This window comes from Arthrobacter sp. NPDC093125 (genome assembly GCF_044754225.1).
GTDB lineage: Bacteria > Actinomycetota > Actinomycetes > Actinomycetales > Micrococcaceae > Arthrobacter.
In genome coordinates, this window is the sequence record NZ_JBIVOQ010000013.1 from 1 (window position 1) to 57,083 (window position 57,083).

A 57,083-nucleotide genomic window follows, 5' to 3' on the forward strand; every position below is an offset into this window, starting at 1 on the left:
ACTTGGCACACTATTGAGTTCTCAAACAACAGACACACCCGGCACCACCCAAACACCCGTTCAGGATCGCTCCGGAGCAACTTTCCAAACTTACCCGACTTGTCTTTGCTTTGCAAATTCGCATTTCTGCGATCTGAGCGTTCCAAGCAGGTCCCCGGCCTGTTTCAGCGCGCCGTTTTAGGCCGCCGTTTTCGGGCTGTTCTGTGGGGGTCGGTCGCTATTTTTCCGCTTCAGCGGCGGCGACTCAAATTACTTTACACACCTCCAACGGGCCACGCAAATCGACTTCCCCGCATGGCTACGGCGCCGCGAATGCGGCAAAACAATAGTCCCGCCCGGAGACCTGACGGCGAGTGGCCTGCCGCATAGCCGGCCATCGCGCAGCCAGCGCGCGCCCCGCCCACCGGCGCGTGACGTGGTATGCGAACACTAACTAGACAGAACAGTCTGTCTCGCATAAGTTTCAAGGACCGGCTCCGTCTTTTGAGGGGCCGCGTCGCTGAAGCAGAACGGCGAATTGACGTGCATGCCATGAAAGAGCGAACTAATGACTGCAACACACTTTGACCGCTTTGTAGCCGAAGCTCTCACTGCGGACCGGGAAACCGACACAGGACTCACCCCGGACGAGCTCTATGGCCTCTACACCAGCTGGAGCCTGATCAACAAGACCCAGCCCGAAACCCCCGAAGCCCTCCGCGCGGGCTTGAAGGCCCTCGGTATTGATCCTGACAAGAATGAATTGTCGATGACCGGCCCGGCCGCCGCGGACTACATTCTTGCCAGCGCGCCGAGCTTGATCTAGCTCAGTGCCTCTCAGGAAGAGCCGGTCGGTCCCGGCTCTTCCTGATTCGTTTAACGCCGGTCGTCGAATGAACAACGTTCAGGCCGCGAAGCAGCCCGAGTAGCAGCACGCCGGACCCTAATGATCCAATGCTGCCACACGCGCAGTAGCCAAAGCCCAGGGCCGGAATGACCTCATTCCGCCGGCACTTCTCATCAATTGACGCGTCGCGCCACAAGATACGCGACCGGAAAACGCAAGGTATCCCATGGACGAACTGCCCGGCATCTCAGTAGGCACCCCGCTCGGCGGTAGGTACCGCATTGTGGAACAACTAGGTTCCGGAGCCATGGCCAACGTCTACCGTGCCACTGACGAATCCCTCGGCCGCGACGTCGCCGTCAAAGTGATCATCAAGTCAGCGGTCGCCGGCGCACCCCAGGACGACGACGCGGAGGTCAAGGTCCTCGCTCGCCTGAACCACCACAGTTTGGTCACGCTCCTGGACGCCGGAGTGGACCGGACAGAGCCGGGACGGCCCCGCATCTACCTCGTGATGGAGCTCGTCGAGGGCCCGGATCTCAAACACCGTCTCCAGGACGGCCCGCTGCCGCCGCGCCACACCGCGCAGATCGGCTACGACCTGGCCGACGCGCTGAGCTACATCCATGAAAACGGCGTGGTCCACCGCGACGTCAAGCCCGGGAACATCCTGGTTTTCGACTACAACCACGATGCCGCCCGGATGCGTGCCAAGCTGACGGACTTCGGCATTGCCCTGATGTCCGACGGCCCGCAATACGACACCGGCGGGGTCCTGGGGACCGCTGCGTACCTCAGCCCGGAGCAGGCGAAGTCCGAGCCGGCCGGCCCGCCCAGCGATGTGTATTCGCTGGGCCTTGTGCTGATCGAATGCCTCACCGGCGAGCCCGTCTTCCGTGGTGATCCCCTTCAGAGCGCCCTGGCCCGGCTGATCGACGATCCGGCCATCCCGAACGATCTGGATCCGGAATGGCAGCAACTGCTGGTGGCCATGACCGCAAGAAACCCGCAGGAGCGGCCCTCGACATACGAGGTCGCCCAAGCGCTCGGTGACCTCGCCGTCAACAGGAGGGGAAAACACAAGGTGGACGCCGCCATCATCCCCCCAAACGAGTTCGCACGAATGGAAGCCGTACACCGCTACCGCATTTTGGACACACCGGCTGATGGCGCCTTCGACAGGATCACGGCACTGACGGCGAGGGTTTTCGAGGTTCCCATCGCCATCGTCTCGGTCGTGGACCACGACCGCATCTGGTTCAAGTCCCACCACGGCCTCGAGGCCAGTGAAATCGGGCGGGATGCGGGCCTGTGCGCTTCGGCCATTCTGCAGGAGGACCTGTGGGTGGTGGAAAACGCACCCGAGGACCCGCGTGCCCTCGCCAATCCGCTGGTGGCCGGAGAATTCGGCCTGCGGTTCTATGCCGGCGCGCCGCTCACCACCCGTGACGGTTACAACCTCGGCACCCTGTGCATCCTGGACTTCAAACCGCGCGTCCTGACCCCCGAAGAGGCGGCAACGCTGCGGGACCTGGCCGCCGTCGTCGTCAATGACCTTGAGATCCGGTTGGAAAGCCGGAACGTAGACTCGTCCTAGACCCCCCACATATGTTCCCCCAAGGGCCCAGCTTTTCCCCAGCTTGTCCCCGCACGATGGGCGCGTCCGCAAACAGCTATTGGGGGGGACATGTTCCTGAATACCTGCACAACCGCCAGCCCACTTTCCAGCCGCAATGAGTGCCGGGGGCTGTCATGAGCCCCCTGAGCATGCACATAAACGAGGGATTTCTGCCGATGGTGGACGGATCGCTCGTCTACCACCGGGGATTCGGCGACAGGCGGACCCTGATCAACGATCCGAAGCCTGCGCTGAAGATGGGCCCGCGCGTGTTCACGGCCGCCGGCCAAGTCGTCGCCAGCCGCATCTATCCGCTGAAGGCCCCTGCGCCGCCGTACGGCAGGCCGGCACCCCTGCGCCCGGACCCGGCGTTCCAACGGGAGTTCCTCGCCAGGCGGGCGCACTGGGCCAGTTACTTCCCGGAGCGGACACTGATCGCCGAAAGCGGAAGCACCATCAGTATCCTGCTGCAAAACAACCTGTCGCAGCCGCACGAGCTGCTCTTCCATAGCGCCGGCCCGGCGGGGGTCCACGTCAGGAGCGGGAAGGTTGCCCCCGGGAAATCCAAGCTCCTGGAGTTCCGTGCCCCGGCACCAGGAACGTACTTGTTCTCCGATCCCGGTACCGAGCCGGTGGAGCGGACGCTGGGTCTGTATGGCGGGCTGGTGGTCATCGACCCGCGGAATGCTTGGCGGCTGGGTCCGACCGGACCCGAGTTCGAACGGCAGTGGCTGTGGCTGTGCCACGACGTGGCACCGAACTGGGCGCGCCTCGCCTCACAGGGGCAGGCGGTCAACCCCCTCACGACACCGGCGGTGCCGCGGTATTTCACACTCAACGGATACTCCGGTTTCCAGGCGCTGGCCCTCACTACGGACGAGGAGTTCAACAAGCATCGTGAGGAGGACACGCTGCCCTCGGGGTTTCCGCGGGAAACCGATGTGCGCAATTTCAGCGCATCCCCCGCCCCGGGTGCAGTCCGCACCGGCCACCTTATGCGGATGGTCAACGCAGGAATCGTGGACCACCAGCTGCACTACCACGGGAACCACGTGTGGACGGTGCGCGCCAATGGTATCGACTTCCCGCGCTCGAACGGCAGGGTCAGCCCCGCGGGCGACGTCGTCCTGCAGCAGTGGGAGGACACGGTCCAGCTGCAGCCTGGGGAACGGAAGGAAGCGATGCTTCCGGTCCGCCGTCCGCCGGAAGTGGTCGACGAGGTGTGGAACGCGCGGGACGAGGACTGGAAATATCCCATGCACTGCCATGCTGAACCGTCCCAGACGGCCGCGGGCGGGCTCTACCCCGGCGGTTTGCTGTCCGACTGGACGCTCGCCGCGCACCCGGTACCCGAGCCCGGCCTGCCCGGAACCGTGGAGGACGAGGCCCACCACACGTTCCAAAGCCAGGTTGACTTCGCCTCGGACCAGCCGCACGAAGGCAGCCCCGAGACCGAGTTTCCGCTGCGCCCCCACGTCTCGGTGGAAATGGATTTCTTCAGCAGGGAACTTGAATTCCCCGACGGTTCCGAGCACGAGGTGTGGAGCTTCGAGAACGAGAAGTCGGGCCGCCAGCTCCCCGGGCCGCTCGTGCGGGTGACCGAAGGCCAGATCTTCCACGCGACCATCAAGCCGAGCAAGAAAGTCCACACCATCCACTGGCACGGCCTCGAGCCGGACCCCCGCAATGACGGCGTGGGCCATACGTCCTTCGAGGTGACGGGGGAATACACCTACCAGTGGCGGCCAGAGCTTGCGGAGCGCGGCAACCCGAACCGCGGCGCTGCCGGCACCTACTTCTACCACTGTCACGTCAACACCCCCCTCCACGTCCAGATGGGCATGTTCGGGGCGGTCATCGTGGATCCCCGAGCCGATCCGGCAAACCCGGCCCCGGCGGGAACACGGCGCCACTCCGCGGAAGGACCCTTCTACGACATCGCCACCGAAACCCTGATCGCACCGTATTCGGTCGATCCGCGGTGGCACGAACTCAACCACGCCGCGGGGCTGTCCGGCGAAGACGCGGGCCTTAACCGCTTCGAGCCCAGGCACTTCTTCCTGCTGGGAGGCGTCATTCCCGCCCGCCCAGGGGGCGACCGGGTCTGGGCCATCTCCACCATGAAGGCCAACGTCGTAGCCGGCAACAAGAGGCCAACCCTGGTGCGGATGGTGAACGTGGACTACTTCCCCACGCGCACCCGGTTCATGGACGCCGCCGGCAGGCCGGTGCGCATCGCCGAACTGATCGCCCATGACGGCCGCCCGTTCTGGAACACGCCCAACCCAACAGGCCCGGCCGTTCAGCCCTCGGTGGCCGGGCAGCCGCTGCTCACCAGCATCATCAAGTCCGGCGCGGCTGAGAAGTTCGATTTCCTGCTGCGTCCCCCGGCACCCGGCAGGTACACGATCGCCGTCGACTTCCAGCACTGGATCACCGGCCAGGTCCTCGCGACGCGGACTGTCACGGTCACGGCCGCCTGACCGCCCCGCTCCCCCGAGAAGGTTCCCCAAGCTCGACGGCGGGAGGGCTGCCAGCGTCGCCGGCCGCCCGTCGTCGGGGTTCTTCCGCCGCTGCCGCAGCTGGCGGGAGTCCGCGGCTGGGACAGGGCCCCAACTGTCCGTTCGCGCTGGTCTAGTGGGAGCAAAAGGGCCAGCGGGCCGCTGACGGCGCCGCCACTGGCTGCTAGTGTGGCCGCATGGACGCAATCATGGTTCGGCCCAGGCAAGGAAAGATGATCGCCGGAGTCTGCGCAGCCCTTGCGGCACGCTTCGGAATTTCCAAGGCTCTCGTCCGCATCGGCTTCGTGCTTTTCGGCCTGTTCGGAGTCGGCGAGCTGGCCTATATCGCGCTGTGGATCATCATCCCCAAGGAGAAATAGCTCGGCTGGCAGCCGGAAAGTGACGGGGCCTTAAGTGTCCGTTCGCGCTGGTCGGGGATATGCCTACTCCGATGAATGCTTACGACGGCGGCCCTGCGGCTTGCGCCCGACGGTCACCGCCGGCTCGTTCCAGATGTCCGCAAGGCTGCCCATCCTGCGCATACGGGCGATAGCCAGCACAACCTTGGCGCAGGCCATCGCGTTGGCGCCGGGCTCCGGCTGTACGAGTGGCGGCAGCTTCAAGGCTGCCAAGACCTCTCTCAAACTTGGTTTTGGCATGCCCAGGTGGTTCTGGGCCAACTGCAGGACGCAGTAAAAGTCTTTGGAGGGCAGGTCCAGTGTCAGCCGCTCGCTCGCCCTCAGCAGCACGTCTGCGGCGTATGGGGCGTTGAAGGCGACCAAAGGATCCTCGCAGGTGAAGTGCAGAATCCCCTCGATGGACATTTCCCAGTCGGCCGCACTGCCGCTGTCCTCGGGACGGATGCCGTGAATGTCGATATTCACGGGATCGAATTCCTCCAGGCCGGGCGGCGGCTTGATCAGCCACGAGGCCTTGTCCACGATGCGTCCGTCCTGGACCTTCGCCAGACCCACGCCGCACACCGACGCTCTATCGCTGTTAGCCGTCGCAAAATCGACGGCGGTGAAACTGATTCCCTGCACTGCTTGCCTCCCCCTGGCGCTGAAGTGAAAAGTCAGGCCGTTGCTTTGGCCCTTCCACTACCGGAACATCTTCGCAGTTCCGGTAGTGGATTTCCTCTCGGGAGCGCAATTATGAACGGTCAGCGCTCCGGGTGCAGGGCTTTCCTCCAGAGCACGGTGCCGTTGGCGTTGCGGAGGCTGACGGTGAAGACGTCGTCTTCGTCGAGGTCCACATAGCCGAAGAACTGGCTTTCGCCGGTGCGCGGGGACTGGTTGGCGTACGCGCCGGCCTTGTAGAAGGCGACGTCGGGGCCGAAGGTGCCGTCCATCTGGCTGGGACCGAAGGTGCCGGCGTTGATGGGGCCGGCCACGAACTCCCAAAAGGGGTCGAAGTCGGAGAAGGCGGCACGCTCGGGCGAGTAGTGGTGGGCGGCGCAGTAGTGGACGTCCGCGGTCAGCCAGACCACGTTCTTGACCCGGTTGCGCTTGAACGCTGAGAGCACACCGGCGATCTCGAGTTCCTTGCCCAAGGGGGCGCCGGCGTCGCGGTTGGCGAGGGATTCCTGGTTGACCGGACCGTCCGGCACGATGATGCCGAGCGGGAGGTCGGCCGAGATTACCTTCCAGGTGGCCCTGGACCTGCTGACCTCCCTGATCAGCCAGCGCGCCTGCTCCTCGCCGAGGATGTGGGTGAGGCTGGTTTCCTTGCCGTCGGTGTTGGGGCCCTTGAACGTGCGCATGTCCAGGCAGAAGATGTCCAGCTGCGGCCCTCGGGAGATTTTGCGGTAGATGCGGGCGGGTTCGAAGCCAGTGCTGCCGTCGCCGAGCTGGGCGATGGGTTGGTACTCCTGCCAGGCCTGGCGGCCACGCGCGGCGAGGACGTCCACGCGGCGCTCCGTGTAGCGGGGGTCGGTAAGGATCTCGCCGGGGTACCAGTTGTTGGTGGTCTCGTGGTCGTCCCACTGGGCGATCACGGGAACCTCGGCGTACATGGCGCGGACATTGCGGTCCATGAGGTTGTAGCGGTGCCGGCCGCGGAAATCGTTGAGGCTTTCGGCCACTTTAGAGACCTCCTCTGTCACGTGGTTCCGCCAGATCTGCCCGTCCGGTTCGGTGACCTGCGCGGTGATCGGCCCGTCGGCGTAGATGGTGTCCCCGGAGTGGATAAAGAAGTCGGGGCGGGTGGCGTGCATGGCCGCGTAGCCACGCATGCCGCCGATGTCCTCGTTGATACCCCAGCCCTGGCCGGCGGTGTCGCCTGACCAGACGAAGCTCTGGCGGCGCGGCGTGCGGCCGCTGCGGAGAAGCCCCGTTCCCGGTGCGGTGGCGAAGGATCCCCGGGCGGTTTCGCCGGCATTGCCCTCGGCATCCTCGAAGTGCATGCTCAGGGCAAACCGCGTGCCGGCCGGGAGGTGAGTGGCGTTGATCTTGGAGGTGAAATCGGTGGCTTCGGTGGCGGCGGTCCCCCGCAGCACCCGCTGGAAGGCGCGGCTGCCGCGGAGCGGGGACCCGTCGTCGTCGACGGCCAGCAGGCTGGCCACCAGGCGTCCCGATCCCGACGCGCGGGACCAGAGGACGCCCGAACCGGCGGTCACGTCGCCGGTGGCGATGCCGGACGGGAGAGTCAGGCGGTTGCGGACCAGTGCGACGCCGGAGTGTCTGGTTGTCTGCGCGGCTCCGGCCAGTGCGGGGCTGGCTGTGACGGGTGCGACGGCGGCAGCACCGGCAGCGGCGATGGCACCTTTGAGGATGTTTCGGCGGGTAAGAGCAGTCATGGGGCCACTCTTGACGGCGCGGGTGAACCGGTGGAGACGGGGAAGTGAACGCTTGAGTGGTGACGCTTCCGAAGTGCTGTCCGAGGGCACTTCCGGAGGCGTTGTGGTCGAGTCTATTTCATCTCTGAATATCCGTGCCCATCATTCTATCCGCAGGTCTCCGACGCCCTTTCATCGTGCGGTTTTTACCACCCACATCTCCGATGGAGTTTGTAATGAAAAGAATGCTAATTCTGGCTGCCCTTTTAACCGCGCTGGTTGCAGGAGGTGGTCCCGTTTCAGCTGCCCCTCCATAACCAATCGGGTCATTCACGTTCGTCAACAGAGACTGCGGCTACAGAATTGAGGCGGTGGTCACCGGGAAGTCAGGAGTCAACGAACTTCCCGGCGGTGCGATCATCATCACCGCACCCAACCAGGAGGTGACCCTGACCAGCATCCAAACCGGGGAAAGTGTCACCTACGTTATTACCGGTGCCACCCACATTGATACGAGCGAGCCCGGCCTCCAAATTGTGACGTCCACGGGAAGAAACGTACTCATCGTTCCTGTTGGTGACAGAGAGGGCCATTTACCTGACTCAAGGCACCGTAGAGTTCGTACTGGACGACAAGGGACAGCGCATTTGAAGGCCCCGGCAAGGTCACCGACATCTGCGAGCTCCTCGCGTAACGGATCAATGGCGCCCCCTTCCCACAAATAAACCGGGTGGCCGGCAATGTGCTGGGCACCCGCCGTCGTGCGTTCTGTTGGTAAAGAAGAATTCACCGGGTCCTGAACTCGTCCACGAAGGCTACTTGCGCTACGGCCTGCTGGTAGAGCTTCAAGGCCTCGTCCACAGCCAGGTTGCCGAAGTTCAGCGACAGCTGCAGGCCTTCCAGCTGCGCGTTGGCGGTCTCTGCCGCGCTGACCTTCTCGCCCAGGGCCCGGGAGTTGGCGAAGTTCGTCGCCAGCGCCGCCGCAACGGAGAAGATGACGGCGGCCAGGCACAGGAACCGCCACACAACCGAGTCGTCGGGAAGTGCGAAGATTCCGCGCGCCGCCTCCGTGAATCCGGTGCCGCCCACGGCCGGCCCGGCGGTGAGCATGGCGGCGAGCGCGCTGCCCACGATGCTGATGTTGGAGAGCCTGTTCCGGCGGGGCCGCTCCCGTCCCAGGTAAAGGCGGATGGTCTGCTGCTTCTGGTCAATGCGCTCGGACAGCCGTTGGCGTGTATCCGCGTCGTCCATGGTCGGCTCCAGCCTCTCTCCCCCCGTTCGACATTTTGCGATTAGGATCCCACCGCCCGGATTTCCGGTCCAGAGCGGAAAGGTTTCGGGAGGCGGACAAGTTTGTCTCACTGTCCGGCGGGGGGAGGCTTGTGTACGTTATTTCCACGGGGCTGCAATGGGGCAGACCGCCGAGCTGGGGCACCGGACGAGAGGCGACGCGTATGACAAAGACATCGGGTGTGGCACCACGGCTGGCGGAGGCGCTGGCCATTGTCCTGGGCACGGAGGAGATTCCTGTCCGGCTGCTGGCATGGGACGGATCGGAAGCGGGTCCGGCAGATGCGCCGGTGATCGAGTTCCGGTCGAGGCGGGCGTTGCGGCGGATGCTGTGGTCGCCCGGGCAGCTGGGCCTGAGCCGGGCGTATGTGGCCGGCGAGATCGAGGCGCACGGAGACATCTTCGCGGCCTTCACTGCGCTCAGTTCCGCCGGGAAGTTCGCCGAGCCGGGACCCTTCAGCAGGCCGACGCCCCGGGAGCTGGGGACGCTGCTCACCACCGCGGTCCTGCTCGGCGCGGTGGGACCGAATCCGGCGCCGCCCCCCGAGGAGGCTAGGGTGGAAAAGCACGGGCGCAGGCACTCCAAGAACCGGGACGTAGCGGCGATCTCCCACCATTACGACGTCGGCAACGACTTCTACCGCCTCGTGCTCGGCCCGTCGATGGTTTACTCCTGCGCGGTCTTCGACAGCCACGACACGAGCCTGGAAGAGGCGCAGGAAGCCAAACTGGATCTGGTCTGCCGCAAGCTGGGACTGCAGCCGGGCATGCGGGTGCTGGACGTTGGCTGCGGCTGGGGAAGCTTCGTGCTGCACGCCGCCGAGCGCTACGGTGTGAACGTTGTCGGCATCACCCTGTCCACCGAGCAGGCGGAGTTCGTCCGCAAGCGCGTGGCCGAGGCGGGGTTGACCGAGCGCGTGGACGTGCGGGTCCAGGACTACCGCGATATCGAGGACGGGCCGTTCGACGCCATCAGCTCGATTGGCATGTCCGAGCACGTGGGCCGCGCCCAACTCCCCCGCTATGTCGAGCAGCTGCACAGCCTGCTCCGCCCCGGCGGCCGCCTGCTCAACCACGCCATCTCATGGAACGCCGGGCCGGCGGAGGATGACCCCGACTCCTTCATCCCACGGTATGTCTTCCCCGACGGCGAGATGCTGAGCCTTTCGGAGATGGTGGTGGCGCTGGAGGGCGGGGGCTTCGAGGTGCTCGACGTCGAAGCGCTCCGCCGACACTACGCACTGACCCTCCGGGCCTGGGTCCGGAACCTAGAGGAGCACTGGGAGGAGGCGGTGCGCCTGACGTCGCCGGGCCGCGCCAGGGTGTGGCGGTTGTATATGGCGTCAAGCGCGCTGGGGTTCGAAAATGGGCTGACCGGGGTTAACCAGGTGCTGCTGCAAAAGCCCGGGGGCGCCGAGCCGCCGCTGCGCCTCCGGCAGTGGACAGCTGGTTGAGCCTGCCGAAACCAAGCTGATCACGCCCGCCGAAACCAAGAACCCACACAAAAGGAGAATCCCATGGCCGCCATCCTGATGGTCGTATCCGCCGCCGACTCGCTCACCATGAAGGACGGCAGCGAGCACCCCACGGGGTACTGGGCCGAAGAGCTGGTGGTGGCCCACCGCGCGCTGCTCGAGGCAGGACATATGGTGGATTTCGCCACTCCCGGCGGGGTGAAACCGACCGTGGACAAGGTCAGCCTTCAGGCAGAGGCAGTCGGCAGCGAGGAGCGGGCGGAGGATTTCCGCACGTATCTGGACATGATCGACGTCGACCTTTTCGCGCCGCTGGTGCTGGCCGACGTCGACCCTTCGGCGTACGACGCCGTGGTGCTGCCAGGCGGGCACGGCCCCATGGCGGACCTGTTCCGGGACAGGGACCTCGGCCGGATCCTCGTGGAGATGAACGGCGCGGGCAAGATCATCGCCCCGTTCTGCCACGGCCCTGCGGGCCTGCTCAGTGCCACGGCCGACGACGGCGCCTTCGCCTTCGCGGGCCGCCGCCTCACCGTTTTCGCCAACTCCGAGGAACTGGGCGGCGGCACCGGCGAGAACACGCCGTGGCTGGTGGAGTCGAGGCTGCGCGAGAAGGGCGCACATGTGGAGACGGGGCCGGACTGGGCCAGCTTTGTGGTGCGGGACGGCAACCTGATCACGGGCCAGAACCCGCAGTCCAGTGAGGACGTGGCCAAGGAGGTCATCAAGGCCCTCGCCGAATAGGCCGCGGCGGGAATTGGCCAGCGCCACCTGCTCCAGGCTTTGGATCTCGCGGCGGTGCCCCGAGCATGGATTCCCGGAGCCGGGGGCAGCAATTGACGGCGTTTGCGTTGGACACGCGGCCAGAGGCCCGGGTTGGTAGCCCGGCGCGCCACGAAAAAACTACTCAGGACTAATCTCGACAGGAGGGGTCGCTCGGCTGATCAGGGTTGCTAAGCCGGCAACTAGTGTCCCCTGCGATGCGGCCAGAGACAGATCGACTCCGGATTGGGTGATGAGCAGGTTGTCCCCGCCTAGGACAAGTAGCGTTCCACTGTGCGCTGCTGCTTCCAGCCAGGCCGCTCCATCCGGTTCTGACCGGTCCATCTGGTGGGTGTACATGTCCTGCCCAGCCACGTGCAGGACCAGAAGGCCTTGCGGGGTCAGGGTGCAGAACGTTTCGGAGCCAACGCTTTCTGCGTGTCCGAGGATGAAACCCCAGTCCGCCCGTGGCGCCAGCTGGAAGCCCTGGCCGAGCAGGACGCTGACCAGGACGGAGCTAAATTCCGCGCCAGACACACCGAAGGTCAGGTTCGGGAGCAGGGTGAAAACGAGCGCCGGGACCGCCGTGGTCTTGTAATGCAGCACCATCACCGCTCCGGCGCTGGTCACTTCTTCCGGCACGACACCACCCTCGTGCACCGTGAGGTCCGGTACGCAGCACGCGCGGTGGCAGACGCAACAATCGAAAGCACGGTAGTCGGTGCCGTCGGGTCCGGTACCCACAGAAACGGCAACAGACATGGAGAGCTGCTCGTCGGCCGTTAGCGGCAGCCCACAGGTGGCGCATGCCGTGGCCGTGCTGGCGGCCGTCCTCACGTACTGGGTGCTGTCCCTGCCCTTGAAAAGCTCCAGCCGCCCGTCCCACGCGACATTGCTTGTGATCGGCATAAAGGGAGTCTAAGTCGCACCGGCCGCCGTCGGCTAGAACTGTAGCGGTGCCCGGTCAGCGGCTGTCAGTCCCGTGTGTGGACATGCGGAAGTCTCCTTACTCGGAATGGGTATGTCGGTTGTGTGACCGGTCTTCGTACCGCACCGACAGGGCATCGGCGGCGTAGAGCATTTTCCGGCCCATGGCGTCGTCGGGCCAGACCCAGACAACGGAACCATCAGGCATGGTGTCATCGACGACCCCTGCCCCCGCGATCCCCTCTGCCTCAAAAACCACGCGGTCGCCCACGCTGTAGTTAGTCGGCTTCGGCCGGTCAGCCGCGCCATGTTTGGTACGGCTGTTGCTCGTGACGGGTGTGGATGGTGTACCTGACATGGTGGAACGCCTTTCTCTGCTTGTTTACGGGTTGTCTCAGAATGTGCCTGCGTCGATGACGAAGCGGTAGCGCACATCGCTGGCAATGACGCGGTCGTAGGCGTCGTTGATCTTGCTCGCCGGAATAACATCGACGTCGGCTCCGAGCCCGTGCGCTGCGCAGAAGTTCAGCATCTCCTGCGTCTGCCGGATACCGCCCATCTTGGACCCAGCCAGGTTCCTCCGGTAGCCGACAAGGGACCATGCGCGCTGGGTCAGCGGCTTCGAAGGCAGCCCCACAAGAACCATGGTGCCGTCCAAATCGAGGAGGGACAGGTAGTCATCGACGTCGATATCGGCCGAGACGGTGTTGATGATGAGGTCGAAGTGACCTGCCAGGATGTCGAAGGTGGCAGGGTCTGACGTCGCATAGTAGTGCCGCGCCCCAAGACGGATGGCGTCCTCCTGCTTCTTGAGCGACTGGCTCAGCACCGTGACTTCCGCGCCCAGGGCGGCCGCGATCTTGACGCCCATGTGGCCCAGCCCGCCCATCCCGATGATCGCGACGCGCTTCCCCGGCCCTGCATTCCAGTTCCGCAGCGGCGAGTACATGGTGATGCCGGCGCACAGCAGAGGCGCGGCTGCATCGAGCGGAATGCCGTCGGGAATCCGAAGTACGTAGTTCTCATCCACCACGATGCTGGTGCTGTAGCCGCCGGCGGTCGGCAGGCCGTCCCGCCCCACAGAGTTGTAGGTGCTCGTGGCTCCGCTCAGACAGTACTGCTCCTCCCCGGCACGGCAGTTGGCACACTCACGGCAGGAATCCACGAAGCAACCCACGCCCACCCGGTCCCCCACGGAATAGCGGGTCACCTTGGCTCCGACAGCCTCCACCACGCCGGCAATTTCATGCCCTACGACCACCGGGTAACTAACCCGCGCCCAGTCACCGCGGGCGGTGTGGATGTCTGAGTGGCAGATTCCTGTGAATTTGATGGCAACCCGTACTTCGAAGTCACCGGGATCGCGGCGTTCAACCGTGCCGGGTTCCAGGGGCGTCGTGGGAGACGCGGCCACGTAGGCTTTGGCAAGGGTGGGCATGGCAGTTCCTTAGCTTTCGGTGCCTGTAATGCGGGCCTGTGGGTTTGCCAGGTGTTCGGGACGGAGGATCTCTTCGAGCTCAGCGGCAGAGAGCAGTCCCCGTTCGAGAACGAGGGAAGTGACGCTGCGGCCGGTAGACAGCGCATGGCGTGCGATGGAGGTTGCCGCGTCGTACCCGATGAGCGGGTTGAGGATGGTTACGACGCCGATGCTCGCCTCAACCTGGCAGCGAAGGTATTCCTTGTTGGCGGTAATCCCATCGATGCAGTGATCGGCAAGGGTCGTGCAGGCAGCGCTGAGGTGCGTGAGGCTGGCGAACAGGGACCGGGCGATCACCGGCTCAAATGCGTTCAGCTGCAGCTGTCCGGCCTCGGCGGCCATGGTGATGGTGACGTCGTTGCCGATGACCTCGAAAGCCACCTGGTTGACGACTTCCGGAATGACCGGATTGACCTTTCCGGGCATGATGCTCGACCCCGCCTGGCGCGGGGGAAGGTTGATTTCAGCGAAGCCTGCCCGGGGCCCGGAGGAAAGCAGCCGCAGGTCATTGCAGATCTTTGACAGCTTGACGGCCACCCGTTTCAGCGTCCCGGAGAACAGCACGAAGGCTCCGCAGTCCTGGGTTGCTTCCACGAGGTTGCCGGCCGTTACCAGCGGCAGCCCGGTGATGCGCTGCAGGTGTGTGCATGCCTCGGCGGCGTACCGGGGGTGGGTGTTGATGCCGGTGCCGATGGCGGTTGCGCCCAGGTTGATCTCGTGCAGATGGACCAGCGCTTCGCGGACCCGCCGTTCATCCTCGTCCATCATCACCGCATACGTGCTGAACTCCTGTCCCAGGGTCATGGGCACCGCGTCCTGCAGCTGAGTCCGGCCCACCTTCACCACGTCATCGAACTCAATAGCCTTGCGTAGCAGTGCTTCGCGGAGATGCGTCATGGAGGAGAGCAGCTCATGGGCGCCTTTGATAGTCGCGATCTTAATCGCGGTGGGGTAAACATCATTGGTTGACTGGCCCATGTTCACGTCCCCGTTGGGGTGGATCACCGAGTACTGGCCCCTCGCCAGTCCCAGATGCTCCAGCGCACGGTTGGCGATAACCTCGTTGGCATTCATGTTCGTTGAGGTTCCGGCTCCTCCCTGGATGACGTCCACCACAAACTGGTCGCGCAGGAAACCCTGTTCAATGTCATGGCACGCCTGCACGATGGCTTCCTTTTTGGTCCTGTCAATCAGGCCCAAATCGAAGTTGGCCAGCACTGCCGCATGCTTGACTTGGGCAAGTGCCTGGACCAGCCGGGGAAACGAGGAGATCGCAGTACCGGTAATCGGAAAATTCTCCACTGCCCGCAGTGTCTGGATGCCCCAGTAAGCACCGGCCGGGATCAGCCGGGTGCCCATGAAGTCGGTCTCCGTCCTGCTGCCGATGGGTTGCAAAAGGGACGATACGGTGGTTTGTGCCATTGCTCGCAGCTTCAGATAGTGGTGGATGGCGGACTAAAGGGCGATCAGGAGCTGGCGACGAATCCGAGGGATTTGTCCACGACGTTGTGCAGCGGTTCGGTGTTGCGGTACCGCTTGAGGTTGTCGATGAAGAGTTTGCCGAGGTCATCGAGGTAGTCTTCGGTGTCGCCGCTCATGTGGGGTGTGATGATGACGTTCTCCATGCTCCAGAGGGCGTGTCCTTCGGGCAGGGGCTCGGGGTGCACGACGTCCAGGGCGGCGCCGGCGATGGAGCCGGCGGCGAGTGCTTCGGTCAGGGCTCCGGTGTAGACGAGTTCCCCGCGGCCGACGTTGATCAGGTGCGCGGTCGGCTTCATGGCGGCCAGGACCTCGGCGTTGACCAGTCCCCTGGTGTCGTTGGTCAGGGGCGCGGCGAGGACCAGGTAGTCATAGTCCTGCACGACCTTGGCCAGGTCGCGGGAGGAGTGGATGCGCCCGAACTCGGCGTCCCCGTCCCGGCCGGTGCGGCCGGCGCCGTCGACGTTCATGCCGACGGCGCGGAAGAGCCGGGCGGTTTCGCGGCCGATGGATCCGGTGCCGACCACCAGCGCGCTCTGGCCCTGGATCTTGCGGGTGACCCGGTGCTGCCAGCGCTTTTGCTGCTGCAGCCGGAACGAACCCTGCGCGTCCTTGGCCAAATCCAGCACGAACCCCAGCGCGAACTCGGCGATGGAACGGCTGAGGACACCGCGGGAATTCGTGTAGGTGATGTCGCTGCGGATGAGCTCATCAAAGAGCAACTGGCTGACGCCGGCCGCTGAGACGTGGACCCATTTCAGGGTCGCGGCTGCACCCCAGTTCTCCTTCAAGGCCGGCGAGAAAGAGTGCCACTGGTACAGCACATCCGCGCCGTCCAGCGCCTCCGCCAGACCGTCGGCCTTGGTCAGCCGGACCTCGGCCAGCTCCTCGATCTCGGCCAGACGCGGCGGCAGCGCCTCCCGGTACAGGGCCGCGACAACCGGCCGCCTGCTGCCCGTCACTGCGGCGGTCATGACGCCGCAGTCCCGACGACGGATACATGGTTCGGAACCAAGGCGTCGATGGCGGTCAGGACGGCGGCGGTGAACTCCGACGTCGAGGAGGTGCCGCCCACGTCGCGGGTACCGTGCCCGTCACGCAGCGCGGACTCGAACGCTGCCTGCAGGTGCGAGGCGGCGTCGGGGTGGCCGAGGTGTTCGAGCATCATCGCCCCGGACCAGATCTGGCCGACCGGGTTGGCCAGGCCTTTGCCGGCGATGTCCGGTGCCGAGCCGTGGACCGGTTCGAACAGGGACGGGAACTCACCCTCCGGGTTCAGGTTCGCGCTCGGCGCGAGCCCGATGGACCCGGTGACGGAGCTGCCCAGGTCCGAGAGAATGTCACCGAGCAGGTTGGAGGCAACGATGACGTCCAGGGTCCAGGGTTTCAGGACCAGGTGCGCGGCCAGGGCATCCACCAACTCGTGGGTGACCGTGACGCCCGGGTACTGCCGGACGGTTTCCTCCACGACCTCGTCCCAGAAGGGCATGGTGTGGATGATGCCGTTGCTCTTCGTCGCGGACGTCAGCTTCCCCGACCGGGATGAGGCGAGGGCTGCCGCGAAGCGGGCCGCCCGGGAAACGCCGAGGCGGGTGAAGATGGTTTCCTGTACCGCGGTCTCGTGCGGCAGCCCACGGTACATCCGCCCGCCGACCTCGGAGTATTCGCCCTCGTTGTTTTCCCGGACGATCAGGAGGTCGATCGGTTCCTTGGACGCAAGCGGCGAGGTGACGCCGTCGAGCGTTTTGACCGGGCGGAGGTTGATGTACTGCTGGAACTCCCGCCGGATAGGGATCAGCAGCCCCCACAGCGATGCGGTGTCCGGTACCTCCGGGGAGCCGACGGCGCCGAGGAAGATCGCGTCGTGGCGGGCAAGCTGGTCCAGCCCGTCCACGGGCATCATCCGCCCGTGTTCGAGGTAGTAGTCCGAGCCCCAGTCGAAATGCGTGAACTCCAGGTTCAGCGCATACAGGTCCGCGATCCGCTCCAGGCAGGCGATGGCCGCCGGAACGACTTCCTTGCCGATGCCGTCGCCGGCGATGACAGCGATGCTGTGGGTGTTCATGACTTCTCCGTCAGCCCGAGGCTTTGCCAGCGCGGCTGCTCTGCAAGGTTGATGATGGTGCTCTTTGGTTCGGTCATCTCGTGGACCGCGTAGCGGACGCCTTCGCGGCCGACGCCGGATTTTTTGAATCCGCCAAAGGGCATGGAATCGATGCGGACGTCGCTGGTCTCGTTGATGACCACAGCACCTACGTCCAGCCTGTCGGCGATGTTCAAGGCCGTGTCGACGGACTGGGTGAAGACGCCTGCCTGCAGTCCGTAGGCGGTGTTGTTGGCGTCGTGGATGGCGTCTGCGATCTCGATGAACGGGATGAGGGAAACCACCGGCCCGAAGACTTCCTCCCGGATGACCCGGCATTCCGAGGGGACGTCGGTCAGGACGGTGGGCTCGTAGAAGGTCCCGCGCCGCCGCCCGCCGGCATGGATCCGGGCGCCGGCGGCCTTTGCCTCCTCCACCCACTCTTCGACCCGCTTGGCTTCGTCGTCGGAAATCAGCGGACCGACGTCGGTGGCCCGGTCCATCTTGGGTCCCGTTGTGAGGGACTTGGTGCCGATGGTCACCTGTTCCAGGATTTCCTCGAACAGCGAGATGTGCACGTAGACGCGCTGCACGGACAGGCAGTTCTGCCCGGCAACTCCGAAGGCCCCGGCAACGATAGCCTTGGCCGCGGCCTGCGCATCAGCGTCGGCGCAGACAATCGTGGCGTTGTTCCCGCCGAGTTCAGAGAGGATCTTCCTGGACCCGGCGGCGGCGGCGATGCGGTCCGCCGTCGCCGGGCCGCCCGTGAAGGAGATCAGGTCCACCTGCTGGTCGGTGACCAGCGCCGTGGAGACACCGGGACCGGTCACGATCGCGGCGAGGCGCCCGGCCGGGACGCCGGCCTCCAGCAGCAGCCGGACAAAGGCCAGCCCGGTCAGCGGGGTCCGGGTGGAGGGTTTAAGCACGACGCCGTTGCCTCCGATCAGGGCCGGGCCCAGCTTGTGTGCCACGAGGTTCAGCGGGTCGTTGAACGGGGTGATCGCCGCGACGATGCCCACCGGTTTCCGGCTGTACCAGCCGATCTTGTTCCCGCCGGCCATGCTGTCCTCGAACCCCAGGGTCTCCCCCGTCAACTCGTTCGAGGCGGCCGCGGACAGCCGAAGCGTCTCGATGCAGCGGCGAACTTCGCGCTCGGCCTCGGTGATGGTCTTGCTGCTCTCGGCAGCAATGATCCCGGCGAACCGCGCAGACTGCTCACCAAGGAGCAGGGCAGCCTTTTCCAGCGCCTCCCGGCGGGAGCGCAACGGCCACTCCTGAATCTGCAGGTGGCGATGAATGTGGGCGATGGCCCGGCGCACGTCCTGGGGAGTTGACGTGCAGACCCGCCCCAACAGCAGGCCGTCCTCCGGATCCCGGACCTCCACGGTCAGGTCAGCGGTCTGCCACTGTCCTTCAATGAAGGCTCCCCCGGGAAGGTTGGCGATTTTTGCCCGGCTGTACCCTGTTTCCGGGCGCGCGTCAGCGAGGGTCGTCGTTGGCGACATGTGGTCCCTTGTCTAAGTGAGTCGGCTAAATGAGGCGGCTAAGTGAGTCGGCTGTTACTTGGATCGCCGGGCTTACTTGACCCGGTCGATGATCTTGGCTGCTGCGCCGATGAAGGGCAGGAACCAGGGCGGGCCGAAGTGGCCTGGTACGGGCGGGTTCTTCAGGTCTTCCCAGACGTTGGCGCTCTTGTCGCCGGCCATGTAGTGGGCCATGCGCTTACCCATGTGCGCGGCCATCTGCACCCCGTGTCCGCTGTAGCAAAGGGAGTAGTAGAGGCCGTCGTGGAGCCCGGCGTGGACCATCTGGTCCATGGACAGGTCCACCAGTCCGCCCCAGATGTAGTCCACCTTGGCTTTGGAGAGGTAGGGGAAGAGTTCGAGCATGGCTTTGCGCAGGATCTCGGCGCTCTTGACATCCGAGTCCGGGCTGGAGAGCGCAAAGCGGGCGCGGCCGCCGAAGAGCAGCCGGTTGTCCGGGGTGATCCGGAAGTAGTAGGTCAGCATCTTGCTGTCCGAGGCCTGGCGGCGGTTGGGCAGGATGCGGTTGACCACGTCTTCGGGCAGCGGCTCGGTGCAGATGATGAAGCTGCCCACCGGGATCACGCGGCGCTGCAGCCACGGGGTGACACCGCCGGTGTAACCGCTGGTGGCGACCAGGACCTGCTTGGCACGAGTGATGCCCCGTGTTGTGTGCACATCGTGCACCGTGCCGGAGACCTTCTTCAGCTCGGTGACAGCTGCGTTCTCGCAGATGTCTGCTCCGGCCTCAACGGCCACCTTCGCCAGCCCGTGCACGAACTTGCCAACATGCAAGCCTGCGCCCAGCGGGTCCATCATCGCGCCCTGGTAGAAGTCCGTACCGATTTCGCTGTGGATCTCGGACTTGGGGATGACCGTAACGTGGTGATCGACCAGTTTGGCCAGCAGCTCCTGAGACTTCTTGAAGCCGTCGTTGTGCGACTCGTGGAAGGCCAGCGAGAGCTTCCCGAAACGGTTGAAGTCGCAGTCAATGGCGTGGTCGTGGACGAGCTTCTCGATGCTGTCGATGGCATCGTTGTACTCGCGGAAGTACTCCACTGCACGCACCTCGCCGTAGCGCTTGACCGCGGTGCTGAAGCCGATGGCCAAACCGGTGGTCGCCATTCCCCCGTTACGGCCCGACGCGCCCCACCCCACGGTGTGACGCTCGAAAACAGCAACGCTAGCGCCCTGTTTGGCGAATTCCAGGGCCGCGGACAGCCCGGTAAATCCGGCGCCGATGATCGCGACATCGACGTTTTCGGGGACCGGAGTGCGCCGGTAGTCGGCTGAAGGCTCGGCAGTGTCCAGCCAGTAAGGAATGAGTTTCACGGGTTGACCTTTCGCTTTGTCGTCGTCGTTAGAGACCGAGGTGCTTGTTGATCTCGTCCAGGGACTTAGCAACGTTCAAGTCGTAGCCCGGGCCAATGGGGTCATAGCCACGGTCCAGCAGCCAGAGGTTCCGGAAGCCCATGTCGTGCATGGGGTGCACGTCATAGCGGGTGTGCGAGGAGATGTGCAGGAAGTCCTCCGGCTTGGCGTTCAGGGTATCGAGCATGTACTCAAACGCCTGGTAACGCGGCTTGTAGGCCTGCGCCTGCTCGGCGGTCAGCACTGCGTGGAAGTCGGCGCCGAGCTTGGGAATGCTGATGTCCAGGAAGCTGTCATCGGCGTTGGACAGAGCCACCAGCTTGTAGTTGTCGCCCATGAGCTTCAGCGGAGCCGGCACGTCCTCGTGGGCAACCCAGCCGCGAACAGCCTCAGCGAACTCTGCGCCCGCACCCGGGGTCGGCCCGATGCCCCAACGCTTGCACACCCGGTCAAAGGAATCCTGGAGGATCTGCTCGTAAGGTTTGTAGTCGCCAAGGACCTCGTCGAACCGGTACCCACGGAACTGCTTCTTGAAGGTCGGCCACTGCTCTTCAGAGATGCGGCCATCAAGCAGACGGCGCGTGGTGGGGTCGATGTCGAAGTTAATGAGAGTGCCGTAGATATCAAAAGAGATGTACTTCGGCCGGAAGTTCGTATCTGCCATGATTCGTCCGTTTCTTGAAGTTGTGTTGAAGGCCCGGGGCTTGAGCCTCCCGGGTTCCAAGGCATGCACAGAGCGTTGTGGGTTGGTCTCCGAGACGAGCACTCTGCTGCCGATACCATCGACTCTAGGACGCCAAATTGTAAATTGTCAACAGTTTAGAGGCTCCGTCTGCCTCCCGTGTTTGCCCATCATTTTTCTTTTCGTCAATTGTTGACAATCTGCGGTTCAGGGGGTTGCATTGGGTTAGATGCGGAACGAGATCCGGATCACAGCCCCGCATGAAGGACGACCCGCCGGAGCGCCGACCGACCTCCAACCAGAGGCGCAGACCCGGCGGTACGGCGATATAGGCACTGTTTTGGTGGACCAGTCCAATCCGAAACCATTCGAAGGGAAGCACCATGAAGACCAGAAACAAAGTTCAGAGCGCAGCGGCAGGCTTGGCCGTCCTGTTGGCCCTGACCGCCTGTGGCGGCGCTGCCACCGGCGACCCGGCCGAGAGCGGCTCGAAGACATCGAATACAGCTGACATCTCGGAGGGCATCCAGCCTGATCCGGCTGCAGTCAAGCTGCTCCCCCAGTCCTACAAAGACAAGGGCGAACTGACGGTCGCGATGGATCTGCATTATCCGCCAACCACTTTCCTCGCTGATGACAACGTGACCCCGATCGGCCTGAACCCGGACATCGCCCGACTCATTGCGAAGAAGCTTGACCTGAAGCTGAAGTTCGTGGACACGAAGTTCGACACGATCGTTCCCGGCCTTGACGGCGGCCGCTTCGACTTCACTGCCACGACCATGTCCAAGACTGAAGAGCGGCTCAAAGTCCTGGATATGATCGACTACTTCAAGGCCGGCAACTCTGTGGCCGTAGCCGCGGGGAACCCGCTGAACCTCACCGTCGAGACCCTGTGCGGCAAGAACATCGCCGTCACCCAGGGCTCGACCGGCCAGCTCAAGCGCCTCCCGGCCCTTAACGAGCAGACCTGCACCTCCAAGGGACAGCCGGCGATCAACGCCGTGACGCTGCCCAACGTCCAGGAGGCCCTGACCCAGCTGCACTCCAAGCGGATCGACGGCGTCCTCTACGACACAACCTCGCTCGGGTGGGCAGAGAAGCAGCAGCCGGGCTCCTTCACCATCATCGGCCGGGTCAACGTCGGCAACAGCGACGTGACCGCCGTCGGCCTGAAGAAGGGCTCGCCGCTGACCCCGGCCATGCAGACAGCACTCCAGTCCGTCCTTGAGACCCCGGAGTACAAGGAGTCCCTGGAGAACTGGGGTCTCGAGTCCGGGGCCATCACCGATGCCAAGCTGAACTAGCGGGACGCCTCCATGGTCACAGCTACCAACAAAGGAAGTGAAGCAACGATGAGTAGCATTGATTCGGCGCTCAAACCCCGGCTCCGGCTTCGGACTCCCGGCGAGTACGCGGGATGGGTGTTCAGCATTCTCGTCGGCATCGGGATCCTCGTCTCGGTCCTAACCAACCCCAACTTCAAGTGGGGCGTGGTTGCCCAGTACTTCACTCATGAATCGATCCTCCGTGGGCTGATGCTCACGATCTTCCTCACCGTTGCCAGCATGACCCTGGGAACGCTGCTGGGGCTGGGACTGGCGATCATGCGCTCATCCCACGTGAAGCCGGTTTCCATCGCCGCGAGCCTCTACATCAACCTGTTCCGGGGCACCCCGGTGCTGGTGCAGCTGATCTTCTGGTTCAACATCTCCGCGCTGTACCCGAACCTGACCATCGGCATCCCGTTCACGAACATCGGCACCGCGATCGACATGAATGCCCTGATGGCCCCTATCACCGCAGCCCTGGTTGGCCTGACCCTGAACGAGGCCGCCTACATGGCCGAGATCATCCGGGGTGGCTTCTCCTCGGTCGGCAAGGGCCAGATCGAGGCCGCCGACTCGCTGGGGATGAGCGCCGGCACGAGGATGCGCAAGGTCATCATCCCGCAGGCGATGCCCTCGATCATCCCGGCCACCGGTAACCAGGTGATCGGCATGTTCAAGGGAACCTCCCTGGTCAGTGTGCTCGGTGTTGCGGAACTGCTCCAAAGCGCCCAGCTGATCTACGCCCGCACCTACGAGACCATTCCGCTGCTGATCGTTGCCAGCCTCTGGTACCTCGTGATGACCCTGCTGCTGAGCTACCCGCAGTCCAAGCTCGAGCAGAAATACTCCCGCGCAACCTCCCGGCTTCCCCGGAAAGCGAAGAAGGTTGTGCTGACAGAACCGGAAGGTACCCTCCGATGAGCAACGACGGCACCATTCACGCCCGCGCAATCCGAAAGTCTTTCGGACCCAAAACCGTCCTGAAGGACATCAACCTGGACATCGCCAGCGGAGAGATCTGCTGCATCATCGGCCCGTCCGGCTCGGGAAAGTCCACGATCCTGCGCTGCATCAACGGCCTGGAAACCGTCGACTCAGGTGTCCTGAAAGTCAACGGCGAGGACTTCGGCTACTACGAGACCGCGCACGCCTACCACGCCCACAGCCCTAAAAAGCTCGCCGAACAGCGCACCAGGGTGGGAATGGTCTTCCAGTCGTTCAACCTCTTCCCGAACATGACTGCCCTGGAAAACATCATGTCCGGCCCCGTGCTGGTCAAGGGCGCCGACAAGAAGAAGTCCGCCAAGCGGGCTAACGAACTGCTCGCCAGCGTCGGGCTGGCCGGTTTCGGCGACTACTACCCCGCCCAACTCTCCGGCGGGCAGCAGCAGCGCGTCGCGATCGCCCGGTCCCTGGCAATGGACCCCGACATCATGCTCTTCGACGAACCCACCTCCGCCCTGGACCCCGAAAAGGTCGGCGAGGTCCTCATGGTGATGCAGGACCTGGCCAAGAAGGGCATGACCATGGTGGTGGTCACCCACGAAATGGGCTTCGCCCGCGAAGTCGCCGACTCCCTGATCTTCATGGACGACGGCTACGTCGTTGAACGCGGCGACGCCCGGGAAGTCCTTCGCAACCCCAAGGAACCCCGTACCCAGGCCTTCCTGGACAAGGTGCTCTAAATGACGGATGGAAAGCTGGCCGTTATCGGCCTGGGCAGCATCGGAAGCATGGCGTTGTGGCAGGCCTCCCGCCTGTCCGACTCAGTGGTCGGATTCGAGGCACAGTCCCCGGCCCATGCCCGCAGCGCCGTGGGCGGGGACACCCGCCTGTTCCGCATGCTCTACCGCGGAATCCCCGACTACTACCCCATCCTGGAACGCTCCCGCAGCCTCTGGGCCGAACTCGAAGCCGAAACCGGCCAAGACATCCTCACCCGCTGCGGAGGCCTGTCGATTGGAACCGCCGGCGGTCCCTATATTCCCAGCCTGCTGGAAACCACCCGCATCAATGGCGCCGACCACGAAATCCTCAGCCGCGAAGAGATGGCGGTACGTTACCCGCAGCACAACCTCCGCCCGGATGACATCGCCGTCTACGACCCCCACGCCGGGGCCCTGCGCACCGACCGTGCAGTCACCGCGGCCGTCGCCGCTGCCCAGGCCAACGGGGCAACAGTCCACACCAACACCCCGATCGACAGCATCGAGGAAACGGACGACGGCGTAGTGGTCACCTCGGGCGAGAAGTCCTGGACCTTCGAGAACGTCATCGTCTCCTCCGGCGGCTGGTCCCGCGGGCTCATGCCCGGCTACCTCACCGCAGCAACCCAGACCAAACGGATCTTCCTGACGTGGTTTGTAGCGAAGGACGCGGCGCAATTCTCGCCCGAGAGATTCCCCGTCTTTATCCGCATCTCCGGTGACCGCTCCATGTACGGCGCACCCGCCGTCGACGGCGTCACCGTTAAGGCAACCCTGGACGGCCGCGGCACACCCACACCGCAGGCGGACTCGGTACCAAGGGAACTCATCCCGGCAGAAATCACCGAGACTACCGAAACCGTTACCGAGTTCTTCCCCGGCCTCTTCCCCAACATCGTCCGCTCGGACGCCTTCCCCGACCTCTTCACCACCGACGGGCACCCCCTGCTCGGCCGGCTGAAGGAAGGAAGCAGGATCTACTGCGCCACCGGCTTCTCCGGAGCCGGCTTCAAAAACGCCACCGGCTTCGGCGAAATCGCCGCACACGAAGCCCTCGGAAAACAAACCTTCGGCGGCCTCGACTTCGTGCGCCCACAACGGTTCAGGACCCGCTAGTTCACTTCTCCCAACAACAGCGATCTCCTCGGATCGCGGAATTGTTGACAATCTACAGTCTCTAAGAAAGTATGAAGCCATGGCAACTCTCAGCCCCATCCTGAAGCAGGCCACGCCTGTAATCGTCGACCACGCCCTTGGCAGCTGGATCTACGCGACCGACGGTAAGAAATACCTGGATTTCACCACCGGAATCGGCGTGACCAGCACGGGCCACTGCCACCCCGACGTCGTGGCAGCTGCCCGCGAGCAGGTGGGAAAGATTGTCCATGCCCAGTACACCACCGTGATGCACAAGCCACTGCTTGAGCTCACCGAGAAACTGGGAGAATACCTGCCGGTCGGGCTGGACAGCGTCTTCTATGCCACGTCCGGCTCCGAGGCTGTAGAGGCTTCCATCCGCCTGGCCCGTATGGCCACCGGACGGCCCAACATCATTTCCTTCCACGGCGGCTTCCACGGCCGCACCGTTGGTGCTGCTTCCCTCACCACAGCCGGCACAAAATTCCGCTCCGGCTTCTCGCCACTGATGGGCGGCGTTCACATTGCCCCCTTCCCCCACGCCTACCGGTACGGCTGGGACGAGGAAACCGCCGTTGCCTTTGCGCTCAAGGAGCTGGACCAGCTCCTTGCCAGCATCAGCAGCCCCGCGGATACGGCCGGTTTCATCATTGAACCGGTTCTCGGAGACGGGGGCTACATCCCCACCCCCGTCGGCTTCCTGCAGGGCCTGCGGGAACGCGCCGACAAGCACGGCATTGTCCTCATCGTCGATGAGGTCCAGGCCGGCGTGGGACGCACCGGAAAGTTCTGGGGACACGACTGGGCAGGCATCACCCCCGATGTCGTGATCACCGCCAAGGGCTTGGCCAGCGGATTCCCCATCTCCGCCATCGCAGCCTCAACCGAACTCATGGGCAAAGCCTGGCCAGGCTCCCAGGGCGGCACCTACGGCGGAAACGCCGTCGCCGCTGCCGCCGGCGTGGCGACCCTCGGTGTCATCGAGCGCGAACACCTGGTGACCAATGCCCTGGTTCGCGGCGACGAGCTGCGCGCAGGGCTGGAAAGCCTCAAGGGCGACTTCGCCTCCATCGGAGACGTCCGAGGCCGCGGCCTGATGCAGTCCGTTGAATTCACTGCAGCAGATGGAACGCCTGACGCTGCAGCCGCACTCTCTGTCCAGCAAGCGGCGATCAAGGAAGAGCTCCTTCTCCTCACGTGCGGGCCGCACGGAAATGTCGTCCGCATCATCCCTGCACTCAACGTCAGCAGCGACGAGATCCAGGCCGGCCTGGCCAGGTTCACGCAGGCGCTGAAGACAACTGCCATCTAATCCCTCCTTCGAGCATTGAAAGCGTGACATGAGTCCCTCATTTGACCCCTCAGATCTTCATACGGACCTGTTCATCGATGGCGCCTGGCAGAAGGCCGCCAGTGGAGCGACGTTCCCGGTTGAGAACCCGGCCACGCATGAGGTCATCGCCAACGTGGCCAACGGCGGCGTCGAAGAAGCCCTGGCTGCCATCGAAGCCGCAGGCCGCGCCCAGGCGGCGTGGGCGAAGTCCACACCGCGGGAGCGGGCAAACATTCTGCGCCGGGCCTTTGAGCTGGTTATAGCCAACACGGACCGGCTGGCAGCGATCATGACCGCCGAGATGGGCAAGCCCCTCGCCGAGGCAAAAGGCGAAGTGGCCTACGGCGCCGACATGCTCCGCTGGTTCTCCGAAGAAGCCGTCCGGATCGGCGGAGACAGCACCACCTCCGTGGACGGCAACACCCGGATCATGATCACCAAGGAACCGGTAGGCCCCTGCGTGCTGGTCACCCCGTGGAACTTCCCGCTCGCCATGGGCGCCCGCAAGATCGCCCCCGCCGTCGCCGCCGGCTGCACCATGGTCTTCAAGCCCGCCGAGCTGACACCCCTGACCTCCCTCGCGCTGGTGCAGATCTTCAGGGAGGCAGGCCTTCCCGACGGCGTCCTGAACGTCGTCACGACCTCCAGCGCCTCCACCGTGGTCGGGACCTGGATGAGCAGCGGCATCGCACGCAAGGTCAGCTTCACCGGCTCCACCGAGGTCGGCAAGATCCTGCTGCGCCAGGCGGCCGATAACGTCATGCGCTCCTCCATGGAACTGGGCGGCAACGCCCCCTTCATCGTCCTGGCCGACGCCGACATCGAAAAAGCCGTCGACGGCGCCATGAAGGCCAAGATGCGCAACATGGGCGAGGCCTGCACCGCCGCCAACCGTTTCTACGTGCACCGCTCGGTGGTGGAGGAATTCAGCGAGAAGTTCGCCAAGAAGATCTCCGAACTGCAGGTAGGCAACGGCGCCGTGGAAGGAACCGAGGTCGGCCCCCTGATCGAACAGAAGGGCCTGGACAAGGTCGAAAGCCTGGTCAGCGATGCGGTTTCCAAGGGCGCACGCGTCCTCACCGGCGGCACCCGCCCCGAAGGACCCGGCTACTTCTACACCCCCACCGTCCTGACCGACGTGCCCCTGGACGCGGAACTGATGAGCACCGAAATTTTCGGCCCGGTCGCGGCCATTACGCCCTTCGACAGCGAGGACGAAGTGCTCCGCCTCGCCAACGACACCGAGTGGGGACTCGTCGGCTACGTTTTTACTGAGAACATGAACAAGGCCCTTCGCTTCTCCGCAGAACTGGAAGTAGGCATGGTCGGCGTCAACACCGGCCTTGTTTCCAACCCTGCAGCACCGTTCGGAGGCGTCAAGCAGTCCGGACTCGGACGAGAAGGCGGCAAAATTGGCATCGAGGAATTTCTTGAGACCAAATACACCGCAATAGCGGTCTAAAGAGCGCAACAAGCCAAAGAATGAAATGAGGGGGATGTCAATGGCGGCACCAGAAGGACTGTTTGTCCTGGAAGGAAGGCCCACGGCGCAGCTGATCGCCGATCAGCTGCGGGAACAGATCGTCCAGGGGACCTTCCGCCCGGGACAGCAGATCAATGAATCTGCAGTGGCCGGCCAGTTGCGTACGTCCAGGGGTCCGCTCCGGGAAGCATTGCAGCGGCTGTGCCAGGAGGGCCTCCTGGTCAGCCACCGCAACCGTGGAGTCTTCGTCCTGGAGCTTTCGACCGCCGACATCAAGGAGATCTACGCCGTGCGTGAGGCGGTGGAACTGGCCGCAACCAACACCTTGCTGGACGCCGGGCAGGACCGGATCAACGACACCTGCCTGATGCTGAAGGAAATCATCAGGGACATGGCGAAGCACGTCGCCGTATCCGACTGGCAGGCTATTGCCCGGCTGGACATGCAATTCCACACCACTTTCGTTGCCGGCACAGGAAACAGCCGCCTGATGCGGATTTACGAGACACTGGCAGCGGAATCGAGAATGTGTATCCTCAGCCTTGAAGTTGCCTACCCCCGCCTGGATGTGCTGGTCCAAGAACACCAGAACCTTCTGGACCTGCTCGAAGCAGAAGACCGAAAAGGACTGCAGCAGGCTGTCAAACGTCACCTGCGAAAGGCTGTTGAGGACCTCACCGTCCCGAGGCAAGACGACGAAATCACTGCCTAGGGCATCCCGCAGCAAATGAAGAGGTGGCCAGTTCCCATGGAGCTGGCTACCTCTTCGTTTCTCACAAAAAAATTTTGTAAATTGTCGATGATCTGCGATCCACGTGATTGCATTAGTGAGTAGGAAGTTTTAGTCCAAGAGCCACTCCAACAGCACCCCCGCCCAGGGAAGTACCGATGAACACCAGAAGCAACCTCCAGCTAGCCGTTGCAGGGTTGGCCATCCTGTTAGCACTCGGCGGGTGCGGCGCTGGCGGAAGCAGTGATCCGCCACAGGAGGGCTCCAACACCTCAAACACGGCTGACATCTCGGAGGGCGTCCAGCCCGACGACAGCGCCCTCCAGCTACTGCCGCAGTCCTACAAGGAGAAGGGCGAACTGACGGTGGCGATGGACCTGCACTATCCCCCGACGACGTTCCTGGCGGACGACAACACAACCCCTATTGGCCTGAACCCGGACATGGCGCGGCTGATTGCCAAGAAGCTCGGACTGAAGCTGAGATTCGAGAACACCGCTTTCGACACCATCATTCCCGGTCTCGACGGCGGCCGCTATGACTTCACCGCCACCACAATGTCCCCCACCCCTGAGCGGTTGCAGGTGCTGGACATGATCGATTACTTCAATGGAGGGGTTTCGGTGGCCGTGGCGCACGGCAATCCACTGAACATCAGCAATGACGACATGTGCGGCAGGAACATCGCGGTCACCAAAGGTTCCAATGCCCAGCTGAAGCATCTGCCGAACGTCTCCGAATGGACGTGCACCTCCAAGGGCAAGCCGGCCATCAACGGCGTCACCCTGCCCAACATCCAGGAAGCGCTCACGCAACTGGCCTCCAAGCGCATCGACGGCGTCTTTTATGACACTCCGGCGCTGGCCTGGGCAGACCAGCAGCAGCCGAACAATTTCACGATCCTGACGCCACAGGTGGACACGCGCTCGGATCACGTGGCTGCGATCGCCCTGAAGAAGGGATCACCGCTGACGCCGGCCCTGCAGAGGGCCATTCAGTCCGTTCTGGACAGCCCCGAATACAAGAAGTCACTCGCGACTTGGGGCCTCGAGGCAGGCGCCATCACCGAAGCAAAGCTCAACTAGGGGCCACCGTGCTGAAATTCAATGGCCGCGGAAGTGCAACCACAATGCCTCCGGTGGACCCTGCACTCAAGCCAAGGCTCCGGCGGCGAAGCGCCTTTGAGTACGCCGCCTGGATAGTATGCGGCCTCTTGGCCCTGGGCATTCTTATTTCCGTATCGACCAATCCAAACTTCAAGTGGAACGTGGTCGCCAGATACTTCACGCACGAAACCATCATCCGCGGCCTGATGCTCACCATCTTCCTCACGGTTGCGAGTATGGTCCTCGGAACCCTTCTGGGCCTGGTGCTGGCGATCATGAGGTCCTCCAACATCAAACCGATCGCCGCCACAGCGGGGGTCTACATCACCTTGTTCCGCGGCACCCCGGTTCTGGTGCAGCTCATCTTCTGGTTCAACATCGCCGCGCTGTACCCGAACCTGACCATCGGGATTCCATTTACCGACATCAGCACCGCAGTCGACATCAACGCCCTGATGGCGCCCATCACGGCGGCCTTGATCGGCCTCACCCTCAATGAGGCCGCCTACATGGCCGAAATCATCCGCGGGGGGTTCACCGCCGTCGGCAAGGGCCAGATCGAAGCGGCCGACTCCCTGGGCATGAGCCGGGCAATGAAATTGCGCAAGGTCATCATTCCCCAGGCCATGCCCTCGATCATCCCGGCCACCGGCAACCAAGTCATCGGCATGTTCAAAGAGACCTCCCTCGTCAGCGTGCTCGGCGTCGCTGAACTGCTCCAAAGCGCCCAGCTCATCTACGCCCGCACCTACGAGACCATCCCCCTGCTGATCGTTGCCAGCCTCTGGTACCTCGTGATGACCCTGCTCCTGAGCTACCCGCAGTCTCTCCTGGAGAAGAGGTACTCCCGTGCGTCCTCCAGGCTTCCCCGGAAGGCCAAGAAAGTTGTGCTGACCCAACCGGAAGGCATTGCCCGATGAGAAGTGCGGGGGACTTCTCTGGAAGATGCGTAATCAGGCCACCGAAAGAAATGAGGGGAAGATAATGGCGGCACCGGAAGGATTGTTTGTCCTGGAGGGAAGGCCCACGGCGCAGCTTATCGCCGATCAGCTGCGGGAACTGATCGTTCAGGGGACCTTCCGTCAGGGTCAGCAGATCAATGAATCTGCAGTTGCCAGCCAGCTGCGTACGTCCAGGGGCCCGCTGCGGGAAGCGCTGCAGCGCCTAAGCCAAGAGGGGATCCTGGTCAGCCATCGCAACCGCGGGGTGTTCGTCCTGGAGCTTTCGAGCGATGACGTAAAGGAGATCTACGCCGTCCGCGAGGCCGTGGAACTGGCCGCCGCAAATATGCTGATGGATGCCGGGCAGGAGAAGATCAGCGACACCTGCGACGTGCTGAAGGGGATCATCAAGGACATGGCGAAGCAGGTTGCCGTATCCGACTGGCCGGCAATTGCACGATTGGACATGCAATTCCACACCTCCCTTGTTGCCGGTACGGGGAATTCCCGCCTCATCCGCATTTACAACACACTGGCCGCCGAATCGAGAATGTGCATACTCAACCTGGAGGTTTCCTACCCCCGGGTGGATGCTCTGGTAGAGGAGCACCAGATCCTCCTGGATCTGCTGGAAGCAGGCGACAGAAAAGGACTCCAGCATGCCATCACACGGCACCTGCGGCAGGCCGTTGAGGATCTCACCGCCACAACGGCCTGACTAGGCGAGGCGCTGACGTAACGGTACCGTCCGGCACGGGCAAGAGCCCGGGCAGCTCTGCCCGGGGCTCTTGCCTGCCAGGAGTTGTAAAAGCGGGGTTCCCGGATTAGTCGGTCGTAGCGGGAAGGTCCGCGACAACCCACATCTTGCGGACCGTTTCGCGGATGGTCCACGTGCCCTCCCAGCCGGCGGGAGTCACGAACAAAGTACCCGGACCAATATCGAAGCTGCTGCCATCCGGTTCGGTGATGGTGCCGGACCCGCTCAGAATCTGGCAGATCTCGTCGTAGCCGGGCCGGGTGCTCTTGAACTCCCCCGGAGTTACTTCCCAGATGCCCGTCTTCAGGCCCTCACGCGCCCAAAGGCGCAGGGACACCTCGGTCTGGCCGGGCGTGACGGAGGTTTCCTTGGACTGGTGCTCCCCCGGGTCCACGGTTGTTGCATCACTCATGACGGTCGCCTTGACCATAGTTACTCCTTCTCGGGCTGTGCCCTTTGTCCTGACGTGCCCCTGATTGGAAGAGCACGACATCCACCCTACCAATTGTCAACAATTGACGATAGACTTGAAGTGAAGTTTTCGCATTTGTGTACGGGCTTTCCGGTACATCGACGAGGGGGGCGCCATGCTCAGCCTGATTGTGCTCATCACAGCGGCGCTTGTGACCAGCTCCAGTGCAGTCACGCTCGTACCCTGGTCAGCTACAGGAGAAGTCCGTAAGAAAAGGGCCAGAGAGTTGTCGCTGTTGCACGTCGGTGCCGGTGTCCTTGCCCTGGGTTCGGTCCTCTTGGCTGTTCATATTCAGCAAGGGGCGTTCCAGTGACCGGCCCGTCCCCAATGGGGCCGGAGCTGGTGTTCCATGACCCGCTCTCCGATTCCTTAGCCGAGCAGCGTGCAGGCTCCCCCGACGTCCCCGGCTTGCCTTTTCATGGTTCACGCGGAACGGACCGCACCGAACGGAACCGTTCAAGAAGGAGAACGCCAGCAACCAGAGCGGAAGCGATAGAAGCTGTTGCGCGGGAGCTCAAACTCCTTGCCCGTCGCAGTGGAGATTCGGCAGGCTGACCTGACACCGCCCGCCCGAACAAACAGCATCAGCATCAGACATGGGAAGACCTCCGTTGTGGACACGGGCTTGAGACGAGCCACGTTCCACCACGGAGGTCTTCTGTCCTGCCGCCGTCAGCCTGCTGGCGGGGCCGGGTCCAGCAACTGGGCCAGGTGGAGCGCAGGCCGTGAGGCGTCGAGCTGCCTGACCTGCATCGCGCAGGAGAAGCCGTCCGCGAGGACAGGTACGACGTCGCCAGTGCTTCGCAGCGCAGGGGCCAAGGCATTTGCCGCGACCTTCATGCTCAAGTCATAGTGCTGCCGCTCGAAGCCGAAGTTTCCTGCCACCCCGCAGCACCCTGAAGCATCCGTCACGTCAGTGATGCCCAGCTTGGCCAGGGCGGCGCGCTGGACGCTGGCTCCGAACACTGAGTATTCATGGCAGTGGGTCTGCAGCACCACCTCGGACGGCAGCGGGACCGCGGGGGAAGGCCTCCATCCTGTAGCCGCGAGTTCCCCGATATGGGCGGCAAAGCTGCGCACCCGTGCCGCCACCCGCCGGGCCTGCTCGGTGGGAACCAGTTCCGGAAGGTCCTTGCGCAGGGCCGCGGCGCAGCTGGGCTCGATGACGACGATCGGCCGGTCCGTGCCGTCGTCGAGCAGTTGAGCCGCCTTTCCGAGCAGCTTGCCGGCGGTGTCCAACTGGCCGGTCGAAATCCAGGTCAACCCGCAGCAGGCGTCGGCCGAACAGGTCGGGCTTTCGCCGGCGTCGGCGAGCACCCGCGCGGCCGCCCCGGCCACCTCGGGACGGAAGCCCTTGGTGAAAGTGTCAACAAAGAGCACCACATCGCCGTCCGGCCTGTTGCCCGCGGTGTTGCCCGCCAAGCCAGTGTTGCCGGCCAGCCCGGTCTTGCCGCCCTGGCCGGGCTCGGCTTGCACCTGCCTCCGCCAGTCCCCGGCCGCTGCGAAACGGGGAAGGCTGCGCTTGGTGGTCAGCCCGCCCAAGGCAGCAACGGCTTTACCCAGCGGGGTGGCCAGGACGGAGTTCACCACGGGTGCCATGCGTCCTGTTACCTTGAGCCAACGCGGCAGCCAGCCAAGGGAGTAGTGCGAAAGCGGACGCAGGCGGCCCGCGTAGTAATGGCTGAAGAACTCCGCCTTGTAGGTGGCCATGTCCACACCGGTGGGGCAGTCGCTGGAGCAGGCCTTGCAGGCAAGGCAAAGATCCAGTGACTCCCGGACTTCCTCCGATCTCCAGCCTTCTTCGACCGTACGTGCGCCGCGGACCATCTCCTGGAGCACCCGCGCCCTTCCGCGTGTGGAGTCCTTCTCGTCCCCGGTCGCCCGGTAGCTCGGGCACATGACGCCGCCCGCATCGGAGCGGCAGCGCCCGACGCCTATGCAACCCTGGACGGCATGCACCCAGGTGTCGATTCCGTCCGCGTCAGGTCCACCGGCACCCGCATTCGGCTCCGTACCTGTGTGGGGCCGGAGGTCGAAGGAGGTACGCCACTCCCGTTGCGGGACACCAGCCAGGGCGAGGTTTGCGTCGATGGGATCCGGGTCGGTCAGGGAACCGGGGTTGAGGATCCCGGCGGGATCCCAGATGCGCCGATACGAGTCGAAGGCCCCGAGCATTTTCGGGGAGTACATGACGGGCAGCAGGGCAGAGCGTGCACGTCCGTCCCCATGCTCCCCCGACAGGGAGCCGCCGTGGCGGACTACCAGTTCCGCGGCCTCACGGGAAAATGCCTGGAAGACGGCACGGCCGGCATCCGTGCGCAGGTCATAAGTGATGCGGATATGCATGCAGCCGGCGCCGAAATGCCCATACATGACGCCTGTCAGCCCGTGCCGGGCCAGCAGCGCCTTCACGTCCGCCAAATACTCCGGCAGATTCTCGGGAGCGACGGCGGAGTCCTCCCAGCCCGGCCAGGACTCACCTCCCCCAGCCAGCCTGGCAGACAACCCCGCGCCGTCCTCCCGCACACGCCACAGCGAGGCGCGTTCTCCGGGGTCGGGCACGGCGCGGCCGTCAGTCAGCCGCCCGTTCAGGCGCAGCGTGGCCAGCAACCGGTCCGCTTCGGTAGCGACGGCGGCCGGATCGTCGCCGTCGAGGTCGACGTACAGCCAGGCTTTGCCCTCCGGCAGGCCCAGCACCGAATCCTCGCCGCGCCGGAAACGCATGGTATCCACGATGGCCTCGTCGATGCCCTCCACGGCTGCCGGTGAGAAGGTGAGGATCTCCTGGATATCCCGGGCGGCCTCCACAACACCTTCGTAGCCCAGGCACACGAGAAGGGAAGTGGCAGGTTTGGGCACCAGCTGCATGCGTGCCCCCACAATGACAGCACAGGTGCCCTCGGAGCCGGCGAGCGCGCGGGCCACATTGAAGCCCTTCTCCGGAAGGAGGTTCGCCAGATGGTAACCCGAGACCTGACGCTGGATGCGTCCCAGCTCAGTTCGGAATTCGGCCAGATGTCCGTGTGCCAGCTGCTTGAGATCCGCAGTGAGCGATTTGGCCCGCTCTGCCGCTGCCCGGTCTGCGGGATCTGTAGGTCGTAGCCCGGTGGAGGAGGCCGTGATCCGGAAACCCTCGGTGGTTACGAGGTCCAATTCCACCAGGTGGTCGGACGTGCGGCCGTACCGCACTGAATGGTTTCCGCAGGCATCATTGCCTACCGAACCACCCACTGTGGCCCGGTTCTTCGACGACGGGTCGGGGGCGAAGGTCAGACGCTGGCCGGTGGCTTTCTCCACTGTCTTTGACAGCTCGGACAAGACCACGCCAGGCTCGACGTCGGCCATTCCTGCTTGCTCATCGATGGCAAGGATGCGGGCCATGTAGCGGGAAAAATCGATCACCAGGCCCGGGCCGATAGCGTTGCCCGCCATCGACGTCCCGCCGCCGCGCGGGACAACGGGCGTGCTGGTCTCCCGGCAGGCCTCCAGGGCGGTGACGACGTCGGCGACGCTACGCGGGTACAGCACGGCCACCGGAGCTACCCGGTAATTGGAGGCGTCATAGGAATATTCGGCCAGGCGCCGCGGGGAAGTCTCTACTGGGATCCCTGCTTCCTTAAGGCGTCGTACCAGGACCGGCACATCCGCCTTACCGAGGGGAGAGCCGACGGCAGCTGAAGCGGGGTGTTGGATTGGAGGAAAGAGCCCGGCCATGCGGCACACCTTTCTTGTGGACACTGGAATTCATTAAGGCACAACTAAGGAAGCCTACGGGCCACGGCTACGATTGTCAACAATTGACACTTTGACCTGCTGACCGTCTGTGCCTCCTCTCGGAGGTTCGTGACTGAACGCGCCCTCTGGAATCCGAAGGCAAGCAAGAGTAGCGTCTGAGGGAACATGGCGGCGCCGGGCAGCGGTATGCCGCTGGAGGCCAGGCGCGGGGCGTTGGTTTCGCAAAGGGGCCGGAATGGCTGGATGGAACGCTGACACTGCGGCCGGACCTGTGGGGTCCGGGACTATCACCTTGGTCGAAGGCACATCCTTCTGCATCTCCCTGCCCAACGGGGACATCCACCCCGAAAATCCGCATGGAGTCTTCTACCAGGACACGCGCGTCCTGTCCCGATGGAGCCTCACCGTGAACGGGAGCTCGCTGGAGCCGCTCGCCGCGGAGACGAAGGAACCCTACCGTGCCCTGTTTGCCGGCCGCGTTACCCGGTCGGACGGGTATGCCGACAGCCCATTGATTGTGGAACGGCTGCGGGAAGTGGGTGCCGGTATCCAGGAGCAGATTACCGTTCGCAACTACTCGCTCGAGTTCGCAGAATGCGTGATATCCGTGCGGCCTGAAGCAGATTTTGCGGATCTCTTCGAGGTCAAGGAAGCCCGGATCCAGCGGCGCTGGGAACAAACACGTCAAGTGGATGGTGATTCGCTGACCATCCGGGCCGTCTGGCAGGAGGTGCGGAAAGGCATCCTTGTCCAGGCTCCCGGAGCCGAGGTTACGCAGGAGGCCCTGACGTACCGCGTGTCTGTCGGGCCGCGCAGCCAGTGGAGTACGATCCTCACCGCCATGCCCAGCAATGAAGCGGCAAGTCCTCCCCCGCCGTCGTTCGTCCGCACTCAGGGGGAAGCCGTCTCTCCGCGTGACCGTCGGCGCCAGGAGTGGGTGGCGAAGATTCCCAAACTGCATATGGGCAACCATTCCATCGAACGGACCCTGCGGCGCAGCTACGACGATCTGGGCGCGCTGCGTATCGAAGATCCGAACCACCCGGAGAGGATCGTGGTCGCCGCCGGAGCCCCTTGGTTCATGACCCTGTTCGGCCGCGACTCATTGTGGGCCTCGGAAATGGCCGTCGCGGTTGACCCCTCCCTGGCCCTCGGCACGCTGCAGACACTGGCTGACCGCCAGGGCAGCGTGGTGGACCTGGTTACGGAGGAGGAGCCGGGAAAAATCCTGCACGAAGTCAGGCTGGATGTCTCCAGCGGGCTCTCGCTGGGGGGAAAGAACATCTACTACGGCAGCGTGGACGCTACCCCGCTATTCGTGACGATACTGGGTACGGTGAGCCGCTGGGGTTTCGCGAAGGACACCATCGCCGGCCTGCTGCCGCACGCGGACAGGGCACTGGACTGGATCCGGGACTACGGCGACAGGGACGGAGACGGGTTCGTCGAGTATCAGCGCCTCAACCCGCGTGGGCTCATCAACCAGGGTTGGAAGGACTCCTGGGACGGCATCAACTTCGCCGACGGCACCATGGCCGAAGGCCCTATCGCCCTCTGCGAAGTGCAGGCCTATGTCTATGACGCATACATGGCGCGTGCATGGATAGCGTACGACGCCGGTGACGCACGTCTGGGTGACGAACTGGCGGAGCGCGCGGCGCAGCTGAAGAAGCGGTTCAATGAGCAGTTCTGGATCCCCGAGCGCGGCTACTATGCGATCGCGCTGGACGGCAGGAAGCGGCAGGTGGACGCATGCGCCTCCAACATGGGCCATTGCCTGTGGGTCGGCCTCGTGGACGAGGATAAGGCGGCGCAGGTAGCCGAACGACTTATGTCGCCGGAAATGTTCAGTGGCTGGGGAGTCAGGACCTTGGCTAGCGACATGGGCGCGTACAACCCTGCCAGCTACCACAACGGCTCAGTGTGGCCGCACGATAACGCCGTCATTGCTGCAGGCCTGATGCGCTACGGATTCGTGGCGGAAGCACAGCGCATCTCCACAGCCCTTCTGGACGCCGCCGACTATTCGGACGGACGGCTGCCGGAACTGTTCTGCGGCTTCAGCCGCGATCAGTTCACTGAACCCGTTCCCTACCCGACGGCCTGTTCGCCGCAGGCCTGGGCCGCCACCACACCGATCCAGCTCGTGACCACCCTGATGCGGTACGACACGCATGTTTCCCGCGGCGGCTTCTGGATGGATCCCGCCCTTCCGGAGTCGTACGGCGACCTCCACATAACCAACGCCCCCATGGGCGGAGGCAGGATTACCATCGACATCGCCAATTCCGTTCCCACGGTCCAGGGGCTGCCCGACGGACTGGTCTTCCACAAAGGGCACCGGCCCTGGCTGGCCGAACTGGTGAAAGAGGCCGGACTGCATCGAAAAAGCCAGCAGCCCAAAGTCACCTGACGAGGCCGGCACCACGCAGAACGAAGAATGACGGACTCCGATGGCCAGCGAATTTCCCTCCACGGAACAGCGTGAACTCCAAAGCTGTCCAAGACGGCTGGTTCATTCCGCGCTACGGGCCTAGAGCACCGATTCACGGAGCCGGGACTGAGCCAGGGCCAGTCCGGCCAGCGCCGCTCCCCGGGCCACCGATAGTCCGATCACCTGGGGCACGACCCTGATCTCCGGGGCGATGGGAAAGCTTTGTGCTAGTCGCCTGCGCGCCTCGGGAAGGACTTCGTCCACGAGCGGACTCAGGCGACCCACAAAATAGACGGACTCCGGGTCCAGCGTAACGGCAACGGCACCGACTGCGGTCACGATCGCCGTCGTAAATGCCTCCACCACTTCCGCGCGGGACGCCATTTCCTGCGGCTGTGACCACAGGGCTTCGATGCCTTCTAGATCCAGTCCCCGTGCTTGGGCGAATCGGAGGATGCCCGTTGTGCTCAACAGTCCGTCGAGGGTCTCGTTGCCAACGCCGGAGAAGAGAACACCACCCAGATCACCGAAGGCAGGGCTCCGTCCTTTGGCGATCTCATGATCAGTACAACCAGCGAAGCTCAGCACCGTACTGAGCATGAACAAAGCTGCATTTCCTATGCTCGCATCATCCTTCAGGATCCCCCGTAAGGATGCGTCGGCATCGCTCTCAACGGTTACGGGAGCCTTCAACCGTTCTTCAATGGCATTCTGGAGACGCGAAGCCAGGAAAATCTTCCTTGATTCTGGTGTCCCGGACCAGTTGGTGCCATTCGGGACACGGCCGGGCATCGCGGCGACGATTTGGCGCAATGGCCCCTCTGCGGAATCACTGGTCTCCACAATCAAGTCCACCAGCCACTCGGCAGTGGTTCCAACATCGCCCCCCTCGAGGCTGGGAACAATGTTGTGCTTAACCTCGCGACCTCTCAGGTCGGTGACGAGGACGCACGTGGTTCGCGTCCCGAAAGAGATACCGACAATGTGCCCCGCCGTGCCGGGGACATCCAGAAAGGTGGAGGGCCGGCCACGGCGCACAACGGCATCGACTCCCTGCTCAACGAGGAAACCGTCCAAAAGAAGCTCATCCACCTTCCGGGACACCGTCGCCTGACTCAAACGTGTCAATTCGATCAGCCTGGTGCGCGTCAAGGGCGCCTCTGAAAGGACCGCATCAAGGACAGAAGCCTTAGTGTGGTCACGTGCCGTGGGGATGCTGGTCATAGCACAACCTTAATGAGAGTTCAGACGGCGCGCCCACTGGTCCTAGCGGATGGTGGCGTCGGTTATGGCTGATTCGCCCAGGCCCCAGTACTCCAGGGATTCCTTGTATTCCGGGGTTTCCAGCACGGACTGGATCGCTGCCTGGAGTGCCGGGGTCAGCGGTGATCCCTTCTTCACACCCATGGCGACGTTGGTGTCCGTGCGGGTATCCATCCGCGGCTCCAGGACGGTAAAGTGGTCGGGCTGCTGCTCGTTGGCCCAGGCCAGGGCGCTGGCGTCGTAGAAGACGCCGTCGATCCGCTTGGAGTCCAGCTGCGTCAGGGCCTCCTGGATGTTGGGCAGCGTGATGGCGTTGATGGCCGGCTGGCCCTTTTCCTCACAGGTCCACTTCGAGACGTTCGGCAGGTGCTTGAGTTGCTGGGTGGAGCCCTTGGTCACGCCAATGTTCTTGCCGCAGAGCGTGTCGTTCGTCAGATTGAGCGGGTTGCCCTTAGCTACCGCCACGGCCGAACCGCCCTTAAGGTAGTTGATCATGTCCAGGACCTTCAGCCGCTCTTCCGTGGCGGACATGGTGGTGGCGGTGAAGTCGTAGCGGCCGCCGTCGATACCCGGAATGATCGTGTCGAACGCCGTGTTCTCGAACTTCAGCTTCAGCCCCAGCTTCTTGGCCACCAAACGGGCGAGGTCCGGGTTCACGCCAATGGGGGTCTGGTTGTCCTCTGCGAGGAACGTCATCGGCGGGGAGCTCAGATCCATCGCCACGGTCAGTTCGCCCTTGGACTTGTAGGACTCGGGCAACAGCTTCACCGCGGCCGCATCCGGCTGGACACCCTCTGAGATGTCACGGGTGTTCTGTGTCTTCGGGATGTCCGCGTTCTGGGTGCCCGCTGCCGTGCCGCCACAGGCAGTGAGGGCCAACAGGACAGCGAGCCCGGCGGCTGCAGTCTGGATTTTGTTTCTGGTCTTCATGGTGCAACCCTTCAATTGGGTTCCGCGGATGTATCCGCAGAGCGAGTGAGCTTGTTGAGTAGTAGGATTCCCCGGGCCCATTCGGGCCTAGCGCAGAGCCTTGAAGGCGCGGCCCATTCCTTCGAGCAGGCGATCAGCATCGTTGCTGGAGAAGGGCATTGGAGGGCGGAGTTTCAGGACGTTGCCCTGGGCGCCGCAGGCGGAGATGAGGATCCGGTCTTCCCGGAGGGCGTTCACGATTCCGGCGGCGGCTTCCCCGTCGGGTGTGAGTGTGGAGCGGTCAGTGACGAGATCCACACCGATAAAGAAGCCACTGCCGCGGACTTCTGCGACCTGGTCCAGGCCCTGGCTGAGGTCTTTAAGCCCGGTCATAATCTTTTCGCCGACCTTGTGGGCGTTTTCCATCAGTGATTCCTCGCGGAGCACGTCCAGGACGGCCTGAGCTGCCGCGATGGCTACCGAATTCCCGCCGAAGGTGTTGAAGTAGCGGATGTTCTTCCCGAACTCCACCAGCAGTTCGGGCTTGAAGATGGCTGCCGCGACGGGAATGCCGTTACCCATGGGTTTGCCGATGGTCACGATGTCCGGGACAATTCCGTGGCGTTGGAAGCCCCACCATTCCTCACCGGTACGGCCAAAACCGGGCTGGACCTCATCCGCGATGTAGAGGCCGCCAACGGAGTGGATTTCCTCAACGATCGGGCGAAGGAAGCCCGCCGGGCCGGCGAAGACCCCGTCGGAGGAGAAGATGCTGTCGGCGATGAATGCCGCCACTCCGACACCGTGGCGCTGCAGGTCGGCGATGGCGGCACGCACCTGGTTCCGCAGGTGATCCTCCAGGGATTCCTGGTCTGATGAGTAGCGAAGGGCGTCGGGTGAGTCAATGACCCGCACGTTCGCGCCCAGGGGCACGCCGGCGCCCAGGGATGGGGAGAAGGACGCTACTTCGGTAGTCAAGCCGTGGTAGGCGCCTGAGGTGACGATGACGCCTTGGTTTCCGGTGGCGTATTTTGCCACGCGCATGGCGAGATCGTTGGCTTCGGACCCGGTGCAGGTGAACATGACATGCCCGAGCTCGGCCGGGAACGTGGACAGGAGGTCCTCGGAGTAATCGAGGATGGATTCCTGGACGTAGCGGGTATTGGTATTCAGCGTCTGCATCTGTTCGTGGACAGCCGAAATGACACGCGGGTGGGCGTGACCGACAGAGGGAACGTTGTTGTAAACGTCGAGATAGTCATTTCCGTCCCGGTCGAACAAGGTCACGCCCTTGCCGCGGACGATTTCAAGGGGGGTGTCGTAGAAGAGCCGGTATCCGGGCCCGAGACTCTGGTCCCGGCGCCGGATGTTCTTCTGCATCTGATCCGGCAGCTCACCAAGGCGGTTGGGATCAAAGCCATTGATCATGGCCCTGGAAGGCTTGCGGATGGTTTGGGGAGTGGTGCTCATGGTTTTTTCCTTGATGGCTAGTGCGTCTGGTTGAGTGACGAAGGCAGTTTTGGTGCGGCGGCTGCGGCTGCGGCGGCGAGCCGGTCCCAGTCCGGCTTTGAGTGGGAGAGCAGATAATCGCGCCGTTGCGGCAATTGGCTTGCCCGCCACTGCGTGATCAGGGCTCGCAGGAGGAGCCGGGCCTGGGCTGAGACGATCAGGGCCTCCAGCTCGTGGTGGGGCAGCGGGCGAATGCTCCGGTAGCCCTCCATGACGTGGAGGGCATGTTTCCAAGGGCTGGCCGGGTCTGCTCCCAGAAGGTTGGCCATGGTGACGCTGATGTCGAAGATCACGGGCGTCCGCACAACGTCGCCGAAGTCGATAATCCCGGTCACGTAGTCCGGCCTGTCCGGGTTGACAAGGATATTGAACGGACTGAAATCCCCGTGGACAACCTGGGAGGTCAGGGTGTCCAAGAGCGGAACCACTGTCTCGTCGAACCGGTCGAAAATGTCGTCGGCCAGGGAGCGCTTGTGCTTCTCACAGACATAGTCAAGAAGCGGCCGCATCCGGTGAAAGTGCTTCAGGTCCCACAGGAGCAAACGGTCGGCACGCGGGTGATCGAAGTCCTGTAAAGCAAGGCCAAGATGCGCAAGACTTGAGCCCACCAACTGGAGCTGACCGGCTGACGCCTCGTGAGTGGCCAGCAGATCTCCAGGCATGTAGCGCATCACCCGAAGTACCCGGTCAAAGGGTCCGCCAGGCGCCGGGATGAGGACCTGGGGATCTCCGCCAAGGCTTCGGACAAGACGCTGCACCGGAAGCTCAGGAGCAGTCCGTTCCAAATGCTCCATGCATGCCGTCTGAAGGTGCACGATCACCGGATCCTCATCCGGTGGCGACACCTTCACCAGATAGGTTTCTTCTCCGTCTTGGAGGCGGAAAGTCTCGTCCTTCTCGGTGGGAATCCGGACAAGCGTCCCCTTCAGGCCGTAGGACTGTTCAAGGAGCTCCAAAACAGTTGAGTCAGCGAGCGGAGAGTGCTCTGCCAGGAGACCACTTTCTGATGCGATGGCGTCGATAAAAGCAGAGTAGCTAGTGACGGCCAAGGGTACCTGGGCGGGGTCCGTGGCCCCGACGCCCTGGGCCTGGCCGGTGTGAATTGTCGTGGGGTCAAAGGAGGGACTCATCTCACCCTTTCAATAATTGAAGGAGAAGTCAGGAGACCTGGCTGTGGTTAGTTGAAGCGTTGGGGCCGGGCGAAATCCAGGCCCTCGAAGGAACGTCTGCCGAGGGCTTCGTGGGCGGCAATTTCGCCGAATCCGGTGGCGTTTTTGAAGCCGGCGCCGGAGAAGCCGGTGGCGCAGTAGATCCTGCTCCCGTGTTTGAATCGGCCGAGGAGGGGGTGACCGTCTGTGGTGAAGAGGTCTGGGAAGGCGTCCGATCGCACGATGTTGGGGAACAGGCCGGGGAAGAACTCCGTGACGGTTTCGGTGGTCTCGGTAATTTCCGCGGGAGTCATTTCCCTGGGCACGGCGTCCGGGTCCGGTGCTGGTCCGCCGCGGCCGTCCAGCGTTGCCTTGACGCTGACCCCATCCACGGCGGGCGCACCATACATAAACCGGTCCTCGTGGGTCCGGCTGAAGACGGGGAAGTTCTCGGGGGTGAATTCGGCTCCGTCTTTCGCGACGAACCAGGTCAGGAAGAGGCGCTTGGTCACCGTTGCGGCCTTGAGGTACTCAGGCATGAGACATCGGGACCAGCCGCCGGAAGCAACGATGACGTCCTCGAAGGTCCAGGACCTGCCGCCGGAGGTGACCACCACCCCGTCGCTCGTTTCGATGATGCTCCTGATGGGGGTGTTGGTGTGAACTGTCGCGCCGTTGGCTTCGGCGGCTGCGATTGCGGCGGTGACTGCGCGGTCAGTGCGCAAGACACCAGCCTTCGGGTCGTAGACGGCGATGTCGTCTCGGCGGAGGTTGTGCTGGGGGAAGTGTTTTGCCATGACTTCACGGCCAAGGACTATGTGCTCGGCGCCGTTGATCCGGGTCGTTTCCAGCACGCTGCTGATGTAGGGGCTGTTGGCTGTGCCGATGGACAACCCGCCGCAACGGGTGAGGATTTCCTGGCCGGTTTCGGCTTCAAGGTCCGCCCAGAGATCCCCTGAGCGTTCCAGGATGGGGTAATAACCGGGATTGCCACGGTAAAGCATGCGGAACAGGCGGGTGCCCCCGCCCACGGCGCTGCGGCCGTGGGCGGGAGACGCGGCTTCGAACCCGGTAACGGAGTCGGACAGACGCGATGCCTGCCACAACGCCATGCTGCCGATGCTACCCAGGCCGAGAACGGCGAGTTTGCCATCGGTCATTCAGATCACCTTTTCGTAGTCAAGGACGCATCGCCTCAGGAACCGGGTTTAGAGACCGAGGTTCTTGTTCAGCTCGTCCAGGGACTTCACGGTGGTGTAGTCGTAGCCCTCGGTAATGGGGTCATAGCCACGGTCCAGCACAACGAGGTTCCGGAAGCCCATGTCATGCATCGGATGCATGTCGTACCGGGTGTGCGAGGCGACGTGCAGGAAATCCTCCGGCCTGGCGTTCAAAGTGTCCAGCATGTACTCGAACGCCTGGTAGCGCGGCTTGTAAGCCTGGGCCTGCTCAGCGGTCAACACGGCGTGGAAGTCTGCACCGAGCTTGGGAATGCTGATATCGAGGAAGCTGGTGTCCGCGTTGGACAGTGCCACCAGCTTGTAGTTGTCACCCATGAGTTTCAGCGGAGCCGGCACGTCCTCGTGAGCAACCCAGCTACGTACCGCGTCAGCGAACGCTGCGCCGGCGCCTTCGGTCGGCCCAATGCCCCAGTACTTGCATACGCGGTCAAAGGAATCCTGCAGGATCTGCTCGTAGGGCTTGTAGTCGCCAAGGACCTCATCGAACCGGTACCCACGGAACTGCTTCTTGAAGGTCGGCCACTGCTCTTCGGAGATGCGGCCATCGAGCAGGCGACGCGTGGTGGAGTCAATGTCGAAGTTGATCAGCGTGCCGTAGATATCAAAGGAGATGTACTTCGGCCGGAGATTAGTCGGAGCCATGATTAGTCCCTTCAAGGATTGAGTTAGGAGATTGGACTTGGGGTTGTCAGCCATCTGTCGGCGAGTGCTACGGCTGAGCGTTTTTGATTCACTATGAATCTAAATGCCGATCTGCCAATTGTCAACAATTTTCTTTTGCTGGTTCCCGGGACGTCTCAAACTACTGGACCGCCAAGGATGGCGCCTCCCGGCCCCGCACTTCCCGCTCTGTGACCTTCCACGAGACGGAACCGAAGTAGTCAACCAGCTCCTGGTCACCGTGTGGGACAAACCCCGACCGCCTTGGACAAGAATCCCGCGTCACTCCCCTCAACGACCCCTTCACCGCTACCGGCTGCACCTTGTTGAAAGCATCGTCGTAATGGGACTCGTGGAAGGCCAGCGGGAGCTCCGAAGCGCCTGTAGTCGCAGTCGATGCCGTCGTCGTGCACTAGCTTTTCGATGGTGTCGATGGCGTCGTTGTATTCGCGCAACATCTCCACGGCACGGGTGCTTCCTTGCCGCTTGACCGCGGTGCTGAAGCAGATGGCCTTCCCCGACCTCTTCACCACCGACGAACACCCCCCTGCTCGCCAGGATCAGCGAAGACAGCAGGATTTACTGTGCCACCGGCTTCGGCGAAATCGCCGCACACGAAGTCCACAGCAAAGAGACCTTCGGCGGCCTCGACTTCGTCCGCCCTCAACGGTTCCGGCCATCAACGAAAGCGTGACGTGATGCCGCGGCCGCGAAGGTGGGCTCGGATGGCTTTGGATGAGTAGGCCTTGTCACCGCGGATACGGTCCGGGCCGGTGCGTGGCCTGCCCGGACCTGCGCGGTTGATCTTCCCGTTGTGGCGGCGGTGAAGCGTCCGAACGTTCTTGAGACGGAGTCGGAGGTCGTGGACTAAGGCAGGGTGGTCCAGAATTGACGTCTCGAAGTCCGTTTACTTCTGCTCTAGAGGTTCTGCTTGGAGAGCATTCCGGAATTGATTGACCGTCTCCTGGCGGAAGGCCTCGAAGTCGCCTTCCAGAGCAAGCTTAGCGAGTTTCTCGTGCTCAACAGCGATGTCATGAAGGTCGCTGTAGGAACGGTGGTCAACCGCCAGGTACAGACGCAGCTTGTTCTCCCACCCGTTCCACATGCTTTGCAGCGCGGCGTTCCCCGAAAATTCGTAGAAGAGCCTGTGGAAGCGAAGATGAGCGTCGATGCTGCCTGGGATGTCATTGGTGTCGGTGGCCCGGTACAGTTCCTCGATGGTTTGCTTCAGCCGGAGCTGCTCGGGACCCCGCAGCGTGGGGGCCGAGAGCTCGGCAGCATAGGGCTCTACGAGGACCCGGATCGCTGCGATCTCCGCGACGTCGCGAGCACTGACTTCCACAACGAATGACCCACGGAAGGGGATCCTTACGACCAGCCCTTCCTCCTCGAGTTTGGTCAGCGCCTCACGTAATGGGGACCGGCTGATACCGAGGTCCGCAGCGATGTGCGTCTCGCGCAGTTGTTCCCCCGGAGGCACAGTTCCGTCAAGGATGGCGGTACGGAGCACGCGGTAGACACCATCTGGCGTGGTTGTCCGTTGTTCCTGCCACTCGAACTTGCGGTCCATTGCTGCCTCCCTGTCGATTGTCGATTATACCGGGCACCGCCTGATCAGACCGCGATTGCGGTGTACTTATACTCCAGGAATTCTTCGATCCCGATCTTTCCGCCTTCACGTCCAAGTCCGGATTGCTTGACGCCGCCAAACGGTGCCGCCGGGTTGGAAACCAGGCCGGTGTTCAGGCCGACCATTCCGACTTCCAGTTCGGCCGAGAAGCGCAGTGCCTTGTCCATGCTTTCTGTGAACACGTACCCCACCAGCCCCCACTCGGTATCGTTGGCCAGGCGGAGGACTTCCTCTTCGCTGTCGAACGGCAGGATCGCCGCCACCGGGCCGAAGATTTCGGTGCTCATCACTTGAGAGTCCAGCGCCACATCAGCCAGGACGGTGGGGTTGTAGAAGTAGCCGGGGCCTTCCGGCCGGCTTGCGCCGGCCAGTACCCGTGCTCCCTTGGAGACAGCATCTGCAACGAGGCTTTCGACCTTTTCCACACCTTTCCGGTCGATGAGGGGCCCGACGTCGGTACCAGCCAAAGCGCCGTTGCCCACCCGCAGTTCTGCCATCTTTTTGGAGAACTTCCCGCTGAATTCCTCCATGACGGAACGGTGGACGAAGAAGCGGTTGGCGGCTGTGCAGGCCTCGCCCATGTTCCGCATCTTGGCCGTCATGGCTCCGTCTACTGCCTTTTCGATGTCTGCATCGGCCAGGACGATGAACGGCGCATTGCCGCCGAGTTCCATTGAGGAGCGCATCACGTTGTCCGCCGCCTGCTTGAGGAGAACTTTGCCAACCTCAGTGGAACCGGTGAAGCTGACCTTCCTGGCGATGCCGCTGCTCATCCAGTGATCTACCACGCTGGAGGCCTTGGAGGTGGTGACGACGTTCAACACGCCATCGGGCAGGCCTGCATCACGGAAAATCTCTACCAGGGCTAGGGATGTCAGGGGCGTCAGGGCCGCGGGCTTGAAGACCATGGTGCAGCCGGCGGCGACGGCAGGGGCGATCTTGCGGGCGCCCATGGCTAGCGGGAAGTTCCACGGAGTCACCAGTACGCAAGGACCAACCGGTTCCTTGGTAACCATGATCCGGGTGTTCCCATCCAAGGAGGCTGCGCTGTCACCACCAATACGGACAGCTTCCTCTGAGAACCACCGGAGCATTTCAGCACCGTAGGCCACTTCGCCCCTCGATTCTGCGAGCGGCTTCCCCATTTCCGCCGTCATGATGCCGGCGAGCCGGTCCGTGTTGGCGGTCACCAGTTCGAAGGCGCGCCGGAGAATGTCACCCCGTTCGCGGGGCGTGGATTTGCTCCACTCAGCCTGCGCGCGGTCTGCTGCGTGGAGGGCCAAGGCAGCGTCTTCAGGACCGCCGTTGGCAACACGTGCAATGATCTCGTTCGTCGCGGGGTTCTCCACCGGGAAGGTAGCTGAATTGGCTGCCTCTTGCCATACGCCGTCAATGAACAGCTGGGTGTGCAGAGTGGTCGGGTCAAATGAAGTGGTCATGTCACGCTTTCAGTAGTTGAGGGGCAGGGAATTGGACGGAGGCCTAGCGCGTCTTGAACCGCTCCGGGCGCACGAAGTCCAGGCCGTCGAATGAGCGTTTGCCGAGCGCTTCGTACGCGGCGATGTGGCCGTGGCCAGTGGCATTCTTGAATCCGCCTCCGGAGAAACCTGTGGCGCAGTAGATCCTGCTTGACTCGCTGAGCCAGCCCAGCAGCGGGTTCCGGTCCTCGGTGTAGAGGTCCGGAAAGGCGTCGGAGCGGACGATCGTCGGAATGAGCCCAGGGAAGAACTCGGTGACGGTTTCGAGAGTCTCGGCGAGTTCGGCTGTTGAGAGTTCCCTGGGGAAACCATCGGGGTCGGTTGTGACCGTGCCTCGGCCGTCCAGGGTGGCCTTGACTGTGACGCCGTCTACGGCGGGCGCTCCGTACATGGAGCGGTCCTCGTACATCCGGCTGAACGTGGGGAACTTTTCCGGGGTGAACTGGGCTGCGTCGCGGGCAACGAACCAAGAAAGGAAAACTCTGCGTGTTTCCGTGTGCGCTTTCAGGTAGTCGGGCATGAGCTGCCGGGACCAACCCCCCGAGGCGACGAGGACGTTCTCGAAGGTCCAGGAGGTGCCTCCGGAGGTGACGACAACGCCGTCGTTGGTTTCCCTAATGCTGCTGGCGGGAGTGTTGCTGAGGACCGTTGCTCCGTTTGCCTGTGCGGCGGCCACGGCTGCCGTAACTGCCCGGTCGGTCCGAAGAACACCGGCGTTCGGGTCGAACAACGCGGAATCGTCGGCCCTGAGGTTGTGTTGGGGGTAGCGTTCGGCCATTTCCTCACGGGTCAGGATCTGGTGGGCAGCCCCGTTGATCCGGGTGGTTTCCAGGACGCTGCGGAGATAGGGCCCATCCGTTGTGCCGATGGACAGTCCACCACAACGAGTGAGGATGTCCTGACCGGTTTCTGCTTCGAGCTCCGCCCAGAGGTCCCGTGAGCGCTCCAGGATGGGGTAGAACCCGGGGCTTCCGCGATAAATCATGCGGAACAGCCGGGTGTCCCCGCCTACGGCGCTGCGCGCGTGGGCGGGAGTGTGTGCCTCGAAGCCGACCACGGAATCGGAAAGCCGTGAGGCTTGCCAGAGTGCCATGCTCCCGATGCTGCCCAGGCCAATGACGGCAAGTTTTCCGTCCATTGTTTAGAGCACCCCGAAGTCGTCATTCATGAACAGCAGGGGACTTGCTGTTTGGCGGGCGAAGCCCATGCTTCCGTCAGTGATGGTTTGCATGATGGAAACAACCTCTCCTTGTTGTGTTTGGCATCGGTGATGGGTCACTATTCGTGCAGTCCCGCGAGCCTGCTGCCGAATCTGGCCAGCAGTGAGGTCTTGGTGGAATCCCTGCGCTCTTCCCATTGATCAGCAAGACCGAAAAGCCGGTACATGCCGTGAACACCCAGCCAGCGGATGGGCTCCGGCTCCCATTTCCGTGCGCGGTAGCCAACCCAGGGAAGTGTGGTGCGCCGCGTCTCCCGCTCGAAAGCCAGTTCCACGAGAGTTCGCCCGCCCACGTAGGCTGCCGTGACGCCGTGCCCTGCGTATCCGGTTGAAGATCCGATCCCGGACGCTGGGTCCCAGTTCACCCCGCCGTTCCAGTCACGGGTTACGCCCAGGACTCCGGACCAAGCGTGATCCACTTCGAACTGGATGCCAGGGAAGAAGGAGCGGAGCTTTGTAGAGATTAGGTCGATCGTCGACTGGGCAGTTGAACCGGCGCCCCCGGTGCCGGAGCCGTAGCGGTATGGCACTCCCCTGCCGCCAATAGCGATGCGGCCGTCCGCTGTGCGTTGGGAGTAGATGAAAGTGTGTGCGGAGTCGTTAAGGCACTGCTGCCCGTTCCAGCCAATTTGCTGCCATGCCTCCTCCGACAGCGGTTTGGTCACGATCATCGAGGAATTGATCGGTATCAGGGCCCGGCTGCCAAGCAGCTCCCCCGAATATCCTTCGGTGCAAATGAACGTCTTCGCCGCGGTCACCCGCCCGCTGTCCAGGCTGAGGGTCGGACCGTCGATGCTGCCTACCCGGCTGCGTTCGTAGATGCTCACGCCCATGGACGTCAGGGTGTCCGCAAGCCCGTAGACGAGTTTGGCCGGCTGGATCCGGGCGCAGTGCTTGTAGAAGAGCCCGCCGTGGACGGTGGAGATGTTGACCCGGCTCCGGAACTCGTCCCGGCCGAGCAGGTCGACCTCATCTTCGGTCACCCCGTACTTCAAGTCGGCATCGCGCCTGGTGACCAGCCGGCCCAGCCCTGCCTTGGTGTGGGCAGCCACGAGCGCGCCACCTTTATGCTGATCCGCATCAATGCCCTCGGCCTGAAGAATATCCAGGACGGAGTCGACGCCGGCAATAAGCTCCTGCTGGAAGGCCCGGCTCGCGTCCAGCCCGCCCCCGGAGACGCGGGCAAACGTCGCACGGTTTCCTGGAATCATGGCAGACAGCCAGCCGCCGTTCCGCCCGGACGCGCCGTAGCCTATCTGTTCTGCCTCAAAAACCGCCACCGAGAGCGACGGCTCGAGCTTCTTGGCAAAATACGCCGCCCACAGGCCTGTGTAGCCGCCTCCGATTATGGCCAGGTCTACTGAGCCATCGCCTGTGAAGCGGGGGTACGTGGGCCTCTTGTCCGCGAGTCCGGCCATCCAGAAGCCGAGCTCTCCGTTTCGGGGTGCTGCCGCGAGGGCTGTCATTGTTGTCCTTCTTTGTGTGTGAACCGTTGAGCTAATAGGACTGCGGGCCATCACCCAGCCTTGGCCGGCTTGTAGGTGTCTCCGCTGGATGGCGCGGAGTCAGAAGGCGGTGTATCCGCCGTCGACGGGGAGGACCGCTCCGGTGATATAGGAGGATTCCGGTGACGCCATGAAGAGTATGGCGTCGGCGATCTCCTCGGGGGTTGCGAGGCGTTGAAGCGGGATCTGGCCCTCCCGCTCGCGGCGGTAGGCCTCGGGATCGGGCCTGCGCTGGAACGATGCCTCGATGACGGGAGTGACAGTCAGTCCTGGCGCAACAACGTTGACGCGGATGTTGCGTGAGGCCCACTCGATGGCAGCGCCCTTGGCGAGCATGATGAGGCCGCCCTTGGCCGCGGAGTACAGCACCTCGTCGGGTTTGCCAACGATGCCCAGTCGTGAACTGACGAGCACGAACGAGCCGCCCGTTGCGGGCATAAGTGGTGCGAAGTGCTTCATCATCAGGAAGGCGCTGAGCAGGTTGCTGTGGATTACGTTCTTCGCATCCTCATACGCCATCTCCGTCAGTGGGCCGCTGACCTGCAGTCCGTGGTTAAGGACGACGACGTCCACGGTTCCGAACGATTCGGCGGCCTGGCGGGCCAGGCTTTCGACGAAAGCCTCATCGTTGAGATCTCCAGGGACGTACAGGTCGTCGGGTCGGGCGGCATTCAGTTGCTCCCTGCGGCCCGTGAGCAGCAGCCGAGCGCCTTCGCGCCGGAAGCGGGAACTCACTGCTTCCCCTATTCCGCTGCTGGCACCGGTTATAACGGCAGTGGTCTTATCAAGTCTCATGGGGGTCACTCCTTGGTACGGTGAATTGCTTGGGTTGCGGGACTTGGGCCGGGTTGTCCTCAGGGATGGATCAGCTCAGGAATCCGCGCGCATCCACCCGCCACCGCTCCAGCGATGCGCCGGCGCTGTCCGTGACAATCAATTCCTCAAAATTGATGACAACCGGGCAGACGTGGTTCGGCACGATCGGAAGCACCGTGCCGACGCTCGGGCGGAATTCGTTAGCCGGCAGCGGCAGAAACCCGTGATACTCGTTGAGCTTGGAGAGAATGGCCGACGTGCCGGCGACGGCCCCGTAGCCAATCTCGGGGCTGCCTTCCCGGCTTAGTGCTTTGCTGCCTACATCCAGGATGACCTGATCGGGAACCCAGCTGCTGACCACTGTGCCAGCGACGAACAGAGCAATTTGATCTTCAGTGCAGGCCCCGAGCCGGGTGTTGTTCAAGTCATTGAACACATATTCTCCGGGCCGGATCTCGGTGATCACGCTGCTGGTGGCGGAGAACTCCACGGTGGGTGTGGAGCCCGCACTGACCACCTCGGGGCTGATGCCCACCCTGTTGAAGCTGCGCACCGCTGTGGTGAGCGCGGCCTGCTGGTCCAGTGCCGCGCCCTTGCGGGCGTCACGGTTGGAGCTTCCGTGACCCGGATACGTGAAGATGCCAACCGGGACCAGTCCGCGCCTGCGGGCGGCAACTGCGAGGTCGCCTGCGATCTCGGGTGGCGCCCCGGAACGACGAGCACCGCAGTCCACCTCGATCACCACCTGCAGCCGTTCGGCGTCAGTTCCCATCGCATCAGCCAGTGCATCGATAGCCGCGAAATTGTCGACACCGACCCGCAGACGGGTGGTGACGGCAAGTTTGCGGATCCGCAGGCCTTTCGTTCCCGAAGGCCAGATCGGGTAGGCGATGAAGATATCGTCGAAGCCTGCTGCGGCGAAGATTTCGGCCTCACCAACGTTTCCTGCGGTGATTCCGACAGCTCCGGCCTTCACCTGGCGCCGGCCGATTTCGACACACTTATGTGTTTTTACGTGCGGCCTGACGTCGAGGTTATGCTGGGCGGCGAAGCCCTGCATGCGATCGATGTTGTCCTGCATCACGTCGGCCAGAACGATCGGGGCAGGGGTATCGACTCGCCCGGCGAGGGCATTGAGTGCTCCCTGAATACGGTTCACGCTTGTTCTCCTCCTGAATTTGCCGCCAACACGTCCGCCCCTAAACGGCTGTGCAGATCATCTGGATCTCCACAGGAGTGTTCAGCGGCAGCCCGGCGACGCCGATCGCGGTGCGGGCATGCCGTCCGTTCTCGCCCAACACTTCGATGAGCACTTCACTGGCCGCGTTGGCGACCCGCGACTGCAGACCGAAATCCGGCGCGCTGGCCACGAAGACCAGCATCTGCACGACCCGGACCCGCTCCAGATCCCCCACCGCCTGCACGGCGGCGGCGAGGCAGTTGACAACGGCATGGCGGGCGAGGTCCTGTGCCGTCTCCAGCCCAACGTCCCTGCCGACGATCCCCTGGCCCAGCAGGACACCGTCCTTGTAGGGCAATTGGCCGGAGATGTGGATGCTGGAATCCACCGCCCGGTGGTGCACGAAGTAGGGGTTATCCGCGAGGACCGGTAGCTCCAGGCTGAGGGCCTCGAGCCGATCCAATGCCGAGGCGCCTTTTACGGTTTGAGGTAGTGGCAGACTCATCTGTACCCAGGTCTCCCTTAGGAGGCAGCGGGACGCGGCAGGCCGAAGAGGACGGGGAGGTCGGCGATGTCGGTGATCCGCTCGTAGCCTAGCCAGTGCTCGTCGTGCTCGAAGCCGCGGTCCACGTACACCTTGTTCTTGATGCCCAGGGTGGCCGCGGATCGCAGGTCGTACATCGGGCTCGCGGAGACGTGCACGATCTCGTCGGGTGTCACGCCAAGCTTGTCGAACATGTACTCAAATGCACCGAGCCGTGGCTTGTACGTGCCCATCTCCTCCGCACTGATGATGACTTCGAAGGGGGCCTTGAGGTTCGCCGCGAGGCGCGCGGCATCCGCGGTGTCGCTGTTCGTGATGATGACCAGCGGAATGTCCTCAGCCAGGCGGTTCAGCGCCTCGGTGACACCTGGGTACGGGCCCCAGGTGGGGACAATCTCGTAGACCGCCTGAGCGTCGGCCTCACGGTACTCAAGGCCGAGCCTGCGGGAGGCGCGTTCCATGGAGTTGGCGATGATTTGGCGGAACGGCTTGTAATCGCCCATGCACTCATCGATGCGGTACGCCTTTGTGGCCTGCAGGTACTCGTCGGCGATCTCGGCCGGCAGCCGGTCGCCAAGGACCTCACGGGTGGCGTCCGCGATAGCGAACTTGATCAGTGTTCCGTTCATGTCGAACGTAGCGAACTTCGGTTGGGTTTCGAATGCCATTTGTCCTCCAAATATTCTGCGCTCGTCGATTGTCGACGAGACGTGGGATGGAACTTCTCGGCTAAAGGCTCATGAGAAGTGCCGTCGATTGTCGACAATACTAGTCTTCTGTAAGGAGTGTCAACAGTTTGCTCTGTACGACTCGGAACCTTCCGATGCCCCTGTTGCGCCCGTCGAAACCGGCCCTGTCAGCCGTTTGCAGTCCCCATGCCGGGCTGTACCCGCACGAAGTCGACCTTGTTCCCGGGATTTGTCCGGCTGTTCTGGTGACGTGAGAAACCCTTCGCGTTCAAGTGGTTCTGTGCGCGGTACTCGGCCAGGGCTTCATCGTAGGCCCGGTTGAGCCTCCGGCCGGAGACTTCCTCCACCGAACCGTCGGAAAAGGTGATGGAGATCCGGACGCTGGCCGGGAAGTGCCGGTTCATCCGGATGAAGCCTTCGGCATCCTGCTGGAGGTTGATCACTGTGGCCCGCCTTCGTGGTTGTGGCTTCCAGTCTTAGCACAACGACGGCGGGAGGTTGGCAGAATTTGCCAGCCTCCCGCCGTCGTACTTCAGAACGAGACGCTAACCCGCCAGGCCGGCGAGGCCGAAGATGGTCGCAGCGATGGCGAAGCCCATGACGCCGATGAGGGTTTCCATGACGGTCCAGGTCTTCAGGGTGGTCTTGACGTCCATGCCGAAGAAGCGGCCGACAAGCCAGAAGCCGGAGTCGTTGACGTGGGAGACCACCACGGAGCCGGCGGCCACGGCGATGACGAGGGCCGCGATCTGCATGCCGTTCAGTCCGGCGGCCGCAACACCCGGGGCGATGAGGCCCGCCGTCGTGGTCAAAGCAACCGTGGCCGAGCCCTGGGCGATGCGCAGGATGGCGGAGATCAGGAAGCCCGCGAAGATGAGCGGGATGCCAATGCTGCCCAGGACGTCGGCCAGGGCGTCGCCAATGCCGGAGGTGCGCAGGACGCCGCCGAACATGCCGCCGGCGCCGGTGATAAGGATGACGGAGCAGACCGGGCCGAGCGAGGACTCGAGCAGCTTTTCCAGGGCGCCGTTTGTGGTTCCGCGCCGGGCGCCGAGCACGAACATCGCCACGAGGACGGAGATGAGCAGCGCAACCGGGGTTTCACCGAGGGCGCGCAGCAGCTGGAACCACTGCGCGTCCCGAACGCTTTCCGGGAATACGCCGGAGGCGGCGAAGGTGTTCAGGCCCGTGTTGATGAAGATCAGGACGAGCGGCAGGAGCAGCAGCCCAATGATGGTGCGGAACCGCGGCGGGTGGGACAGGGCTTCGGCGTCGGCGTGGCCGAGGAGTTCCGGGACGGGGAGCTGCAGCTTCTTGCCGGTCCACAGGCCGTACAGGTAGGCGGTCACGTACCAGGTGGGGATGGCCGTGATGAGGCCGGCGACGGTGACCAGGCCGACGTTCGCCTCGAAGAAGGCCGACGCCGAGACGGGGCCCGGGTGCGGCGGCAGGAAGATGTGCATCACGGAGAAGGCGCCGGCAGCCGGGAGGCCGTAGCGCAGCACTCCCCCGCCCAGGCGGTGGGCCACGGCGAAGACCACGGGGAGCATGACTACGAGGCCGGCGTCGAAGAAGATCGGGAAGCCGAAGATCAGCGAGGCGAGGCCGAGCGCGAACGGGGCGCGCTTTTCACCGAAGATGCCGATCAGGTAGTCGGCCAGGACTTTGGCGCCACCGCTGGTTTCCACGATGCGGCCGAGCATCGCGCCCAGGCCGACGAGCAGTGCCACGGTTCCGAGGGTCGTCCCGAAGCCGTTGATGAGCACGGGCACCACCTGGTTGGCGGGGATCCCGGTGGCGAAGGCGGTGGCGAGGCTGACTACGATCAGCGCAAGCAGCGCGTGCATGCGCAGCCTGATGATCAGGAACAGCAGGACGGCGATCGCGGCCGCGGCGATGAGCAGCAGTGGTCCTGCGCCCAGCGTTTGGGTCCATCCTTCGATGGTCATGGTTCTCCTTTGAAACAGGGTGTTGAGGTTGGGGAGTCGAGAAGAGTGGGGGTCAGTGGGCGCAGCGCGCCGGGTCAGAGCCGGTTTCGGTGCCCGAGCCGGTTTCGGTGCCCGGCTCGGCCGGCAGTTCGAGGGCGGCCAGGATGCCCGCGATGAGTTCCTGCGGGGAACGGGAGATGTCCAGGCGCAGGCTTCCCACGGCGAGTTCCTCGTCGGTCAGAGGTTCCAGCGTGGCGAGCTGGCTGGGCAGCAGCGTGGGCGGCATGAAGTGGCCCTCACGTCCCTGCATCCGCTGGCTGAGGAGGTCGGCCTCGCCGTGGAGGTGGATGAAGAGCACGCGGCCCTCCGCTTCCGACAGCAACTGGCGGTAGCTCCGCTTGAGGGCGGAGCAGGTGAGGACGGTGCTGCGGCCGGCGCGGGCCTTCCCGGTCATCCAGTCCTGGATCTGCTGCAGCCAGGGCCAGCGGTCCTCGTCCTGCAGGGGGGTGCCCTGGCTCATCTTGTCGATGTTGGACTGCGGGTGGAATTCGTCGGCTTCGGCGCAGGCCCAGCCAAGCTGCTTGGACAGAGCGGCCGCGATAGTGGACTTGCCGGAACCGGCAACGCCCATCACCACCAGATGCGTGGCTGGGTACTGCATGTTTACCTCCGAAGAAGACGTCTTTGGCTTGTGGAAGAAGCTCGTTTGGCGGTCCGAGTCGAACTGCGCTGGAGATAAGGTATCACCTTTCATTCACAAAGATACTATCTTTTGGTGTCACAGGTCATACCTTTCTATAACCTTCGGCTACGCTGGTGATGGCGCTTCGGGCGCGGACGGAAGGCAGGACCATGTCGACGGCGACAGCAGACCACGGGAATGACGCGAACGACGGCGGGTCCCCCGCCATGCACGAACGCGTGCTTGACGCTGTGGGCGTTGCCATTGCCGGCGGGGAGCTTCCGCCGGGAAGCCGGCTCACCTTGGAGGGGCTGCAGCAGGAGTACGGAGTGTCCCGCACCGTTGCCCGCGACACCATGAAGGTCCTCGAATCCATGAACCTGGTCTACTCACGGCGCCGCGTCGGCATCGTGGTGCAGCGTCGGGAAGTCTGGAACGTTTTTGATCCCAAGCTGGTGCGGTGGCGCCTCGCCTCCGAGCGCCGCGCCCGGCAGTACAGCAGCCTCACGGAGCTGCGCATCGCCGTCGAACCCATCGCGGCGGCGGGGGCCGCGCGCAGGGCGAGCGCCGAGGAGCGCAGCCAGCTCGTCGCCCTGGCGGCGGACCTGAGGCGGCTGGGCGAAGCGGGCGAGCTGCAGGCCTTCCTGGCGGCGGACATCGCCTTTCACAGCCTGCTGCTGCGGAGCTGCGGCAACGAGATGTTCTCCGCGCTCGAGGGGATGGTGGC

The 57,083-nt window shown here is 63.6% G+C and carries 49 protein-coding genes and 1 pseudogene (1 of these 50 running past the window's edge); 18 read left to right on the forward strand and 32 right to left on the reverse strand.

Annotation, left to right across the window (positions count from 1 at the left end; genetic code table 11):
• Nucleotides 1-547: 547 nt before the first annotated feature.
• From ACIP9X_RS17950 to ACIP9X_RS17965, 4 genes are all read left to right on the forward strand, one after another.
• On the forward strand, nucleotides 548-805 hold the full coding sequence (locus ACIP9X_RS17950; RefSeq protein WP_400481114.1) for a hypothetical protein: 258 nt from the start codon (nucleotides 548-550) through the stop codon (nucleotides 803-805).
• 247 nt (nucleotides 806-1,052) lie between these two features.
• On the forward strand, nucleotides 1,053-2,423 hold the full coding sequence (locus ACIP9X_RS17955; RefSeq protein ID WP_400481115.1) for a GAF domain-containing serine/threonine-protein kinase: 1,371 nt from the start codon (nucleotides 1,053-1,055) through the stop codon (nucleotides 2,421-2,423).
• Between the two features lie 155 nt (nucleotides 2,424-2,578).
• Nucleotides 2,579-4,927: a multicopper oxidase domain-containing protein gene (locus tag ACIP9X_RS17960; protein ID WP_400481116.1), complete on the forward strand. Its 2,349-nt coding sequence runs from the start codon at nucleotides 2,579-2,581 to the stop codon at nucleotides 4,925-4,927.
• A gap of 215 nt (nucleotides 4,928-5,142) precedes the next feature.
• Nucleotides 5,143-5,325 (forward strand): PspC domain-containing protein, encoded by a 183-nt coding sequence (locus ACIP9X_RS17965; protein ID WP_400481117.1) that lies wholly within the window; start codon nucleotides 5,143-5,145, stop codon nucleotides 5,323-5,325.
• 63 nt (nucleotides 5,326-5,388) lie between these two features.
• On the opposite strand, the gene ACIP9X_RS17970 is transcribed toward ACIP9X_RS17965, so the two are convergent.
• The 3 genes from ACIP9X_RS17970 to ACIP9X_RS17980 form a co-directional block, all read right to left on the reverse strand.
• Nucleotides 5,389-5,988, reverse strand: a complete 600-nt coding sequence (locus tag ACIP9X_RS17970) for a DNA polymerase III subunit epsilon (RefSeq protein WP_400481118.1) — start codon at nucleotides 5,986-5,988, stop codon at nucleotides 5,389-5,391.
• Between the two features lie 119 nt (nucleotides 5,989-6,107).
• Nucleotides 6,108-7,742, reverse strand: coding sequence for an alkaline phosphatase D family protein (locus ACIP9X_RS17975; protein ID WP_400481119.1), 1,635 nt, complete (start codon nucleotides 7,740-7,742; stop codon nucleotides 6,108-6,110).
• Between the two features lie 765 nt (nucleotides 7,743-8,507).
• Nucleotides 8,508-8,972 (reverse strand): hypothetical protein, encoded by a 465-nt coding sequence (locus ACIP9X_RS17980; RefSeq protein ID WP_400481120.1) that lies wholly within the window; start codon nucleotides 8,970-8,972, stop codon nucleotides 8,508-8,510.
• Between the two features lie 203 nt (nucleotides 8,973-9,175).
• Here ACIP9X_RS17980 and ACIP9X_RS17985 point away from each other — a divergent pair, with 203 nt between their 5' ends.
• Together ACIP9X_RS17985 and ACIP9X_RS17990 are read left to right on the forward strand one after the other, a co-directional pair.
• Entirely contained in the window at nucleotides 9,176-10,465 is a 1,290-nt protein-coding gene (locus ACIP9X_RS17985) for a class I SAM-dependent methyltransferase (protein WP_400481121.1), read from the forward strand.
• Nucleotides 10,466-10,528: 63 nt separating this feature from the next.
• Nucleotides 10,529-11,230, forward strand: coding sequence for a type 1 glutamine amidotransferase domain-containing protein (locus tag ACIP9X_RS17990; protein ID WP_400481122.1), 702 nt, complete (start codon nucleotides 10,529-10,531; stop codon nucleotides 11,228-11,230).
• Nucleotides 11,231-11,389: 159 nt separating this feature from the next.
• Here ACIP9X_RS17990 and ACIP9X_RS17995 read toward each other — a convergent pair whose 3' ends face one another.
• The 9 genes from ACIP9X_RS17995 to ACIP9X_RS18035 form a co-directional block, all read right to left on the reverse strand.
• A complete protein-coding gene (locus tag ACIP9X_RS17995; RefSeq protein ID WP_400481123.1) occupies nucleotides 11,390-12,157 on the reverse strand; it encodes a hypothetical protein in 768 nt (255 codons plus the stop codon).
• 97 nt (nucleotides 12,158-12,254) lie between these two features.
• Nucleotides 12,255-12,533, reverse strand: coding sequence for a hypothetical protein (locus tag ACIP9X_RS18000; RefSeq protein ID WP_400481124.1), 279 nt, complete (start codon nucleotides 12,531-12,533; stop codon nucleotides 12,255-12,257).
• 36 nt (nucleotides 12,534-12,569) lie between these two features.
• Nucleotides 12,570-13,613: an NAD(P)-dependent alcohol dehydrogenase gene (locus ACIP9X_RS18005; protein WP_400481125.1), complete on the reverse strand. Its 1,044-nt coding sequence runs from the start codon at nucleotides 13,611-13,613 to the stop codon at nucleotides 12,570-12,572.
• Nucleotides 13,614-13,622: 9 nt separating this feature from the next.
• Nucleotides 13,623-15,074, reverse strand: coding sequence for an aspartate ammonia-lyase (gene aspA / locus ACIP9X_RS18010; protein WP_400481126.1), 1,452 nt, complete (start codon nucleotides 15,072-15,074; stop codon nucleotides 13,623-13,625).
• A 44-nt stretch (nucleotides 15,075-15,118) separates the two neighbouring features.
• Entirely contained in the window at nucleotides 15,119-16,105 is a 987-nt protein-coding gene (locus tag ACIP9X_RS18015; protein WP_400481127.1) for a D-2-hydroxyacid dehydrogenase, read from the reverse strand.
• Nucleotides 16,102-17,196 carry a tartrate dehydrogenase gene (locus ACIP9X_RS18020; RefSeq protein ID WP_400481128.1) on the reverse strand — a complete coding sequence of 365 codons (1,095 nt, stop codon included), beginning with the start codon at nucleotides 17,194-17,196 and terminating at the stop codon, nucleotides 16,102-16,104. The genes ACIP9X_RS18015 and ACIP9X_RS18020 overlap by 4 nt, the downstream gene beginning before the upstream one ends.
• The gene (locus ACIP9X_RS18025) at nucleotides 17,193-18,719 is read right to left on the reverse strand and encodes an aldehyde dehydrogenase family protein (RefSeq protein ID WP_400481129.1); all 1,527 of its coding nucleotides are present in this window, start codon (nucleotides 18,717-18,719) and stop codon (nucleotides 17,193-17,195) included. The genes ACIP9X_RS18020 and ACIP9X_RS18025 overlap by 4 nt, the downstream gene beginning before the upstream one ends.
• Nucleotides 18,720-18,791: 72 nt before the next feature.
• The gene (locus ACIP9X_RS18030) at nucleotides 18,792-20,069 is read right to left on the reverse strand and encodes an NAD(P)/FAD-dependent oxidoreductase (protein ID WP_400481130.1); all 1,278 of its coding nucleotides are present in this window, start codon (nucleotides 20,067-20,069) and stop codon (nucleotides 18,792-18,794) included.
• 28 nt (nucleotides 20,070-20,097) lie between these two features.
• Entirely contained in the window at nucleotides 20,098-20,772 is a 675-nt protein-coding gene (locus ACIP9X_RS18035) for a haloacid dehalogenase type II (RefSeq protein WP_400481131.1), read from the reverse strand.
• Nucleotides 20,773-21,173: 401 nt separating this feature from the next.
• Here ACIP9X_RS18035 and ACIP9X_RS18040 point away from each other — a divergent pair, with 401 nt between their 5' ends.
• From ACIP9X_RS18040 to ACIP9X_RS18085, 10 genes are all read left to right on the forward strand, one after another.
• Nucleotides 21,174-22,097 (forward strand): ABC transporter substrate-binding protein, encoded by a 924-nt coding sequence (locus tag ACIP9X_RS18040; RefSeq protein ID WP_400481132.1) that lies wholly within the window; start codon nucleotides 21,174-21,176, stop codon nucleotides 22,095-22,097.
• Between the two features lie 48 nt (nucleotides 22,098-22,145).
• On the forward strand, nucleotides 22,146-23,042 hold the full coding sequence (locus ACIP9X_RS18045; protein WP_400481133.1) for an amino acid ABC transporter permease: 897 nt from the start codon (nucleotides 22,146-22,148) through the stop codon (nucleotides 23,040-23,042).
• Nucleotides 23,039-23,806 (forward strand): amino acid ABC transporter ATP-binding protein, encoded by a 768-nt coding sequence (locus ACIP9X_RS18050; protein WP_400481134.1) that lies wholly within the window; start codon nucleotides 23,039-23,041, stop codon nucleotides 23,804-23,806. Before ACIP9X_RS18045 ends, ACIP9X_RS18050 begins: the two co-directional genes overlap by 4 nt.
• On the forward strand, nucleotides 23,807-24,943 hold the full coding sequence (gene solA, locus ACIP9X_RS18055) for an N-methyl-L-tryptophan oxidase (RefSeq protein ID WP_400481135.1): 1,137 nt from the start codon (nucleotides 23,807-23,809) through the stop codon (nucleotides 24,941-24,943). It abuts the gene before it with no gap.
• 79 nt (nucleotides 24,944-25,022) lie between these two features.
• A complete protein-coding gene (locus ACIP9X_RS18060; RefSeq protein WP_400481136.1) occupies nucleotides 25,023-26,276 on the forward strand; it encodes an aspartate aminotransferase family protein in 1,254 nt (417 codons plus the stop codon).
• A gap of 28 nt (nucleotides 26,277-26,304) precedes the next feature.
• Nucleotides 26,305-27,759 carry an NAD-dependent succinate-semialdehyde dehydrogenase gene (locus tag ACIP9X_RS18065; RefSeq protein ID WP_400481137.1) on the forward strand — a complete coding sequence of 485 codons (1,455 nt, stop codon included), beginning with the start codon at nucleotides 26,305-26,307 and terminating at the stop codon, nucleotides 27,757-27,759.
• Between the two features lie 40 nt (nucleotides 27,760-27,799).
• Nucleotides 27,800-28,492, forward strand: coding sequence for a GntR family transcriptional regulator (locus tag ACIP9X_RS18070; RefSeq protein WP_400481138.1), 693 nt, complete (start codon nucleotides 27,800-27,802; stop codon nucleotides 28,490-28,492).
• Nucleotides 28,493-28,668: 176 nt separating this feature from the next.
• On the forward strand, nucleotides 28,669-29,595 hold the full coding sequence (locus ACIP9X_RS18075) for an ABC transporter substrate-binding protein (protein ID WP_400481139.1): 927 nt from the start codon (nucleotides 28,669-28,671) through the stop codon (nucleotides 29,593-29,595).
• 8 nt (nucleotides 29,596-29,603) lie between these two features.
• Nucleotides 29,604-30,536 carry an amino acid ABC transporter permease gene (locus ACIP9X_RS18080; RefSeq protein ID WP_400481140.1) on the forward strand — a complete coding sequence of 311 codons (933 nt, stop codon included), beginning with the start codon at nucleotides 29,604-29,606 and terminating at the stop codon, nucleotides 30,534-30,536.
• A gap of 64 nt (nucleotides 30,537-30,600) precedes the next feature.
• Nucleotides 30,601-31,275, forward strand: a complete 675-nt coding sequence (locus tag ACIP9X_RS18085; RefSeq protein ID WP_400481141.1) for a GntR family transcriptional regulator — start codon at nucleotides 30,601-30,603, stop codon at nucleotides 31,273-31,275.
• A 106-nt stretch (nucleotides 31,276-31,381) separates the two neighbouring features.
• Here the strand turns inward: ACIP9X_RS18085 and ACIP9X_RS18090 are convergent, their stop codons facing one another.
• Together ACIP9X_RS18090 and ACIP9X_RS18095 are read right to left on the reverse strand one after the other, a co-directional pair.
• Complete coding sequence (locus ACIP9X_RS18090) at nucleotides 31,382-31,726, reverse strand: cupin domain-containing protein (protein WP_400481142.1); 345 nt, start codon at nucleotides 31,724-31,726, stop codon at nucleotides 31,382-31,384.
• A 732-nt stretch (nucleotides 31,727-32,458) separates the two neighbouring features.
• Entirely contained in the window at nucleotides 32,459-35,500 is a 3,042-nt protein-coding gene (locus ACIP9X_RS18095) for an FAD-binding and (Fe-S)-binding domain-containing protein (protein ID WP_400481143.1), read from the reverse strand.
• Between the two features lie 256 nt (nucleotides 35,501-35,756).
• Here ACIP9X_RS18095 and ACIP9X_RS18100 point away from each other — a divergent pair, with 256 nt between their 5' ends.
• A complete protein-coding gene (locus tag ACIP9X_RS18100; RefSeq protein ID WP_400481144.1) occupies nucleotides 35,757-37,934 on the forward strand; it encodes a glycogen debranching N-terminal domain-containing protein in 2,178 nt (725 codons plus the stop codon).
• A gap of 120 nt (nucleotides 37,935-38,054) precedes the next feature.
• Here ACIP9X_RS18100 and ACIP9X_RS18105 read toward each other — a convergent pair whose 3' ends face one another.
• The 18 genes and pseudogenes from ACIP9X_RS18105 to ACIP9X_RS18190 form a co-directional block, all read right to left on the reverse strand.
• Nucleotides 38,055-39,179 carry an ROK family transcriptional regulator gene (locus ACIP9X_RS18105; RefSeq protein ID WP_400481145.1) on the reverse strand — a complete coding sequence of 375 codons (1,125 nt, stop codon included), beginning with the start codon at nucleotides 39,177-39,179 and terminating at the stop codon, nucleotides 38,055-38,057.
• A gap of 42 nt (nucleotides 39,180-39,221) precedes the next feature.
• A complete protein-coding gene (locus ACIP9X_RS18110) occupies nucleotides 39,222-40,148 on the reverse strand; it encodes an ABC transporter substrate-binding protein (protein ID WP_400481146.1) in 927 nt (308 codons plus the stop codon).
• 87 nt (nucleotides 40,149-40,235) lie between these two features.
• Nucleotides 40,236-41,597 (reverse strand): aspartate aminotransferase family protein, encoded by a 1,362-nt coding sequence (locus ACIP9X_RS18115; protein WP_400481147.1) that lies wholly within the window; start codon nucleotides 41,595-41,597, stop codon nucleotides 40,236-40,238.
• 17 nt (nucleotides 41,598-41,614) lie between these two features.
• Entirely contained in the window at nucleotides 41,615-42,766 is a 1,152-nt protein-coding gene (locus ACIP9X_RS18120) for a phosphotransferase (protein ID WP_400481148.1), read from the reverse strand.
• A 47-nt stretch (nucleotides 42,767-42,813) separates the two neighbouring features.
• A complete protein-coding gene (locus ACIP9X_RS18125; RefSeq protein WP_400481149.1) occupies nucleotides 42,814-43,944 on the reverse strand; it encodes an FAD-dependent oxidoreductase in 1,131 nt (376 codons plus the stop codon).
• A 48-nt stretch (nucleotides 43,945-43,992) separates the two neighbouring features.
• Complete coding sequence (locus tag ACIP9X_RS18130) at nucleotides 43,993-44,667, reverse strand: haloacid dehalogenase type II (protein ID WP_400481150.1); 675 nt, start codon at nucleotides 44,665-44,667, stop codon at nucleotides 43,993-43,995.
• A gap of 715 nt (nucleotides 44,668-45,382) precedes the next feature.
• Nucleotides 45,383-45,481: pseudogene (locus ACIP9X_RS18135) on the reverse strand (IS5/IS1182 family transposase); the annotation flags it as partial.
• Nucleotides 45,482-45,592: 111 nt separating this feature from the next.
• Entirely contained in the window at nucleotides 45,593-46,255 is a 663-nt protein-coding gene (locus ACIP9X_RS18140; RefSeq protein ID WP_400481151.1) for a GntR family transcriptional regulator, read from the reverse strand.
• A gap of 44 nt (nucleotides 46,256-46,299) precedes the next feature.
• The gene (locus tag ACIP9X_RS18145) at nucleotides 46,300-47,754 is read right to left on the reverse strand and encodes an NAD-dependent succinate-semialdehyde dehydrogenase (protein WP_400481152.1); all 1,455 of its coding nucleotides are present in this window, start codon (nucleotides 47,752-47,754) and stop codon (nucleotides 46,300-46,302) included.
• A 43-nt stretch (nucleotides 47,755-47,797) separates the two neighbouring features.
• The gene (locus tag ACIP9X_RS18150) at nucleotides 47,798-48,931 is read right to left on the reverse strand and encodes an FAD-dependent oxidoreductase (protein ID WP_400481153.1); all 1,134 of its coding nucleotides are present in this window, start codon (nucleotides 48,929-48,931) and stop codon (nucleotides 47,798-47,800) included.
• A gap of 140 nt (nucleotides 48,932-49,071) precedes the next feature.
• Complete coding sequence (locus ACIP9X_RS18155) at nucleotides 49,072-50,478, reverse strand: NAD(P)/FAD-dependent oxidoreductase (protein WP_400481154.1); 1,407 nt, start codon at nucleotides 50,476-50,478, stop codon at nucleotides 49,072-49,074.
• Nucleotides 50,479-50,577: 99 nt separating this feature from the next.
• Nucleotides 50,578-51,312: an SDR family NAD(P)-dependent oxidoreductase gene (locus ACIP9X_RS18160; protein ID WP_400481155.1), complete on the reverse strand. Its 735-nt coding sequence runs from the start codon at nucleotides 51,310-51,312 to the stop codon at nucleotides 50,578-50,580.
• A gap of 70 nt (nucleotides 51,313-51,382) precedes the next feature.
• Nucleotides 51,383-52,492, reverse strand: coding sequence for an alanine racemase (locus ACIP9X_RS18165; protein WP_400481156.1), 1,110 nt, complete (start codon nucleotides 52,490-52,492; stop codon nucleotides 51,383-51,385).
• 40 nt (nucleotides 52,493-52,532) lie between these two features.
• Entirely contained in the window at nucleotides 52,533-52,976 is a 444-nt protein-coding gene (locus ACIP9X_RS18170; RefSeq protein WP_400481157.1) for a RidA family protein, read from the reverse strand.
• Nucleotides 52,977-53,035: 59 nt separating this feature from the next.
• Nucleotides 53,036-53,725: a haloacid dehalogenase type II gene (locus tag ACIP9X_RS18175; RefSeq protein WP_400481158.1), complete on the reverse strand. Its 690-nt coding sequence runs from the start codon at nucleotides 53,723-53,725 to the stop codon at nucleotides 53,036-53,038.
• A gap of 188 nt (nucleotides 53,726-53,913) precedes the next feature.
• A complete protein-coding gene (locus ACIP9X_RS18180; RefSeq protein WP_400481159.1) occupies nucleotides 53,914-54,189 on the reverse strand; it encodes a hypothetical protein in 276 nt (91 codons plus the stop codon).
• Nucleotides 54,190-54,291: 102 nt separating this feature from the next.
• A complete protein-coding gene (locus tag ACIP9X_RS18185) occupies nucleotides 54,292-55,695 on the reverse strand; it encodes a GntP family permease (protein WP_400481160.1) in 1,404 nt (467 codons plus the stop codon).
• 52 nt (nucleotides 55,696-55,747) lie between these two features.
• The gene (locus tag ACIP9X_RS18190) at nucleotides 55,748-56,335 is read right to left on the reverse strand and encodes a gluconokinase (RefSeq protein ID WP_400481161.1); all 588 of its coding nucleotides are present in this window, start codon (nucleotides 56,333-56,335) and stop codon (nucleotides 55,748-55,750) included.
• Nucleotides 56,336-56,526: 191 nt separating this feature from the next.
• On the opposite strand from ACIP9X_RS18190, the gene ACIP9X_RS18195 reads away from it, so the two are divergent.
• Nucleotides 56,527-57,083, forward strand: partial view of a FadR/GntR family transcriptional regulator gene (locus ACIP9X_RS18195; RefSeq protein WP_400481162.1) — the 5' portion only. Its footprint extends 175 nt past the window's final position; the window shows 557 of its 732 coding nt (coding positions 1-557); its start codon is at nucleotides 56,527-56,529; the stop codon falls past the right edge of the window.

Excerpts from the sequence above, each read along its gene's own strand:
- ACIP9X_RS17950 (WP_400481114.1), top strand. The coding sequence starts at position 548 with ATGACTGCAACACACTTTGACCGCTTTGTAGCCGAAGCTCTCACTGCG.
- ACIP9X_RS17955 (WP_400481115.1), top strand. The coding sequence starts at position 1,053 with ATGGACGAACTGCCCGGCATCTCAGTAGGCACCCCGCTCGGCGGTAGG.
- ACIP9X_RS17960 (WP_400481116.1), top strand. The coding sequence starts at position 2,579 with ATGAGCCCCCTGAGCATGCACATAAACGAGGGATTTCTGCCGATGGTG.
- ACIP9X_RS17965 (WP_400481117.1), top strand. The coding sequence starts at position 5,143 with ATGGACGCAATCATGGTTCGGCCCAGGCAAGGAAAGATGATCGCCGGA.
- ACIP9X_RS17975 (WP_400481119.1), bottom strand. The coding sequence starts at position 7,742 with ATGACTGCTCTTACCCGCCGAAACATCCTCAAAGGTGCCATCGCCGCT.
- ACIP9X_RS17980 (WP_400481120.1), bottom strand. The coding sequence starts at position 8,972 with ATGGACGACGCGGATACACGCCAACGGCTGTCCGAGCGCATTGACCAG.
- ACIP9X_RS17985 (WP_400481121.1), top strand. The coding sequence starts at position 9,176 with ATGACAAAGACATCGGGTGTGGCACCACGGCTGGCGGAGGCGCTGGCC.
- ACIP9X_RS17990 (WP_400481122.1), top strand. The coding sequence starts at position 10,529 with ATGGCCGCCATCCTGATGGTCGTATCCGCCGCCGACTCGCTCACCATG.
- ACIP9X_RS17995 (WP_400481123.1), bottom strand. The coding sequence starts at position 12,157 with ATGCCGATCACAAGCAATGTCGCGTGGGACGGGCGGCTGGAGCTTTTC.
- ACIP9X_RS18000 (WP_400481124.1), bottom strand. The coding sequence starts at position 12,533 with ATGTCAGGTACACCATCCACACCCGTCACGAGCAACAGCCGTACCAAA.
- ACIP9X_RS18005 (WP_400481125.1), bottom strand. The coding sequence starts at position 13,613 with ATGCCCACCCTTGCCAAAGCCTACGTGGCCGCGTCTCCCACGACGCCC.
- aspA (WP_400481126.1), bottom strand. The coding sequence starts at position 15,074 with ATGGCACAAACCACCGTATCGTCCCTTTTGCAACCCATCGGCAGCAGG.
- ACIP9X_RS18015 (WP_400481127.1), bottom strand. The coding sequence starts at position 16,105 with ATGACCGCCGCAGTGACGGGCAGCAGGCGGCCGGTTGTCGCGGCCCTG.
- ACIP9X_RS18020 (WP_400481128.1), bottom strand. The coding sequence starts at position 17,196 with ATGAACACCCACAGCATCGCTGTCATCGCCGGCGACGGCATCGGCAAG.
- ACIP9X_RS18025 (WP_400481129.1), bottom strand. The coding sequence starts at position 18,719 with ATGTCGCCAACGACGACCCTCGCTGACGCGCGCCCGGAAACAGGGTAC.
- ACIP9X_RS18035 (WP_400481131.1), bottom strand. The coding sequence starts at position 20,772 with ATGGCAGATACGAACTTCCGGCCGAAGTACATCTCTTTTGATATCTAC.
- ACIP9X_RS18040 (WP_400481132.1), top strand. The coding sequence starts at position 21,174 with ATGAAGACCAGAAACAAAGTTCAGAGCGCAGCGGCAGGCTTGGCCGTC.
- ACIP9X_RS18045 (WP_400481133.1), top strand. The coding sequence starts at position 22,146 with ATGAGTAGCATTGATTCGGCGCTCAAACCCCGGCTCCGGCTTCGGACT.
- ACIP9X_RS18050 (WP_400481134.1), top strand. The coding sequence starts at position 23,039 with ATGAGCAACGACGGCACCATTCACGCCCGCGCAATCCGAAAGTCTTTC.
- solA (WP_400481135.1), top strand. The coding sequence starts at position 23,807 with ATGACGGATGGAAAGCTGGCCGTTATCGGCCTGGGCAGCATCGGAAGC.
- ACIP9X_RS18060 (WP_400481136.1), top strand. The coding sequence starts at position 25,023 with ATGGCAACTCTCAGCCCCATCCTGAAGCAGGCCACGCCTGTAATCGTC.
- ACIP9X_RS18065 (WP_400481137.1), top strand. The coding sequence starts at position 26,305 with ATGAGTCCCTCATTTGACCCCTCAGATCTTCATACGGACCTGTTCATC.
- ACIP9X_RS18070 (WP_400481138.1), top strand. The coding sequence starts at position 27,800 with ATGGCGGCACCAGAAGGACTGTTTGTCCTGGAAGGAAGGCCCACGGCG.
- ACIP9X_RS18075 (WP_400481139.1), top strand. The coding sequence starts at position 28,669 with ATGAACACCAGAAGCAACCTCCAGCTAGCCGTTGCAGGGTTGGCCATC.
- ACIP9X_RS18085 (WP_400481141.1), top strand. The coding sequence starts at position 30,601 with ATGGCGGCACCGGAAGGATTGTTTGTCCTGGAGGGAAGGCCCACGGCG.
- ACIP9X_RS18090 (WP_400481142.1), bottom strand. The coding sequence starts at position 31,726 with ATGAGTGATGCAACAACCGTGGACCCGGGGGAGCACCAGTCCAAGGAA.
- ACIP9X_RS18095 (WP_400481143.1), bottom strand. The coding sequence starts at position 35,500 with ATGGCCGGGCTCTTTCCTCCAATCCAACACCCCGCTTCAGCTGCCGTC.
- ACIP9X_RS18100 (WP_400481144.1), top strand. The coding sequence starts at position 35,757 with ATGGCTGGATGGAACGCTGACACTGCGGCCGGACCTGTGGGGTCCGGG.
- ACIP9X_RS18105 (WP_400481145.1), bottom strand. The coding sequence starts at position 39,179 with ATGACCAGCATCCCCACGGCACGTGACCACACTAAGGCTTCTGTCCTT.
- ACIP9X_RS18110 (WP_400481146.1), bottom strand. The coding sequence starts at position 40,148 with ATGAAGACCAGAAACAAAATCCAGACTGCAGCCGCCGGGCTCGCTGTC.
- ACIP9X_RS18115 (WP_400481147.1), bottom strand. The coding sequence starts at position 41,597 with ATGAGCACCACTCCCCAAACCATCCGCAAGCCTTCCAGGGCCATGATC.
- ACIP9X_RS18120 (WP_400481148.1), bottom strand. The coding sequence starts at position 42,766 with ATGAGTCCCTCCTTTGACCCCACGACAATTCACACCGGCCAGGCCCAG.
- ACIP9X_RS18125 (WP_400481149.1), bottom strand. The coding sequence starts at position 43,944 with ATGACCGATGGCAAACTCGCCGTTCTCGGCCTGGGTAGCATCGGCAGC.
- ACIP9X_RS18130 (WP_400481150.1), bottom strand. The coding sequence starts at position 44,667 with ATGGCTCCGACTAATCTCCGGCCGAAGTACATCTCCTTTGATATCTAC.
- ACIP9X_RS18140 (WP_400481151.1), bottom strand. The coding sequence starts at position 46,255 with ATGGACCGCAAGTTCGAGTGGCAGGAACAACGGACAACCACGCCAGAT.
- ACIP9X_RS18145 (WP_400481152.1), bottom strand. The coding sequence starts at position 47,754 with ATGACCACTTCATTTGACCCGACCACTCTGCACACCCAGCTGTTCATT.
- ACIP9X_RS18150 (WP_400481153.1), bottom strand. The coding sequence starts at position 48,931 with ATGGACGGAAAACTTGCCGTCATTGGCCTGGGCAGCATCGGGAGCATG.
- ACIP9X_RS18155 (WP_400481154.1), bottom strand. The coding sequence starts at position 50,478 with ATGACAGCCCTCGCGGCAGCACCCCGAAACGGAGAGCTCGGCTTCTGG.
- ACIP9X_RS18160 (WP_400481155.1), bottom strand. The coding sequence starts at position 51,312 with ATGAGACTTGATAAGACCACTGCCGTTATAACCGGTGCCAGCAGCGGA.
- ACIP9X_RS18175 (WP_400481158.1), bottom strand. The coding sequence starts at position 53,725 with ATGGCATTCGAAACCCAACCGAAGTTCGCTACGTTCGACATGAACGGA.
- ACIP9X_RS18185 (WP_400481160.1), bottom strand. The coding sequence starts at position 55,695 with ATGACCATCGAAGGATGGACCCAAACGCTGGGCGCAGGACCACTGCTG.
- ACIP9X_RS18190 (WP_400481161.1), bottom strand. The coding sequence starts at position 56,335 with ATGCAGTACCCAGCCACGCATCTGGTGGTGATGGGCGTTGCCGGTTCC.